Genomic DNA, 57,227 nt, shown 5'->3' with positions numbered 1-57,227 from the left:
TACCTGCAACTGGTCAACTCTCGCGGGCAGGTGGTGGCGGCCAACGCGCCCGTCATCAGGTCCGTCCCGCTGAGCACGGTCAGGCCCGGACCCGGCGACGGCATGCGCGACTTCACGGTCTGCCCGTCGTGGAGCAGGGGCCGGTGCTTCCTGGTGACGGCGCTGCGCCTGGACGCCGAGGCGCCCGACGCCCCGCTGCGGGGCGAGACGCACTACATCTACGCCGCGGTCGTGGAGCCCGTCGCCCTGGCCACGCGCTCCCTGGAGGCCGGGTTCGGGGCCGCGGCGCTGGTCGCCTCGCTGGCCGGCGCCTGGGGCACCGCCGTCGTGGTGGGCCGGACCCTGCGCCCGGTGCGGGCCATCAGCTCGGCGATGCGCGAGGCCACGGTGAAGGACCTCGCGATGCGGGTGCCGGTGCCCTCCCACGACGACGAGATCGCCGAGTTCGCCCACGCCTCCAACGACTATCTGGACCGGCTGGAGAAGGCGGTGAACGCGTACCGCAGCTTCGCCGCGCTGGCCTCCCACGAGCTGAGGTCGCCGGTCACGGCGCTGCGCACGCAGCTGGAGGAGGCGCTGATGTACCCCGGCGAGGTGGACGCGCACGCCGCCCTGGCGGGCGCGCTGCACAGCACGGAACGCCTTGAGGCGATCATCGACGACCTGCTGGCCTACACCCGCGTCAAGAACGCCCGACCTGGGGAGTACCAGCCCCTCGACCTGGCCGACCTGGTCGAGGAGGAGGTGGCGGGCCTGCCCGGCGACAGGGTGCCGATCCTGCTGCGGGCGGACGGGCGGCCGGTGGTGCGGGGTTCGGCCGTGCAGCTCGGCCGCGTGCTGACCAACCTCCTGGTGAACGCGCGGCGCCACGCCCACGGCCGGGTCGAGGTCACCGTCGGGCAGGTGAACGACCAGGCCGTCGTGGTCGTGCAGGACGACGGCACGGGCATCGCCCCCGAGGATCGGGAGCGGATCTTCGACCCGTTCGTCCGGCTGCCGGAGGGGCTGCGGCTCGATCCCGGCGGCAGCGGGCTCGGCCTGGCCATCAGCCGGGAGACGTGCGAGGCCCACGGCGGGTCGCTCGACGTCGAGGACTGCCCGGTCGGGGCGCGGTTCGTGGTCCGCCTGCCGCTGTCCGAACCGGCGGGCGTTTTGCGGTGAAATGAGGCTGATCCGATGGTTTGGTGAGGTATTGGCCTGGGTCATGCCGTCCCCAGAGCGCCGCGTGCACCTCCCGCTACGGTGAATGTGCTCGACTGGGCCCATGAGGGCCCGCCACGACTGGCCGATCACCAGACGCATCACGATGTTCGCCGGCGTGATGGCGGCGTTGCTGTCCGCCATGCTGGCCGCCGCGGTGATGCTCGCCATCCATCGCTACGCGACGGAGGACCGTACGAGCGAGATCGCCGCCGACGGGGGCCGGGTCGCGCACGAGCTCGAGCACGACGGGGTGCGCCCGCCGCAGGTCGAGCACGCCGACCGGAACGTGCAGGTCGTCAACCCGTCCGGCGTCGTTGTCGCCTCCACCCCGCAGCTACGGGGCCGGCCGCCGATGGCCGGCTTCACCCCCATCCCCCGGGCCATGTCCACCGGGGTCGTGTGCGGCGGGGTCTTCCCCGGCGGAGACTGCCACATCGTCGTCGCGCAGTCGGCCTACCGGCAGGGGCAGGACTGGATCGTCTACAGCTCGGGCCCGACCGTGCCGCCCTACGTCACCCCGTGGCTGGCCGCGACCGTGCTCGGCGCGGCGACCCTCATGGCCGTGGCGATCACCATCCTCGGCCACCGCATCGTCACCACCGCGCTCAGGCCGGTGACGGCCATCCGCGCGGAGCTCGACACGATCAGCGACACCTGCCCCGAGCGCCGGGTGCCCCTGCCGCCCGGCCGCGACGAGATCTACGACCTGGCCGGGAGCGTGAACCGTACCCTGGCCAGGCTGCACGCCGCGCTGGGCCAGCAGCGCCACTTCACCTCCGACGCCTCCCACGAGCTGCGCACCCCGATCGCGGCGATCCGCACCGAGGTGGAGGACGCCCTGTACGCGCCCGACGACACCACCGTGACCAAGCTCGGCACCGCGGTGCTCGGCAGCCTCGACCGGATCGAGGCCATCGTCGGCGACCTGCTCACGATCGCCCGGCTGGAGGCGCACCACCCGCTGACCTGCGAGCCGATCGACCTGGCCGCGCTCGTCGCCGCCCAGTGCCGCGGCCGGGCCGGCACGCGCAAGAGCTTCTCGTACGAGCTGCAGCCCGGCATCGTGGTCGACGGCGAGGAGGCCGGGCTGTCCCGCCTGCTCACCAGCCTGCTCGACAACGCCGAACGGCACGCCGCCTCCACCGTCACCCTCGTCGTGCGCCGCGAGAGCCCGGCCGAGCAGGACAGCGTGCGCTCCCCGAACGGCGTCGCCCGGCTGGAGGTGATCGACGACGGGCCCGGGATCGAGGCGGACAAGCGCGAGCTGGTCTTCCAGCGCTTCGCCCGCCTCGACACCGCCCGCGACCGGGACGCCGGCGGGACCGGGCTGGGGCTGGCGATCGCCCGGCAGATCGCACAGGCGCACGGGGGCTCGCTCCGCCTGGAGGACAGCCACGGGCGCGGCGCCCGGTTCGTCCTGCGGCTCCCGCTCGCTGCCGGCGCGAAAGCCGTGATCTGCTGAGGGCCTTTTCTGGGGGACTTGAGGCAGTTGCTTCAGGCGGGGGCGGCTAGGCCACGCGGAGATCGTCCATCGCGTCGCGGTCCCAGGCGATGCCAAGGCCGGGCACGTCAGGGGCGACGGCGTGGCCGTCCTCGACGGTCATCTCGGTCAGGGTGACGGCGCGCAGCTGCGGGATGTGCTCCACGTACGTGCCCGCCGGCACCGCCGCGACCAGGCTGACGTGCAGCTCCATCAGGAAGTGCGGGCACAGCGCCACGTTGAACGCCTCCGCCAGGTGGGCCACCTTGAGCCACGGCGTGATGCCGCCGACCCTGGCCACGTCCGCCTGCACCACCGAGGCCGCGCCGCGGGCCAGGTAGTCGCGGAACTGCCCGACCGAGTACAGCGACTCCCCCACCGCCACCGGGATGGAGGTGGACCTGGCCAGCTCCCGGTGCCCCTGCACGTCGTCGGCCGGCAGCGGCTCCTCGAAGAAGCTCACCGCGTACGGCTCCAGCGCGTGCGCGCGCCGCCTGGCCTCCGCGTACGTCATGGACTGGTTCGCGTCCACCATGATGTCCATGCCGGGGCCGACGGCCTCGCGGACGGCGGCCACACGTTCGGCGTCCTCCTCGGCGCGCGGCCGGCCGATCTTGAGCTTGACCCCGCGCAGGCCCGCGTCCCTGGCCGCCAGCGCGCCGCGCACCAGGTCCTCGGTGGGCAGGTGCAGCCAGCCGCCCTCGGTGTCGTACACGGGCACGGCGCGGCGGAAGCCGCCCGCCAGGCGCCACAGCGGCTCGCCGGCGCGCAGGCAGCGCAGGTCCCACAGCGCGGTGTCGACGGCGGCCAGCGCCAGGGACGTGATCGCGCCGACCGTCGTGGCGCGCGTGACGGCGAACAGCTCCCGCCAGACCGCCTCCACCTCGCGCGCGTCGCGGCCGTCGAGCAGGGGCAGCAGGTGGTCGCGCAGCATCGACAGCACGGCCCGGCCGCCGGTGCCGATCGTGTAGGAGTAGCCGGTGCCGGTCAGCCCGTCGTCCGTGCGCAGCTCCACGAACACGGTCTCCTGCTTGACGAACGCCTGCACGGCGTCGGTGCGCTCGGTCTCGACGGGGATGTCCACCAGGAAGGCGGCGGCGCTGACGATCTTCGTCACGTGGTCGGTCCAATCCGGAGGAAACGGTCGCGGGCGGCGGCGAGGTGGTCGCGCATCGCCTGCTCGGCCTCCCGCGCGCGGCCCGCGGTGAGGGCTTCGGCGATGCGGGCGTGCTCGGCCAGCGTGGGCTCGCCGCTGCGCCGGCCCTCGTACTCGATGCGGAACAGGTGCAGGTGGCAGTGCGTGCGCTGCAGCGACTCGCGCAGCGCCGGGCTGCCGGACAGCTCGGCGACCAGGTCGTGGAAGCGGGCGTCGTGGGCGGCTATGCCGTGGTAGTCCTCGTACCGGGTGCCCTGGGGGGCCTGCGGCACGCTGTCCAGCTCCGCGCGCAGGCGTGCGGCGGCGCCCGGCGTGATCGCCTCGGCCGCGCGGCCCGCGGCCCACGGCTCCAGCAGCAGCCGGAGCTGGTAGAGGTCGGCCACCTGGGACAGGGTGAGCACGGGGGCGACCGAGTAGCCGCGCAGCGCCTGCTTGGTGAGCAGCCCCTCCGACTCCAGGGCGGCCAGCACCTCGCGGACCGGCGTCTGGGAGACGTCGAGGAGGCGGGCGACGGCGTAGATGTTCACGCGGGCGCCGGGTGCGAGGTCGCCGTTCATGATCAGGGCCTTGACGCGTTCGTAGACGTCCTCGGTGAGGACACTGCGGCGGGCGCGCCCTATCTGGGGGCTTTGCTGCTCACCTGTCACGGTCGCGTCCTTCCTGACCACTCTTGACGTACGTGGTGAAGCGTAGGCAACATGTGCGAAATCCAATAGGAAATATTACAGAGGATCGCGATGGCCACAACCTCCAGGAGCACCGTCCGCGGCCGGCTGCGCTGGTACATGATCAGTTACGTCTTCGCCGGGCTCGTCATCAACTACCTGGACCGGGCCAGCCTCGGCGTCGCCCTGCCGTTCATGGGCGAGACGTTCCGGCTCAGCAAGACCGAAGAGGGCATGATCCTCGCGGCCTTCTTCTGGTCCTACGACTTCTTCCAGCTCGCCGCCGGCTGGTTCGTCGACCGGTACGGGCCGCGCCGCACGTTCACGTTCGCGTCCGTGTGGTGGTCGCTGTTCACCTCGCTGACCGCCCTGGCGAGCAGCTTCCTCACCCTGTTCGGCGTACGGCTGCTGCTCGGCGTCGGCGAGAGCCCCGCCGCCACCACCAGCGCCAAGGTCGTGGGCCGCTGGTTCCCCCGTCACGAGCGCGCCCTGGCCACCGGCATCTGGGACTCCGGGTCGCGGGTCGGCGGCGTCATCGCGCTGCCCGTCGTCACCGGGCTCATCGCCTGGCTCGGCTGGCGGTGGACGTTCGCCGTGATCGGCGTCGTGGGGCTGCTGTGGGCGTACGGATGGTGGCGCACCTACCGCGACCCGCAGGAGCACCCCCGCATCAGCGAGGAGGAGCTGGCCTACCTGCGGGAGGGCGGGGCCCGGTTCGAGGGCGACGACCACGGCGAGGCCGACAGGATCCGCTGGCGGGACCTGTTCCGCTACCGCACGATCTGGGCCATGATGCTGGGCTTCTTCTGCCTCAACATGGTCGTCTACTTCTTCCTCACCTTCTTCCCCACCTACCTCGTGGAGGAGCGCGAGTTCAGCCTGCTGAAGCTGGGCCTGTTCGGCGCCCTGCCCGGCCTGGTCGCCATCGGCGGCGAATGGCTCGGCGGCTGGCTCGCCGACCGGCGCATCACGGCCGGCGACTCCGTGACCAAGGTCAGGAAGCTGTTCATCTCCGGCGGCTTCCTCGTCTCGACCGTGATCGGCGTCGCCGTGTGGGTGCCGGAGGCGTGGATGGCGCTGGCGCTGCTGTCGGTCGCCTACGCCGGCTCGACGTTCGCCGCCGCCAACATCTGGTCCCTGCCCGCCGACGTCGCCCCCGCCGACCGGTACGTGGCCTCCATCGGCGGCATCCAGAACTTCGCCTCGAACTTCGCCGGCATCGTCAGCCCCATCATGATCGGCGTCCTCGTGGATCGGACGTCGTCGTTCACCGTGCCGCTGATGGTGATCTCGGGGGTGGCGCTGCTGGGAGCGTTCACGTACGCGGTGATCCTGAAGCGGGTGGAACCGATCGGGGTGGCCGCGTCACACGGGTGACGTGGGCGGGGCGGCCGCACCGCGCACGCGACCGGACCAGGGCCGCCGCACCACACAGGCGACCTGATCGGGCGGCCGGGTCGTCCGTGCAGGGACACGTCGGCACCGTTCACGCAGCAGAAGCCGTGCGTGTGCGACCGCTGCCCGGCCGGCAGGCTGCCCGGCCGGCGGGCTGCCGCCGCCGGGCTGCCCACGGCCCGGACACCGCTCCTGGCCGACACCTCCGCCGACAGGAGCGGACCGTCAGGCGGGTGGCCGGGTTGTTAACGTTGCCAAAACCGCCGCACGAGTGCCGCCGCGATCCGGGCACATCTCTTGAAGAGAGCGGTGTCGGTACCAGGGCAGAGCCGCTTCCAGCACGCGGGTCGCGAGAGCGGCGGACCAGCGGGTCGGGCGGCGGGCTCGGCAGGACGAGCAGGGCTGATATCGTTCTCACGGTTGGTACAGGTAAAGGGGGTCAGGTGGCGGGTGCACGCCGGGAGGGCCGCCCCGCGGTGATCGGCGATGTCGCGCGGCTGGCCGGAGTGTCTCCCCAGACGGTGTCTCGGGTGATAAACGAACGCCCCAACGTGCGCGAGGAGACGCGGCGGCGGGTGCTGGAGGCGATCCGGCAGCTCGACTACCGGCCCAACCTCATGGCGCGCGGGCTGGTCCGCCGGCAGGCGCACACCATCGGGGTGATCAGCTTCGACTCGGTGCTGTTCGGGCCGGCCTCCACGCTGCTGGGCATCGGACGGGCGGCGCGTGCCGCCGGTTACGGGGTCACGATCGTCACGCCCGAGGGGTTCGACCGGGGCAGCATCATCGAGGCGATGAGTGATCTGACGAGCCACACCGTGGCGGGCGTGATCACCGTGTTCCCGTCGCAGCAGGCGGCCACGAACGCGCTGTTCAACCTGCCGGCCGGGCTGCCCGCCGTCGCGGTCGAGGCCGCCCCCGACGAGTCGGTCCCGACCGTGCGCATCGACCAGGCCGAGGGGGTGCGGATGGCGGTGGAGCACCTGCTGCGCCTCGGGCACTCGACGGTCTGGCACGTGTCGGGCCCGCGCGAGCGCATGGACGCCCAGGCGCGCGTCGAGGCGTGGCGCAGCACTCTGGAGCAGGCCGGTCGGCCGACACCCCAGGTGGTGGCCGGCGACTGGAGCGCCGAGTCCGGTTACCAGGCCGGGCTCGAGCTGGGCGAGCGCCAGGGTGTGACGGCGGTGTTCGCCGCCAACGACCACATGGCGCTCGGGCTGCTGCGTGCCTTCCATGAGCTGGGGGTGCGGGTGCCGGAGGATGTGAGCGTTGTCGGGTTCGACGACATTCCGGAGGCCGGCTACCTGATCCCGCCGCTGACCACGGTCAGGCCGGATCATGGCGAGGTGGGCCGCCGCTCGGTGGAGGTGCTGCTGCGCCTGCTGGACGGACAGGACGTCGAGGACGTTCCGTGCGTGGTGCCGACGCTGGTGCGGCGCGCGAGCACCGCAGCAGCGCCGAACTGACAAAGACCGCGCCAGCCCGACCGGTGGCCACGCGTCAGGCTGACCAAAGACCGCGCCAGCCCGAGCGGTCGCCACCCACCAGGCTGACCAAAGACCGCGCCAGCCCGAGCGGTCGCCGTCCACCAGGCTGACCAAAGACCCAGGAGGCCGGGCCCGGTACCGGACGACGCTCGGGCGCTGTGCCGCCCGAAGCGCGACCTCACCGCCGGCACACGGCGGCGCACCGAACGACCTGCTGACACAGACCAGCGCGACCAGACTGGCCTGGCTCCATAACCAGCAGTTATCGCGACAGCTATTGGACGGTTTCTCGGGCGGCATCCCAGCATGGGCCCTACCTCTGACGCACTCGGGAGAGCTCATGACGCGAGGATCACGACCGTCCAGACGGGCCGTCATCGCCACCGGCGCCACGATGGCGATGGCCGCGGGCGCGTTCACCGGCCCCGCCGCGATGGCGGACACGCAGAATCCGCCCGCCCCCTCGGCCGGCAGGGCCGACCGCCGGGGACGCTTCGCGGGCAAGGTGGCGCTGATCACCGGGGCGACGTCCGGGATCGGGCAGGCCACGGCGTACGAGATGGCCCGCGAGGGCGCCAAGGTGTTCTTCTGCGGCCGACGCGAAGACCTTGGCCAGCGGCACGAGCGGGCCATCAGGGAGTTCGGCGGCGAGGCCACCTACATGCGGGCCGACGTCACCAAGGAGGACGACGTGCGGGCGTTCGTGGCCGAGTGCGTGCGCCGCCACGGGCGCATTGACATCGCACTCAACAACGCCGGCATCGAAAGCCCCAAGGCGGCGCGCCTGCACGAGCAGACGATGGCGGACTTCGAGCTGGTCTGGCGGACCAACGCGGGCGGCGTGTTCCTGGCCATGAAGTACGAGCTCCCGCACATGCTGGAGCAGCGCGCCGGTGTCATCGTCAACACCGCCTCCATCTCGGCCGAGGTGGGGTTCGCCACGATCGCGCCGTACAACGCGAGCAAGCACGCCGTCGCCTCGCTCACCAAGGTCGCCGCCCTCGAGTACGCCGACCGCAACATCCGCGTCAACGCCTTCGCCCCCGGGGCCGTGGACACGCCCATGCTGCGGCGGGCGGCGGAGGCGTTCGGGACTACGTACGAGGAGATCGCGCAGGACTACCCGATCAAGCGGATCGTGCAGCCGCAGGAGATGGCGCGCGTGGTCATGTGGCTGGCCTCCGACGACGCCACCGCCGTGGTCGGCACCGACCTCGACGCCTCGGGCGGCTTCCTGAGCGGCTGACCGCCCGGACGGCGGCATTTCGTCCGGCTCGGTGCAGGCACCCCAACGACAACCTCCCGACCGGCCGACACACAAGGACGCATTGTCCGAGCGCCTGACCGGCGTGCTCTACGCCGGCCTTGCCTGAGGACGCGCGTTCGCCGGCCTTGCCGGAGAACGCATGTTTCGCGAGCCTTGCCTGGCGGCACGAGCCCCGCGGCTTTGACTGACCGGCCCCCATCCCTGCCTGAGCGCGACCGACGGGTGCAGGTCCTGCCCGGGCGCGGCTGACCGGTGCCCCTCCTGCCGGCGCGCGGGTCAGCGTAGTGCGTATCCTCCGTCAGGGTAGAGGGTGGAGCCGGTCATGTACGTGTTGGTGAACAGGAACATGACGGCGTCCGCCACCTCGCTCTCCCTGCCCGGCCGGGCGAGCAGCGCGTCGCGGGAGTACTGGGCGAAGGCGGACTCGCGTACCTCGTCGGAGCGTTGCCGCCACAGGTTGCCGTCGATGGTGCCTGGGGAGACGACGTTCACTCGTACGGGCGCCAGCTCGACCGCCAGCCCGCGGCCGAGCCCTTCGATCGCCGCGTTGCACGCCACGTAGGCGGGCGCGGGGGCGGGCGGGCGGACCGAGGCGGCGCCTGCCATCAGGACGATCGAGGCGTCGGCGGTGAGCTTGGGCAGGGCGAGCCGCACCGCGTGGTACTGGCCCCAGAACTTCGAGGCGAACGGGCTCTGCGCCTCCTCGTCGCTCAGCTCGCGCATCGGGCCCGTGGTGTAGGTGGCGGCCGGGGTGAAGAGGTGGTCCACCTGGTCCACCGCGTCGAAGAACGCGGCCAGCGACTCCTGGTCGGCGGTGTCCACCACCCGCCAGGACACGACGTCCGAGGACACGGCGCCCGAAGACACGACGCCCGAAGACACGGCGCCCGAAGACACGGCGTCCGAAGACGCAGCAGGCGTGGAGGCCGTGGGTGAGGGGGCGGTTCTGGTGAGGGTGGCGGCTGCGGCCTCGAGGCGGGCTGGGGTGCGGCCGCCGAGTACCACCTGGCCGCCCGCCGCGACCACCCGCCGCGCCACCTCCAGCCCGATCCCCGACCCGCCACCGATGATGACCGCTGTCCGCCCGTTCACGCGACCTCCTCGACGGGCCGGAACGGGTAGGGGAGGCCGAACGCGGCGGGCCCGAACACCGCGAGCGCCTCGGGGGTGCGCATGAGGGCGGGGGTGGAGATGCCGACGACGGTGATCCGCTGGCCGTACCGGAGGCTCTCGGTGGTGATGGGCTCGGCCTGCTCGGACTCCAGCACGCACACCAGGTCGGGGACGACGCAGCGCGGCTCGCCGTCCACGAGGGCGACCAGGTGCTCGTTCTGGAACATGAGCTCCAGCTCGTGCCGCCCATCGAACGACACGGCCGCGGCCCTGCCGCGCGCGAAGCCGGCTTCGGTGCGCCGTTCGACGTCGGTGACCTTGCCGCGGAACAGCACGCGCAGGTGCCCGTAGAGGGTGTCGCGCAGCGCGTCGGCCAGGGCGGCGACGGGGTCGGCGGCGCGGGAGCGGGCCTCGCGGAGGGTGCGGCCGACGGTGCGGGCCAGGGTCAGCGTCCGGGGTACGGCGGTGCGTTTGACCTGGGCGCCGGTCATGGCGTACTCGGCGATGTGGGCGACGCCGCCGAGGCGGATCGTGACGCCGCGGGCCAGCCATTCCATGCGGGCGTTGTCGGCGCCGGTGTCGATGATGGCGCTCTCGCCGCGTTCGCCGGCCACGGCCATCGGCGAGCCCGGCACCCCGTACACGGCGAAGGTCTCCATCTGCAGCTCGGGGAAGGCGCGGCCCATGCCGTCGGCGTCCACGACCGGCAGGCCGGTCGTGGCGGCCACGACGAGCGGGATCATCGAGTTGATGCCGCCGCACTCGATCGGCATGGTGGCGCCGGCGCGCCGGCCCAGGTGCGCCTCCAGTGCGCGCAGGGCGGCGACGGGCTCGGTGCCGCGCGGCAGCTTCTCGTGCACGACGGTCGGGGCGCCCATCTGGGCGGTGGGGATGACGAGCGTGTCGTCGTCGAGGTCGTCGGGGTCGAGCACGGTGATGGGGCCGTGCTCGCGGATCGCCTGGCGGACGAGCAGGTGCCCGACGTACGGGTCGCCGCCGCCGCCCGTGCCGAGGACGGCGGCGCCGCGCGCCAGGTCGGGCAGGTCGTCCTCGGTCAGCTCCCAGCTCATCGGGCGGCCTGTCCGGGGTCGAGGTCGTGGCCGGAGGAAGGGGTGGCCCGCACGGGGTCGAGGTCGTGGCCCGAGCCACCGGTGGCCCGCACGGGGTCGAGGTCGTAGCCGAAGTAGCGGGGGCCGGCCAGGGCGAGGCCCTCGGGGGTGTGCCAGCGCGGGTCGGCGGGCGCGGCGATGACGGTGACCCGCTGCCCGAACCGCAGCGCCTCGGTGGTGACGGCCTCGCCGCTCTCGCGGTCGAGGGTGCAGATCAGGTCCGGTACGGTCGCCCACACCCGCCCGTCCACCTCGGCGACCAGGTACTCGTTCTGGAAGCGCAGCGTCAGCTCGCCACCGGCGTCGCCGTCGAGGCCGGACAGGGTGGCGGTGCCGCGCGCGAAACCGGTGACGGTGCGGCGCTCGACGTCGGTGACCTTGCCGGTGAACAGCGTGGTGCCGCCGAGCCGGGCGACGACGGCGGCCACGGGGTCGGTGTGCGCGGCGCGGGCCTCGCGGACGAGCCGGCCCAGCTCGGCGCAGAGGCTGAGGGTGCCGGGCACGAGCGAGTCGCGGGCCTGGGCGCCGGTCATCGCGTACGAGCTGATCATGGCGGAGCAGCCCATGTCGATGGTGGCGGAGCGGGCCAGGCGTTCGGCCCAGTGGTTGTCCACGGTGTCGAGGACGGCGCGGTTGCCCTTCTCGTCGGCGATGGCCATGGGGGTGGCGCGCACGCCGTACAGGGTGGGCAGGACCATCTGGATCTCGGGGAAGGCGCGTCCCATGCCGTCGGCGTCCACGAGGGGCAGCCCGAGCTGGGCGGCGGCGACGACCGGGATGAGGGAGTTGACGCCGCCCGCCTCGGAGCAGGCGATGTGGGTCAGGCCGCTGCCGAGGTAGCCGCTGAGGGCGCCAGCGGCGGCGGAGACCTGGTCGACGGAGGGTAGTTTCTCCACCATCACGGTGGGCGCGCCCATCATGGCGACCTGGACGAGGGCGGCCTCGTCAGGGAGCTCGTCGAGCGTGCACAGCTTGACGGGGCCGTACTCGCGCACGGCGGAGGCGGCCAGGAGGCGGCCGATGTGGGGGTCGCCGCCGCCGCCCGTGCCGAGGATGGCGGCGCCGGTCGCGATGTCGTCCAGGTCCGCCAGGGTGATCTCGCGCATGTGGTGTCAGCGTCCCTTCGCGTCGGTGAGCTGGAGTTCGCCCACGGCCTTGGCCCTGATGCGGGTGGCGTTGCCGGGCAGGTACGGGATCGGCACCTCGTCGAAGTCCACGATCTGCACGGTCGAGGGGGACGCGCCGGCGGCGACGGCCCGGTCCACGGCCTCCTGCTTGGCGGCGTCCACGACGGCGTCGCGGCGGCCGGGCTCCACGGCGTACACGCGGTCCACCTCGCCGCCGATCTGGGCGATGGCGGCGCCGATGGCGTTGGCGACGGCGTAGTGGTCGGGACGGCGTACCTCGCCGGCGCCGACCAGCTCGTCGGGCAGGAGTACGGAGCCGCCGCCGACGGCCACGACGGGCAGCGGCTCGGCGGAGGTGCGCATGCGCTCGACCACGTCGGCGACGTCGTCGGCGATGCGCCGCAATGCCGCCTCGACCAGGCCCTTGTCGAGGTGGGCGACGAGGGAGGGGTCGCCGATCTCGGCGCGGCCGGCGGCCACGGCGATGTCGGTGGCGGTCAGCGTGTCGCCGCCGAACACGAGCGCCTTGCTGGTCAGCTCGTAGCCGACGGAGTCGGGCCCGACCGCGCCGTCCCGCACTCGGCTGCCGCCGCCGATGCCGATGGACAGCACGTCCGGCATGCGGAAGTTGGTGCGGATGCCGGCCACGGTGACGTCGGTGGTGGCCTCGCGCGGGAAGCCGTGCCGCAGCACGCCGACGTCGCTGGTGGTGCCGCCGACGTCCACGACCGCGCAGGTGTCGAGGCCGGACAGGACGGCGGCGCCGCGCATGGAGTTGGTGGGCCCGGATGCGAACGTGGCCACGGGGTAGCGGCGGGCGAAGTCGACGTCCATGAGGGTGCCGTCGTTCTGGCTGAGGTAGAGCGGCGCGGTGATGCCGGCGCCGGAGACGGAGGAGGCCAGGCCGTCCACGATGTGGGCGGCCAGCTCGCGCAGCGCGGCGTTGATGATGGTGGCGTTCTCCCGCTCCAGCAGCCCGATGCGGCCGATCTCGGAGGACAGCGAGATGGCCACGTCCGGCAGCTCGGCGGCGACGATCTCCGCGGCGCGCGCCTCGAACTCGGCGTTGACCGGCGAGAACACCGACGTGATCGCGACGCTGCGGACCCCGGCCTGGCCCATGTCGGCGGCGGCCTTGCGCACCTCGGCCTCGTCCAGCTCGGCGATGTGCCGGCCGTCGAACTCGTGGCCGCCGTGCACCAGGTAGCCGCGCCCGGACACCGCCTCGATCAGCCGGCCCGGCCAGTCGACCATCGGCGGCAGCGACGCCCCGGCGGGCAGGCTCAGCCGCAGCGCCGCCGTCGGGGCCAGCCTGCGGGCCTCGACCAGGGCGTTGATGAAGTGCGTGGTGCCGATCATCACGGCCCGCACGTCCGCCGGGTCGAACGGCCGCTGCTCCTGCAACCCCGCGATGGCGGCCACGATGCCGGAGGTGACGTCGGCGGTGGTGCTGGTCTTGACGGCGGCGAGCACCTGCCGCCCGTCCAGGAGGACGGCGTCGGTGTTGGTGCCGCCCACGTCGATGCCGATACGCACGGAATATCCCCTCACTTGTCTTCTCAGGCCCGCACCAGCTCGGTACGGCTCTCCCCCACGCCCCGCACCAGGCCCAGCTTCCCGGCCACCACGTACAGGACGAACGCCACGACCAGCGCGTTGATGCTGCCCAGCCCGACCTCGACGAACCTGCCGACCAGCGCCGCGACCAGCCAGATCACCAGCGTGGCCGGCACCCACGCCGGGGCCCGCTCGGGCAGTCCGCCGCCCGCCCTGGCGGCCTCCAGGTCGCCGCGCCAGCGCCGGACCACGAAGTACTCGGCGACCATGATCCCGGCGATCGGCGGGAAGGCCACGCCGAGCAGCGTCAGGAACTCGGTGAAGGCGTCGAGGATGCCGGCCGCCGCCAGCACGCTGCCCACAAGGCCGATGAGCGCGGTGGCCAGGCCGCGGTGCACGCGCCTGCCGAAGACGGTGCCGACGAAGTTCACCAGGCCGAGGCCGGAGGAGTACAGGTTCCAGTCGTTGATCTTCACGGTGCCGGCGACGATGACGAGGATCCCGACCCAGCCCACCGACGAGGTGACGATGGTGGTGATCTCGCTGGTGCCGACGGCGTGCGCCAGCAGGACGCCGGCCAGGCCGATGACGTACTCGCCGAGGGTGACGCCGAGCACCGTCTGCTTGACGACGTCCGCGACGCTGCGGTTGAACCGGGTCATGTCGGGCGTGATGATCGAGCCGACGATGAACCCTCCGGCGACCAGCGTCGTCCCCTGCAGAAGCGTGAGCTGCGGGCCCGGCGGCGCGGACGCCATCAGCGCGCCCACGTCGTGGCGCGACAGCTCGCTGATGATCGACCAGCCGACCAGGACGAGGAACGCGGGCACGGTGACGTACGCCGTCCAGGCCATCGAGCCGAAGCCCCACAGCACGATCGCCGTCACCACCAGCCCGAACACCAGCGACCAGCCCCACTCGGGCAGCACGCCCACCAGGGCGGCCAGCCCCTGCGCGGAGACCGCCGACTGGATGCCGAACCAGCCGACGAGGCTGATGCCGATCGCCAGCCCGATCAGCGCGGACCCGGACCGGCCGAACCCCGTCCAGCGGGCCAGCATGGACGTGGACAGCCCCTCCCGCACCCCGATGACGCCGACGAAGACGGCCACCACCTCCAGGATGACGGCGCCCAGGGTGAGCGCGAGGAACGCCTCCCAGAAGCCCATCCCAAAGCCGAGCGTGGCGCCGAGCAGGAACTGGCTGAGCGCGGAGACCTGGCCGAACCGTTGAACGGCGACCGACCACCAGGAGTAGCGGGCGCTCGGGGGGACCCTGGTGAGCGCGTAATCGTCGACACCGACAGCAGAGGACATGCCGGGCTCCTTCGCGTACAAGCGGGGACGGGGTGCTTGGCGGCCACCATAGGTGCTGGTCAGACAGGTGTCAGTGGTGACATCACACAGCCGTCGCGGCTCGGCCGTGCATCGTGCACACCCTCCCTCGCGCCCGTTCAAGAAGAGGAAGCCCACACTTTAGAGTGGTGAAGTGGAACAGCGAACCTACAACCAGTACTGCGCGACCGCGCGCACCCTCGACCTCGTCGGCGAGCGCTGGACGCTGCTGCTGATCCGCGAGCTGCTGACCGGGCCGAAACGGTTCGGGGATCTGCAGGCCAGCCTGCGCGGCCTCGGCACCGGCCTGCTCGCCGCCCGCCTGAAGCAGCTCGAACGCGAGGGGCTGGCCCACAAGATCACCCTCCCGCCGCCCGCCCGCACCCCCGCCTACGCCCTCACCGAGGCCGGCGAGGAGCTCGGCCCTGCCGTCCTGGAGCTGGCCCGGTGGGGGCTGAAGTGGGCGATGGGCGAGCGGCGCGACGGCGAGACGTTCCACCCCGGCTGGGCGGTGCTCGGGCTGCGCGCCTGCTTCGACCCGGAGGCCGCCGCCGGGCTCCGGGCGACGTACGAGTTCCGCGTCGGCGATGAGGTCTTCCACGCCCGGGTCGAGGACGGCACCATCGACACCCTGCACGGGCCCGCCCAGCGTCCGGACGCCGTCCTGACGATCGGCGAGGAGGCGTTCCTCGACCTGACCGGCCAGCGGCTCACCCTGGCCGAGGCCATCGACGGCGGCGCCGCGACGACCAGCGGCGACGAGAAGGCGCTGCGCAGGCTGAAGGACCTGTTCCGGCTGCCGCGGCCGCGCTCCCGCGTGGCGCCCGGCTGAGGCGGCCGGGCCGCGATCTCGTCGTTGGTCCTGGTGCCGTCCATGCCGGGCAGCGGAGATCGACGTGCTGCGCGCGCTGGCCGACGTCGGCTGCGGGCTCGCCGTTTGACACCGGAAAGTGTGAGTGGTTTATTACTCACATGACGACGAGCCGAGCGCGACAGCTGTCCACCGCCGACGAGCGCCGGGAGACGGTGCTCGCCACCGCCATCGGCGCCTTCGCCGCCCGCGGCTACTGGGGCACGACCACGACGGAGGTGGCCAAGGCGGCGGGCATCTCCCAGGCCTACGTCTACCGGCTGTTCCCGAGCAAGGAGTCGCTGTTCGTGGCGGTCGTCGAGCACTGCTTCGTGAAGGTGCGCGGCGCGCTGGAGCAGGCGGTGGCCACCCACGGCGGCGGCTCGCCCGAGACCGTCCTGCACGCGATGGGCGACGCCTACGCGCAGCTGATCAGCGACAACGACCTGATGCTGATCCAGTTGCACGCCCAGGCGGCGGCGGTGTCCGAGCCGGCCGTGCGTGAGGCGGTCCGGCAGGGCTACGCCCGGCTGGTGGAGTACGTGCGCGGCGCCTCCGGCGGCGCCGAGGCCCAGGTCCAGGACTTCTTCGCCACGGGCATGCTGTGCCACCTGCTGGTGTCCATCGGCGCCGACGAGATACAGGCGCCCTGGACGCGGACTCTCTCGGCGGGCATCACGCACTACTGAGCCCTCCGGGGCGATCCGCCCGGGAGGACGCCGGCGGGGCTCGCGCCCCGCCTTCTTTTCCGCCACAACATTGAGTGGTCAACCACACACTTCTGGAGTCGGAGATGCGTAAGACAGCCACGGGCCCGGCGCTCGCGGCCTTGGCCGCGGCGCAGTTCCTCGTCGTGCTCGGCAACTCGATCGTCAACGTGGCGCTCCCGCAGATCCGGGACGGCGCCGGGCTTTCCGACGGCGGCACGACGTGGGTCGTCAACGCCTACGGGCTGGCGTTCGGCGCCCTGCTGCTGGCCGGCGGGCGGGCCGCGGACCTGCTGGGCCATCGCAGGCTCCTGCTGGGCGGGCTGGCGCTCTTCGGAGCGGCCTCCGCCGTGTCGGGCCTGGCGTCCTCGGCGGGCGTGCTGATCACGGCCCGCGCCGTGCAGGGAATGGGCGCGGCGGCGATCGCCCCGGCCGCGCTGGCCGTGGTGATGGGCCTGTTCCCGCCCGGCCCCGGCCGGGCCAGGGCGCTCGGGGTGTGGGGCGCGGTCTCGGGTGCCGGCGGCGCCGCCGGGGTGCTCCTGGGCGGTCTCCTGGCCCAGGCGTGGGGCTGGCGGGCGCTGTTCTTCGCCGTCACCGCCGGCACCTTCGCGGTGCTGCTCGCCGTCGCGCTCGGCACCCCGCGCGCCCAGCCGCGCGGGGGCGGCCGGTTCGACCCGCTCGGCACCCTGACGATCACGCTGTCCCTGACCGGCCTGGTCTGGGGGTTGAGCGCGGCCCGCGCACAAGGCTGGACCGATGGGCGCGTCCTGGGCGCCCTCGCCCTCGCCGCCGTCCTCGGCACGGTGTTCGTCCTGGTGGAGCGCCGTCATCCCGATCCGCTGGTGCCGCCGCGGCTGGTGCGGGGCGGCCGGGTGGCCGCCGGGAACCTACTGATGGCCCTGTTCGGGTCGGTGTGGCTCGCGCTGTTCTTCTTCCTGCCGCTCTACCAGCAGGAGGTTCTCGGCGAGAGCCCGCTGCTCACCGGTCTGGGCCAGCTTCCGCTCGCCGGCGCCATCATGGCCGGCTCCGCCTGGTCCCCACGGCTCACCGCCCGGCTCGGGCCCCGCCGTACGCTGCTGTCCGCCCTGCTCGTGCAGGCCGCCGGGACGCTGTGGCTGGCGCGGATCAGCGCCGGAGGCTCCTACCTCGCCGACGTGCTCGGTCCGAGCGTCCTCATCGGGCTCGGCCTCAGCGTCGCCTTCATCCAGCTCACCGACCTGTCCATGGACGGGGTCGCCAAGGAGGACTCCGGAACGGCCGGCGGGCTGGTGAACACCACCCGCCAGGTCGGCGGCGCGATCGGCCTGGCCGTCCTGGCCACGCTGGCCGGATCGGTCACCGCAGGCTCCGCTTCGCCGCACCTCCAGGCCCTCACCGACGGCTACCGTGCGGCGTTCACCGCCTCGGCCGCCGTCCTGCTCGCCACGGCCGTCCTGGCCGCCTGTCTCACGCGTTCGACCGAAAGGAACCCCGCCATGCGCACCATCGACGAGACCGCCCCCGTGATCGTCCGCCTGTCCACCACCATCGACGCCCCTATCGAGCGGGTGTGGGCGCTGCACACCGGCATCGACGCGTGGCCGAGCTGGAACGACGCCATCGACACCGCCACGCTCACCGGCCCCGTCGAGCCCGGCAGCTCCTTCCGGTGGACCACCCACGGCCTGGACATCACCTCCACCGTCTTCGAGGTCGTCCCCGGCGAGCGGATCGTGTGGGGCGGCCCGGCCGGCGGCATCGACGGCGTGCACGTGTGGACGTTCACCGCCGACGGCGACCGCGTCACCGTCCGCACCGAGGAGTCGTGGGCCGGGGCGCCCGTCGAGGCCGCCGCCGAGCAGCTCCGCCAGGCCCTGCACGCCTCGCTCCAGTCCTGGCTCGCGGCCCTGAAGACCCGCGCCGAGCAGCCCGCCCGATGACCACCCCCTTCGCCGCAGAACAGCCGAACCGCACCGAGGAAGAGGAATATGCCATGACCACCAAGCCCTACCTGACCGGCCACTACACCCCCGCCGTCGACGAGATCACCGCGACCGGGCTGACCGTCGAAGGCCACCTGCCGCCCGAGCTGAACGGCCGGCTGGTCCGCAACAGCCACAACCCCAAGCCGGGCGTCACCCCCACGCACTGGTTCAAGGGCAGCGGCATGGTCCACGGCATCCGGCTGCGGAGCGGCCGGGCCGAGTGGTACCGCAACCGGTGGGTGCGCACCCCCGCCCTCGACGGCGCCCCTTACATGACCGAGCACGGCCCCGACCTGACCGCCAGCGTCGCCGGCACCCACGTCATCGAGCACGCCGGACGCCTGCTGGCCCTGTGCGAGGCGAACTTCCCGTTCGAGCTGGACGCCGAGCTGGAGACCGTCGGCGCCTACGACTTCGACGGCAAGCTGCGCAGCGCGATGACCGCGCACCCCAAGACCGACCCGGTCACGGGCGAGCTGCACTTCTTCGGCTCCTCGCCGTTCCCGCCCTACCTCCTGTACTACGTCGCCGACGCCAAGGGCCGGATCGTGCACAGCGCCGAGATCCCCGGCGCCACCGCCTCCCTCAAGCACGACTTCGCGATCACCCGCCATCACGTGGTCTTCATCGAAGGCTCCGTCACCTTCGACCCGGCCGAGCATTCCGGCATCCCGTACGGCTGGAGCGACGCCCAGCCCTCCCGCATCGGCGTCATGCCCCGCACCGCCGACGGCGCCACCAGGATCCGCTGGTTCGACATCGAGCCCGGTAACATGCTGCACGCCGCCAACGCCTACGAGGACGCCCAGGGCCGCATCGTCCTGGAAGGCCCCACCGTCGACCGCGAGGGCTTCCAGCTGTCCTGGAACTGGTGGGTCGGCGCGCCGGGCCGCGGCACCGAACCCAACACCCGCTCCTACACCCGCCGCTGGGTCGTCGACCTCGCCCAGGGCAGGCTCGACGAGCAGACCATCGACGACCTCGCCGTGGAGTTCCCCACCCTCAACGAGGACTACCTCGGCGCCGAGAACCGCTACACCTACGCCATCTCCTTCCCCGACCAGGACGGCTACGGCGGCTACGGCGTCGTCAAGTACGACCGCGCCACCGGCGCCCGCCGCGTCCACCAGGCCGGCGACGCCCGCCTGCCCAGCGAGGCCGTCTTCGTCCCCGCCGAGGGCGCCGCGAACGAGGACGACGGCTACCTCCTCACCGTCATCTCGGACCTCAAGCAGGACGCCTCCCAGCTCCTCGTCCTGGACGCCGCCGGCCTCGACCGGATCGCCACCGTCCATCTGCCCCGCCGCGTCACCGGCGGCATCCACGGCTCCTGGATTCCCGACACCGCCGACCAGTAGCCCATCCTGCGGGGCGGCCCTCACCCGGGCCGCCCGGCTCATGGCGGTTACTGGGCCAGCCGCCATCGACGAGGACAACTCACTGCCCGGCCGTCGAGGACGACCGGGACGTCGTCACGCCTGACGTGCCGGTCACGTTCCGCGGCGGCGCGGGCATCGGCTTCTTCGCGCGGCGCGCCGCCTCCCAGTCCTCGGGACATGCACATGAACGGCCCGGCCTCCCGTTACGCGCCGACCGGCTCGTCGAACACGTCGTCGGTGACCGGCAGGAGTCCCAGGCGTTGGCGCAGCGGCACCACCACAGCCTTTCGGGCAGGTATCAGGCGGGGTCGAGGATGAAGGTCGTGCCCTCGTCCTGCGGTACCTGCACCGCCAGCCCGGCAGCGGCCAGGGCCGCGCCGATCTCCTCAGGGTCGCCCGCCCAGCCGAGGTGGAGCTGCTCGACCAGGTCGCCCCTGACGTCGAAGGCGCTGTCGTGGCTCTGGGTGTTCCAGAAGACGGCCTTGAGGGCCTCCGTGTCCTGGCTGCGTTCGGCCACCCGCTCCCAGCAGCCCGACGTGGTGGGCCAGAGCGCGGGCTCGGCCACGTACCCCTGGGCGGCCAGAAGTTCGAAGGCCCGCAGGACGCGGCACAGGTCGGACGGCTCCTCGGCGGCCAGGCAGGTCACGGTGCCTTCGCCCGGCTCGGTAGGGCCGTGGGCCGCGGCCATGAGCCGGTCCATCGCGGCTTCGAAGTCCTCCGGATCGTCTTCCGGGTCCTCCTCGGGCACGCGGAGCACGAGCCCCTCCCAGGCGAAGGCCGACTGCAGTTCCGATGCCAGGCCGCCCCTCCAGCGCACGTCGACGTCCCGCAGCAGGGTGCCGTCGGCCGCGAACGCGTCCGTGAAGTCGGGGGGCAGAGCCAGCAGCCCCCACTCACCGGTCGCGGACGCGAACTCCTCGCCGGTGACGTGCCGCCAGCCCTTCTCCTCCAGCCGGTCCAGAGCCCGGTCGAACGCCTCGGCGTGCGACGCGGCGGGCGCCCGCTCCCTTTCCCGCCTGGCCGCCGCCCGCCGGTGACGCGCGACCACCATCGCCCACCAGCAGTGCGGGTGCCGGAACGCCTCGGGGTCGAGCGTCTGCAGACTCGCGGCGATCTCCGCCAGGCGGGCCTTGTCGTCGGCGGGACGCTCCGCCGGCGACGCGTCCGCGTACGCGCCCAGCCGCTGGACGAACTCGGCGAAGGACGCCAGCGAGGTGTTCACGACCTCGAACTTCAGCCCCTCGTCACCGCCGTCCAGATCGACCAGGACGACGGCGCCCTCGTCCACGTCGAGGAAGAACACCATGTCGCCGTCCTGATGCGGCCCGCCCACGATCAAGCCGTGGTTGCCCTCGGCCAGCGGGACGACGGCGAACAGCCCGAGCGGCCCGTCGGGAATGTCGGTGCTGAAATGCCCGCCCGCGGAGCGGGGGAGCCCGGTCTCGGTGAGCAGCACGAGGTCGGCCTCGCGAAGCCCGAGCTCCTTGCCCTTCTCGACGTCCAACGTGACGGCTTCGGTCATCATGATCCCTCCGTGGTGACGAACCACGCAGGATAGTGATCAAGAAGGCTGCAGGTGCGGTGATTGCGGAATCAGGGGCCCGCGCCGGCCGAGCGGAGCGTCCGTGACCCTGAGCGCCTCATCGCGGTGCCCGTCCATGCCGGACGCGCCGGTGCCCGCACATCGCGCCGGGGCACCGACCTGCCCGGGTGTCAGCGGGCGAGGCGGGCGGCGGCCTCCGGGGTGACGGGGGCGAAGAAGTTGACGAGGTTGCCGTCGGGGTCGCGCAGCAGCAGCGACCGGTTGCCCCACGGCATCGTGCGGGGCTCGGTGACGAAGCCTGTGACCTGGCCGGACAGGTTCTCGTACACGCGGTCCACGTCCTCGACGAGGAACTCGATGATCACGCTGTGGTTGTCGGCGGGCCGGGAGGATCCGGGGGCGAACAGCGGGACGGTGCGGGTGCCGGCGATCGCCAGCGTGGCGGTGGCCGACCTGATCTCGGCGAACTCCTCGGTGGACCAGCGGGCTCGCAGGCCGGTGGCCTGCTCGTAGAAGCCGGTGAGGCGGGCGACGTCATCGGTGATGACGCGGATCGAGACGAAGTCCATGGCGTTTCTCCTGTATGAGGGCGTGTTTTCTCTGCCGCCTCGCACGTTACGACCGATTGTGGACGGAATCGGTCCAGTATTCGCCATGAGTTTGGCCGGCTCGTCCCCGAGGAGACGAGCCGGTGCCGCGTGGGTCGTCAGCCTCGGCGGTGGTCCTCACCGGGGCAGAAGGTGAGGCGGCTGTTCTTGATCGAGGTGAGGTTGTCCAGGCTCATCCAGCCGTAGGTGCCGGTGCCCTTGACGCGGGCGAACACCCAGTGCTTGCCGTATCTGTTCCTGGTCCAGCAGTGGAAGTAGAGGACCTGGCCCCTGTGCAGCTTGGCGACGTTCCCGCAGGCGGCGTACGGGGCGGTCTTGAGGTTGAAGGACCCCCGCATGACGCCCGTGCCGTCGTCGACGTTCGCCGTTCTGGGGGCCGGGCAGCCGGGCAGCGCGGCGGCCGACGCGGCCGGTGCGCTCAGCAGGCTCGCCGCCAGCGCGCCCCCCAGCGCCAGCACCCCCGCGGTCTTCGATGACAGTCTCATGCTCTCTCCCCGTTGCATGATCTCCTTTGCTGCGAGGACCGTAGGGAGGCGCGCTTGAGAGCGCCTTGCCGATCTCTTGCACGGGCGGGCCCGTGGCGCTCACGTCCGCAGGAGGATCAGCGGTACGGCAGCGCCGGGCTCGTGGCCGTGCGGGACGGCGGCCAGGGCGTCGCCGAGGGCCGCGCCGTTGAGGAAGGCCGGGCGGTCGCCGCCGAGTGCCCGCACGCCGGCGCCGTCCCAGACGACCGGGACGATGCGGGTGCGGCCGGCCGGCACCGGGATCGGGGTGAGCAGCGGCGCCTGCGGCAGGCTCCCGAGCGGGCGCCCGGACAGGCCCGCCAGGAGCGGGCCGAGCAGCGTGTGCGCGGCGGTCAGCGCGGCGAACGGGTTGCCGGGCAGGCCGATGACGTACGGGCCGCCGCGCGGGCGGGCGAGCAACGCGGGATGCCCGGGCCGGGAGGCGACGGAGTCGACGATCCAGCGGGCGTCACGCTCGGCGAGCAGGCGGCGCAGCCCGTCGGTGACGCCTACGGACGTGGATCCGGTGACCACGACGACGTCGGCGTCCGACGCGGCCGTCACCGCCTCGGCCAGCGCGGCGTCGGGCTCGTCGGGCACGTGGGCGAGGCCGGCCAGGTCGCCGCCGAGGTCGGCGACCAGCGGCGGCAGCAGCGGGCCGAGCGCGTCGCGCACCCGGCCCGGGCCGGGCAGGCCGTGCCGGGCCAGCTCGTCCCCGGTGACGATGGCCCGGACGCTGGGTCTGCGGCGGACCGGCAGCTCGTCGTACCCGCAGGAGGCGGCCAGGCCGAGCAGCGCCGGCCCCACCGGAGCGCCGGCGGGGGCCAGACTTGTACCGGCCGGTGCGTCCTCGCCCGTCCGCCGGATGTGCTTGCCGCCCGGCAGCTCGGGGCCGGTCACCTGGCCGTCGCCCGTGGTGGCCGACTCGACCGGCAGCACCGCGTGCGTGCCGGGCGGGACGACGGCGCCGGTCGAGATCTCCACCGCCTGCCCGTCCGCCAGCCGCTCCCCCTCCCACGGCCGGCCGGGACGGGCGCTGCCCGCGATCGTCCAGGGCCCCGGCCCCGCCACGGCGAAGCCGTCCATCGCGGAGGTGTCGAAGGCCGGCAGCGGGGTCGCCGCGACGAGGTCGTCCGCCAGCACCAGCCCTGCCGCCCGGCCGAGCGGGACCTGCACAGGTGGGGTCGGCTCGGCCGCCTCGTGCGCGAGCTGCCTCGCCGCCGCCCAGGCGACGTCCTGACGGGTTTCCTGATCGGCTGCCGTGACCACGCCTCACGGTCCCATCCGCGGCCTGTCACATGCAACTCGACCCGTCGAGCCATCGCACCCGGTCAGGAGCTCGCCAGCCAGGCGCGCCAGCCGCCGTGCTTCGTGATGTCCTCGGCGGCCGCGGCCGCCTCGTGCGTGCAGCCGAAGCCCACCGCCCAGCGGCCGTCGGACAGCTCGACCGGGCCCAGCGTCATGGGTGCGGGCAGGCCCGCCAGGAAGCGGCCGAGCGCCCCTTCCGAGATCAGCCACACCTCGCCGTCGATCGGCGCCCCGTCCCCGGGGCCGACCCTGACCAGGCCCGGCTTCGGGGGCACGGTGTCGAGCACGCGCAGGGCGTAGGCGGAGGAGGTCCGCGCGGGCCGCTCCCACCGGGCGCCGAGCCGCCGCAGCTCGTGCTCCAGCGGCTGGCCGGCCAGGTGGGCGCCGACCACGAACAGCTCGACGGCCCGCACGCCGCCGTCCGCGATCGCCGCCGGCCACGGCACAAGAGCGGCCGGCGACGAGACGGGCGGCGACGAGGCGGGCGGCGACGAGGCGGGCGGCGACGAGGCGGGCGGAACCGGCGCGCCCAGTGGCGGGGCGGCCTGCGACGGGGCGGTCAAGTATGGGGGGTCGCCCGCGTACTCCGCCGGCGGCTCGGGGTGGACGAGGACGCGGCGGGCCAGGTCGAGGGCGACCGCGTCGTGGAACGGCCGGGCCAGCACCGTGACGCCGAACTGGGCGGTCCCCCGTTCCGGCCCCTCGTCGACCGTCCCGGACGGCACCGCGACCGCGCACAGGTCGAACAGGTTGCAGAAGTTCGTGTACGTGCCGACGCGCGAGTTGACCGCCACCGGCTCGGCCGCGACCTCCGCCACCGTGGGATGGCATGGCGCCGTCGGCACGAGCAGCGCGTCGAAGCCGTCGAGCAGCCCCATGCACTCCTGCCGCAGCCGCTCCAGCCGGGCGAGGTCGCGCACGAGGTCGGAGGCGGCGACCCGCCCGGCCCGGCTGATGATCGCGCCCACGGTGGGGTCGACCTCCTCCGGATGGGCGTCGACGAACGCGCCGACGGCGGCGTGCCGCTCGGCGACGAGCGCGCCGTCGTAGAGCAGCCGGGCCGCCGCCAGGAACGGCTCGATCCGGATCGGCTCCACCACGGCGCCGTCCGCTCGCAGGCGCTCGACGGCGTCCGCGAACGCCGCGCCCCATCCGGGGGCCATCGCGGGCAGGTCGCCGGGGACGGCGACGCGGGCCTTCGGTGGTGCGGCCAGGGGTGCGTCGGCCAGCCAGGGCCGGGTGCCCGGGCCGCCCGCCATCGCGGCCATGGCGGCGCCGGCGGTGCCGAGGTCCCGCGCCATGATCGTGACCGCGTCGTACGAGCGGCAGGCCGGCACGACCCCGGCCACGGAGACGGTACCGAGCGTCGGCTTGATGCCCACGATGCCCTGGAACGCGGCCGGCACCCGCCCGGAGCCCGCCGTGTCGGTGCCGATCGCGATGTCGGCCAGGCCGAGCGCCACCGCGACCGCCGAGCCCGAGCTCGAACCGCCCGACACGAACGCCGGCCGGCGCGCGTCACGCACCCCTCCGTACGGGCTGCGCTGCCCGACCAGGCCAGTGGCGAACTGGTCGAGGTTCGTCACGCCGACGACCGTCGCCCCGGCGGCCCGCAGCCGCGCCACCGCGGTCGCGTCGGCCACCGCCGGCCCGGACGCGAAGGCGGGGCAGGCGGCGGTCGTCGCGAACCCGGCCACGTCCACGTTGTTCTTCACGGCCAGCCGCAGCCCGGCCAGCGGTCCGGCCGCCACCGCCAGGTCGGCGGCCACGGCGGCCTCGTCCCGGTGCGCGATGAACACCTCCGGCCGCCGCCCCCGCACCACCTCTCGGGCGCTCCCGCCCGCCGCCTCGCCGGCGGTCATGCCCGCGGTCCCAGGACGACCAGGCAGTCCCCCGGGGCGACTTGGGTGCCAGGGGTGGCGCGCACGTCCGTCACGACGCCCGCGGCCGGTGCCGTCAGGTACGTCTCCATCTTCATGGCCTCCAGCGCCACCAGCGTCTGCCCCTCCTCGACCACGTCGCCCACCGCGACTTCCACCTTCCACACGTTCGCCACGAACGGCGCGTCCAGCCGCGCGCCGCCGTCCGGCACGATCACCTCGGCGGGCGGGGCGGGCTCGACGGCCGCCGCCTGCTCGGCGCGGGTGAACTCGCCCGCCGCCTCCCAGGCCCGCCGCTCGGCCGCGAACGCCGCCGCCTGCGTGGCGCGGAACGCGGCGATCGACGCGGCGTTGTCGGCGAGGAAGCGCTCGTGCTCGGCCAGCGAGAAGGACCCGTCGGCGGCGTCGATGGACGTCCGGCCGGCGGCGAGGTCGGCCCGCAGGTCGAGCAGCTCCTCCGGCGTGACGGGGTACCAGCGGATGCGGTCGAAGAAGCGCAGCAGCCACGGGTCCTCGCCGGGCGCCGGGTGGGTGCGCCACACCTGCGTGGTGCGCCCCACGAACTGGTAGCCGCCCGGCCCCTCCATGCCGTAGACGCACAGGTAGGCGCCGCCGATGCCGACGGAGTTCTCCGCCGTCCAGGTGCGGGCGGGGTTGTACTTGGTGGTGACGAGCCGGTGCCGGGGGTCGAGCGGCGTCGCGACGGGGGCGCCGAGGTAGACGTCGCCCAGCCCGAGCACCAGGTACTCGGCGTCGAACACAATGCGGTGGACGTCGTCCACGCTACCGAGCCCGTTGATGCGGCGGATGAACTCGATGTTCCACGGGCACCAGGGGGCGTCGTCGCGCACCCCGGCCATGTACCGCTCGATGGCCTCTCTGGTGGCGGGGTCGTCCCAGCTCAGCGGCAGTCTCACCGTTCGGCTGGGGACGACCAGGTCGGCGGTGCGCGGCAGGGTGGACTCCAGCTCGGCGAGCAGGCCGAGCAGGCGCGGCACCGGCAGCACGCCGGGGTCGACGTGCACCTGGAGGGAGCGGATGCCGGGCGTCAGGTCGAGCACGCCGGGCTCGGCGAGGCCGGCCAGCGCGGTGTGCAGGGCGTGGACGCGGGCGCGGAGGGCGAGGTCGAGCACCTGGTCGCCGTACTCGACGAGGACGTTGTCGTCGCCCTGCCGCCGGTACGTCACGGCGGGCCCGTCACCGCCGTCGAGCCGCCGCAGCACGCCGTCGTCACCGTCGCCGCCCGTCGCCGGCACCGTCGGGCGGCGCGGGACGGAGCCGGCGCGGACCGGGACGAACGAGACCGTGTCACCGGGCCGGAGCTGGCCCAGCTTCCACCGCTCCCCCGACACCACCGTGACGGGGCAGACGAAGCCGCCGAGGCTGGGGCCGTCCGGGCCGAGCAGGATCGGCGTGTCGCCGGTGAAGTCGAGCGCTCCGACGGAGTAGGGCGTGTCGTGGATGTTGGACGGGTGCAGCCCGGCCTCGCCGCCGTCGCGCCTGGCCCAGGCGGGTTTGGGGCCGGTCAGGCGGACGCCGGTGCGGGCGGAGTTGAAGTGCACGCCGTAGCGGGTGGCGTAGAGCTGCTCGATGTCGGCGCGGGTGAAGAACTCGGGCGCGGCGTGCGGCCCTTCGGTGACGCCGAGCTCCCAGTGCTGCCCGAACCGGGGTCGAACGTCCTCCGGTACAGGGCCGACGGTGGTGGTGGCGGTGGGGAAGGTGCGCAGGACGTCGCCGGGGCGCAGCGCGCGCCCGCCGTGCCCGCCGAAGCGCCCCAGGGTGAAGGTGGCCGCGCTGCCGAGGTAGTGGGGCACGTCCAGCCCGCCCGCGAAGGCCACGTAGGTGCGCAGCCCGGCGGTGGCGTCGCCGACGTGCAGGGTGGCTCCGGCCGGCACGAGGACGGGCGCCCACATCGGCACGGGCGCGCCGTCCACGGTGACGGCCGCCGGGGCGCCGGTGACGCAGACGAGCGTGTCGTGGCTGACCAGGAGGGAAGGGCCGGTGGCGGTGCATTCCAGGCCGGCCGCGTTCTCGTCGTTGCCGAGGGCGAGGTTGGCCAGGCGCAGCGAGCGGTCGTCCATGGCGCCGCTAGGCGGCACGCCGACCTGCCAGTAGCCGACGCGCCCGTCGGCGTCCTGCACGGTGGTCATCATGCCGGAGCGCACGACGGTGATGCGCGGCTCGGGGTCGCCGACGCCGGCGAGGGTGCCGGTGGTGTGCGTGGCGGCCCTGAACTCGGGGACGCGGACGGCGGCCCGCAGCAGGCCGAGGTTGACCTCGATGCCGTCGGCGCGGGTGGCGGCGAGGGCGTCGCCGAGGCGGTCCAGCGCCTCCTCGCGGGTGCCGCCGGTGGCGATCACCTTGGCCAGCATCGGGTCGTACGCGGTGGACACCTCGGTGCCGGTCTCGGCCCAGCCGTCGACGCGGATGCCGTCCCCTGACGGCAGCTGCACGCGGGTCAGCACGCCGGCGCTGGGGCGGAAGCCGGCGGCGGGGTCCTCGGCGTACACGCGGGCCTCGACGGCGTGCCCGGTCACCGGCACCTCGCCGGCGGCGAGGTAGGGGGCGAGGAAGGAGTCGTCGCCGCCGGCCAGGCGCAGCATCCAGGCGACCAGATCGGTGCCGGTGACCTGCTCGGTGACCGGGTGCTCCACCTGGAGGCGGGCGTTGACCTCCAGGAACGAGAACTCCTCGCGTTCGGCGTCGTACACGAACTCGACGGTCCCGGCCGAGCGGTAGCGGATCGCGGCGGCCAGGTCGCGGGAGGTGCGGTGCAGCAGCTCCCGTACGTGGGCGGGCAGCGCCGGGGCGGGCGCCTCCTCCACGACCTTCTGGTTGCGCCGCTGCAGCGAGCAGTCGCGGTCGCCGAGGGTGACGACGCCGCCCCTGCCGTCGCCGAAGAGCTGCACCTCGACGTGGCGGGCGCGCTCGACGTACCGCTCGGCGAAGACGCCGGCGGAGCCGAAGCTGCGCAGCGCGAGGCCGGTCACCCGGTCGTAGGCGGCCCGCAGTTCCTGGGGGGTGCGGCACACCGTCATGCCGATGCCGCCGCCACCGCCGGTGGCCTTGAGCATGACGGGGTAGCCGATGGCCTCGACCTCGGCGACGGCGTGGTCGGCGTCCGCGAGCAGGCCCGTACCGGGGAAGACCGGCACTCCGGCGGCGACGGCGACCGCGCGGGCGGTGTGCTTGTCGCCGAACGTCCGCAGGTGCGCGGGCTCCGGGCCGGCGAACGCCAGCCCCGCCCCCTCGACCAGCTCGGCGAAGCCGGCGTCCTCGGCGAGGAACCCGTAACCGGGGTGGACGGCGTCGGCGCCGCTCTCCTTGGCGGCGCGCAGGACCGCCTCCGCGTCGAGGTAGGACGCGGCGGGACCGAGCGGGACGGCCTCGTCGGCGAGCCGGACGTGCGCGGCGGCCCGGTCGATCTCCGAGAACACCGCGACCGTGCGCAGGCCGAGCTGCCGCGCGGTGCGGATGATGCGGCAGGCGATCTCGCCGCGGTTGGCGACCAGGACGGTACGGATGAGCTCAGCCACCGGCGTGCACCACCATTTGAGCGCGGCTCGGGTCGAAGCCGTTGCACGGGTTGTTGATCTGCGGGCAGTTGGAGACGACGACGAGGGTGTCCTTCTCCGCGCGCAGGGCCAGGGACAGGCCGGGCGCCGAGATGCCGTCCACGATGCCGAGCGCCCCGTCGGGATCCACGGGCACGTTCATGAACCAGTTGACGTTGGACACCTGGTCGCGCTTGCCCATGCCGTACTTGGCCAGCTCGGCGAGGAAGTTGTCGGCGCAGGCGTGCTGGGCGTAGGTGTGGTGGCCGTAACGCAGGGTGTTGGACTCGCGGGAGCAGGCGCCGCCGAGGGTGTCGTGCCGGCCGACCTCGTCGGCGACGACGGTGAGCAGCGGCTCGGACTCGTTGTCCCGCAGGACGCTCCCGGTCGTCAGGAAGATCGTCTCCTGCTCCTGGAGGGTCGCCTGGGCGCTGTAGGCGCGCCAGGAGCGGTGGGCGTCGTAGGCGAGGAAGTCGACGGCCTGGTTGCCGTCGAGGTCGGTGATGACGAGCACCTGCCCCCGCGTGAGCACCCACGACCAGGGGGCGCGCGGCGGTACGGTCTCCCGGTGCAGCTCGGCCCCGAACGCGTGCGTCATCACAGTCCCCTGCCCTTGCGGTGGTCGGCGGTGTTCTCGTAGGCGCGCCGCCCTTCGGGCGTGGCGTTCCATTGCGGGTCGTTCGGCGTGGTGACGCGGTCCCGCCAGGCGAGGATCTCCAGCGGGGTGACGGTGTAGCCGGGGCGCGGGTCGAGCGGGTGGGCGGCGTTGGCGAGCAGGACGACGACGGGCAGCTCGGTCCGCAGGGTCACGCTCGCGCCCGGCCCGGCCGAGCCCTGCCATTCCGGACGTCCGTCGGCGTCGATCCGCACGCCCTGGAACAGGGAGATCGACGGGGGCAGGTCGCGCCGCTCCAGGCCGTTCTTGGCGCCGGCCAGCGCGAGCAGCTCCCGCCCGGCGGGGCTGGGGCCCTGGGGCGAGCCGTCGCCGTAGCGCCGCTCGTTCCTGGCCCTGGTGGAGGTGCCGTAGAGGGTGTCGTGCCGGCCGGAGCCGTCGTGGAGGATGGTGGCCAGGACCCGGGCCTGGTCGCTGAGCAGCAGGTACGACGCGCCGGCGTACACCTGCCACTGCACCTTGACCGTGTCGGCGACGTTGAGCCGCTCCCAGGGCATGCCGGCGTGGAAGAGCAGCAGCGACGCGCAGGCGTCGCCCTCGGGGTCGGTGAGGCGGATCGCGGTGCCGGGGGCGAGCACGCGGTGGGCGTAGCCGCCGGCGGGGACGCGGTCCGCCCAGACGAGGTCGCCGGCGGCGACGCCTTCGGGCGGGTTCTCCCAGCGCGCGGCGGGCACGGTCGGCGCGGTGTGGACCGCGGTGCCCTCCTGGGCGCGGGCGTGGGCGCGCGCACCGGCGGTGGTGGCGGTCCCGTTCTGGAGTGTGGTCACGACGCTCCTCGTAATTTCTGTCGCTTGACAGAAACTGTGTCCGGCGGAGCGAACGCGCATGGGTCGCCGCGGTAAATCCGGTGTTAAGCGGGGCTCACCCGGGCAACACGCCCGCCGTGAGCAGGGTGGGCGGTGAGCTTTGCGTTACGGCAGATGAACGCCGGCGTCACGAGGCGGAAACCACGGGCCCGTACATATCGGTCAACCGACAGAAATTCGACCGCCCGGAGCCCCGATGGACGTCACCGCCACTCCCCCGCCCCCCACCGACGAGGCCGCGCTGCGCACGTTCGGCTACCGCCAGGAGCTGCACCGCAGCATGGGCAGGTACGCCTCCTTCGCCGCGGGCTTCTCCTTCATCTCCGTGCTCACCACGGTCTTCCAGTTCTTCGCCATCGGATACTCCTTCGGCGGCGCCGCCTTCTTCTGGACCTGGCCCGTCGTGCTGGCCGGGCAGCTCCTGGTCGCGCTCTGCTTCGCCGAGCTGGCCGCCCGCTACCCCATCTCCGGCTCCATCTACCAGTGGTCGACCCGGCTCAGCACGCCCGCGTTCGGCTGGTTCGCCGGCTGGATCATGATTCTCGGGCAGATCGTCGTCATCGCCGCCGCGGCGCTCGCCCTCCAGGTGGTGCTCCCCTCCATCTGGTCCGGCTTCCAGCTCGTCGGCGGCGACCCCGCCCCGACCACCGCCACCGGCGCGGCCAACGCCGCCATCCTCGGCCTGGTCCTGCTCGCGCTCACCACCGCCGTGAACGTCATCGACAACCGCGTCCTCGCCAGGGTCAACAGCATCGGCGTCACCACGGAGATCATCGGGGCCGTGCTCATCGTCGTCCTGCTGCTCACCCACGCCGAGAACGCGCCCGGCGTCACCTTCAGCACCGGCGGGCAGGGCGGGGCCATCGGGGCGCTGCTGGTCGGCTCGTTCACCGCCGCGTACGTGCTCATCGGCTTCGACAGCGCGGGCGAGCTGAGCGAGGAGACCCGCAACCCGCGGCGGGTCGCGCCCCGCACCATCCTGACCGCGCTCACGGCGGCCGGGCTGCTCGGCGGCCTCATCATCTTCGCCGGCCTGCTCGCCGCCCCCAGCCTCACCGACGGGCGGCTGGCCACCGAGGGCCTGTCGTACGTGCTCACCAGCAGCCTCGGCGACTGGGTCGGCAAGCTGCTGCTGGCCGACGTGACCGTGGCCATCGCCGTGGCCACGATGGCGATCCAGACCGCCGCCACCCGCATGCTGTTCTCCATGGCCCGTGACGGCGTCGTCCCCTTCTCCGGCGCGCTGTCCAGGGTCTCCCCCCGCACCGGCATGCCGACCGGGCCCGCGCTGGTCACCGGCGTGCTCGCGGCCGCGATCCTGCTGCTCAACTTCGCCTCGCCCGAGGCGTTCCTGGCCATCGGCACCACCTGCATCGTGCTGCTCTACCTCGCGTACGCGATGGTGACGGGCCCGCTGCTGGCGCAGCGCCTGCGCGGCCCCTGGCGCGGCGGCGCGCCGGCCGGCACCGCGGAGGACGGGACGCCGCTGTTCAGCATGGGCCGCTGGGGCCTGCCGGTGAACGCGCTGGCCTTCTGCTACGGCCTGGCCATGACCGTCAACCTGGCCTGGCCCAGGGCCGAGGTGTACGCGCCGATCACCGGCCACTGGTTCTTCCAGTGGTTCACGCTGCTCTTCCTCGCGGCGGTCGTCGCCCTCGGCCTGCTCTACCGCCGGCTACGCCGGACCGGCAGCGTCGCCGCCGCTGCCGCCGAGCCCCTGCCGGTCGCCAACGCCGGCCAGGCGTAGCGCCGCGTCGGCGGTGGCGGCCGCCAGCGTCTCGATGACGCCGGCGGCCAGCTCGCCCGGAGTGTCCCTGCGGATCAGGATCACGCCCTCGATCAGCGCGAACAGCAGATCCGTGCGCAGCTCCCTGTCGGCGGGCGCCAGCGCCGCCCCGGCCGGGGTCTCGGCCAGCAGCCGCCCGTAAACGCCCTTCAGCTCCTCCCGCATCCCCCGGAACCCGGCGAACCGCTCCGTGCGCACCTCCGGCAGCAGGTAGAGCGCCCCCAGGTTGTACGGCCCCGAGCACAACAACCTGGCGTCACGATGGCACAGCTCCCACAGCCGCTCCTCCGGTGTGGCGCCGGCCAGGGCGCCCACCGCCTCCAGCGAGGGCCGCACCGTGCTCTCCAGCAGCTCGGCGAGCAGATCCTCCTTGCCGCCGAAGTAGTGGTAGAGCGACGCCTGCCGGATCCCGGCCCGCTCGGCCAGCGCCCTCGTGGTGGTGGCGGTGTACCCGTGGATGGTGAACAGCTCCGCCGCCGCGGCCAGGATCTCCTCGCGCGGGCTCAGCCCGCTGCGCGGGCGCGCCACGGCGCGCGGCCTGCCTACCTTGCGAACGGGGGAAGCGGCACTCACCGCACGATCCTCGCACACCACCGGGCAGGGCCGATCCTGTCACACCCGGCCGGGGCCGCCCGGTCGTCTCCTTCGGAGCCCGTCGGGGGGAGACGACAGGAGCGGCTGGCGTACCCGCTGTCGCTCGCGGCGCCGGCTGAAGAGCTGCCCACGATTCCCACTCTTATCAGCAACGGTCACCAGCGGCTCCCCGTGCGCCTGCGCCCCGCCGGGTAGGAAACCCGCCGCGCCCTGTCACGCATCGGGGCCGCCGCCCGGTCTGAGCTGTACAGGGCCGGATCGAACCGGCCCCTCCATAGAGAAGGACATCCGATGAGCACCGATCACGCTCACGCCCACCACCTGGACAACCCCGACAAGAGCGGCCCGCCGCCGAGGATCGACGTGGTCGCCACCGTGCCGGGCGCGCCGCCCGCGCCGGCGGGGGCCGAGGCGATGACGATCCTGGTCACGCTGCCGCCGAACAGCCCCGGCGCGCCACCGCACCGGCACTCCGGGCCCGCGTACGGGTACGTGGTCAAGGGCGCCGTCAACTTCGAGCTCGAAGGCGACCCCGTGCGGGTGGTCCGGGCCGGCGAGGCGTTCTGGGAGCCCGGCGGGGACGTGATCCACTACCAGGACGGCAACCACTTGTCCGACGAGGAGTCGGCGTTCGTGGTGACGATGTTCTGCGCGCCGGGGCAGCCGATGCTGATCCCGGTCAGCCAGGAGGAGCTGGAGGCCCGCAAGGACCGGCGCGCACCGCGGTCGTGACCGAGGCCCGGAGCTGAGCAGAGGTCACCGAGCAGCATCCCCTGCTCGGTGGCCTCTGCTTTTGCCGTCGTCATTCGATGCGGACCGGCCGCAGGCGGGCGGAGATCGCGAAGGCGGCGGCGACGGCCAGCATGCCGAGGCCGGCCCACAGGTTGGCGTTGACGTCGCCGGTCTTGGCCCGGTCCGCCGCCGTGTCCGCGACGAGCCCGAGGATGATCAGTACGGCGCCGTAGAAGCCGATCAGGGCGGCGATGACGACGCGGATGTCGAACGCGCTCGCCTTGCGCGGTGTGGTCATGTCCGGCTCCTCGCGAGTGGTCATCGGAAGATCACGTTCAGGGTGGTGACGAGCAGCAGGGACAGGCCCGCGAGCTTGACCGGCGTCCGGTACCACGGCAGCCGGGTCGCGGCCGGGTCCGTGCGCAGCCTGGCGGGCGTCTCGGAGAAGACGAGCCCGCCCAGCTCCGCCGCCGGTTTCGGCGCGGTGACCAGGCTGACCAGCACGCTCACCACGAGGTCCACGACGAACGCCACGCCGGCCGACACGAACGCCGCACCCTGGCCGGGCAGGGAGATGGCCCCGAGCTCGTTGGCCAGCCACACGGCGATCGCGCCGAGCGTCCCGGACACCAGCCCCGCCCATCCGGCGGTCGCGGTCATGCGCTTCCAGAGGATGCCGAGGATGAACGTGGCGAACAGCGGCGCGTTGAAGAACCCGAACAGCGTCTGCAGGTAGGTCATCAGGTTGCCGTAGCCGGCGGCGATGAACGCGGTGCCGATCGCCAGCAGCGTCGCGCCGACCGTGGCCCACCGGCCGACCTTCAGGTAGTAGCCGTCGGAGCGGCCCTTCTTCACGTACGTCTGCCACAGGTCGTAGCTGAAGACGGTGTTGAAGGCGGAGATGTTGGCGGCCATGCCGGCCATGAACGCGGCCAGCAGCCCGGTCAGGGCGACGCCGAGCAGGCCGGTGGGCAGCGTGTCGCGGATCAGCAGCAGGATCGCGTCGTTGTAGGTGACCCCGGCGGCCGGGTCGCCGGCCTTGAGCCGGGCCACCTCGGGCACCAGCACCCCGGCGATCATGCCGGGGATCACGACGACGAACGGGATGAACATCTTCGGGAACGAGGCGATGATCGGCGTGTTGCGCGCGGCGGTCGTCGAGCTGGTCGCCATGGCCCGCTGCACCTCGACGAAGTTCGTCGTCCAGTAGCCGAAGGAGAGCACGAAGCCCAGCCCGAACACGATCCCCGCCACCGACAGGACCGGGCTGCCGAACCCGGCCAGCGCGGTGCCCGGCCACGAGCGCAGCTCCTCGCTGTCCTGGATGCGGTCGATCAGCCCGCCGACGCCGCCGACGCGGTTGAGCCCGATGAGGGTGAGCGGCAGCAGCGCGGCGACGATGACGAAGAACTGCAGCACCTCGTTGTAGATGGCCGCCGACAGCCCGCCGAGCGTGATGTAGCTGAGCACGATCGCGGCGGCCAGGATCAGCGCCACCCACAGCGGCCAGCCGAGCAGGCCGTTGACGACGGTGGCCAGCAGAAACAGGTTGATCCCCGCGATCAGCACCTGGGCGAGCGCGAACGTGATCGCGTTCACCAGGTGCGCGCCGGGGCCGAAGCGGCGGCGCATGAACTCCGGCACGCTGCGCACCTTCGACCCGTAGTAGAACGGCATCATGACGACGCCGAGGAACAGCATGGCGGGCACGGCGCCGATCCAGTAGTAGTGCATGGTCGGCATGCCGTACTCGGCGCCGTTGGCCGACATGCCGATCACCTCGACGGCGCCGAGGTTGGCCGAGATGAACGCCAGCCCGGTGATCCAGGCCGGCAGCGAGCGCCCCGACAGCAGGAAGTCGAGGCTGCTGGAGATCCGCCGGCGCGCGGCCACCCCGACGAGCAGGACGACGGCGAAGTAGATGAGGATCAGCGCGTAGTCGACGGGTTCCGCGCCGATCCTCAAGGGGTTGTCCACGACAAGATCCTCCTGGGATGTCTTTCCGGCCACCCGGAGGCGGGCCGGGCGACGACGCCGCTTACGGGCGCGAATCGAGCGGCACGTACTCGAAGGTCGGGCCGGCGACGGTGCCGCCGCCGTCGGGCAGTTGCATCAGGGCGGCGGCCTGCCCCTTGAGGCCGTACATGGTGCCGACGGCGGTGCCGAGCAGCTTCGGGTCGCCGTTGAACGCCTGCTCCAGCTGGTTCAGCAGCGTGCGGTAGGTGCGGTTGAACTCCTCCTGCGCCGTGCGCACGTCGCTGCCCGGCGCGTGGTCCGACAGCCGCGGGTCGGGCCGCATCGGGCGGACGGCGGCCAGGTTCACCGCGATCGGCTCGCCGGTGGGGCCGGACTTCGGGGAGTCGCCGCGCCGGTAGCGGCGGCCGAGCTTCAGCTCCTCGAAGCGGAAGTAGTGGGCGACCTCGTCCCGGTCGGGGTGGAAGATGTCGTGGTCGCCGTCCCAGACCTGGCCCCTGGAGGTGCCCTCGCCCTGCTCGACGATCTCCTCCAGCGCCCCGAGCGCCGACTCCAGGTCCTCCACCGCGAACAGCGTGCCCGCCGTGTGCCGGAAGTGGGTGCCGCTCACCTGGCGGGCGGGGTCGCCGCTGAACACCTCGCGCTCGCCCAGCCGCTCGCACAGGTGGCGCAGCCCTCGCTCGATGGCGTCGTAGAACTGCCCGATCGTCTCGTACCCCTCGCTCTCCGGCGGCGCGCCGGGCGGCGCCGGCTGCTCCAGGCGCAGGAACATCTCCAGCGCCTGCGGCCCGAACGGCAGCAGCGACAGCTCCAGCGCGCTGTGGGGCAGCCGCCGGGGGTAGGGCGGCAGCATCTCGGGCGTGTCGAGGCGCGGCCGGCCCCCGACGGCGTTGAGCAGGTTCGCCGCCAGCGCCAGGTGCAGCATCTCCTCGGCGAACACGCTGCCGACCACCTCCACGGCGTCGGGGTTGCGCTCCGGGTCCAGGGAGTACAGGGCGCACAGGTACGGCGGCAGCGTCGCGTGCTCCAGCTCGATCGCCCACTGCAGGTGCTCCCGCAGGCTGTCGATCGTGTCGATCGGTGCCGGGCCGGGAGCCGCGCTGCCGCGTCCCGGTTCCAGGTCGTTCATCGGGTCCTCTTCGATGGGAGTGGTAGGGAAGGGTCAGGCCGTGGCCAGGCCCCGGCGGCCGCGCAGGCGGCGGCGCTCCTCAGGGGTGGTGCCGCCCCACATGCCGTCCGGCTCGCCGGTGCTCAGCGCCCAGTCGAGGCAGATCGCCCGCACGGGGCAGCCCTGGCAGATGCGCCGGGCCTGCTCCTCGCGGTGGCCGGGATGGTCGGCCCAGGTGATGGGGAAGAACAGCGCCGGGTCCGCGTCCTGGCAGGCGGCGCGGGCGGTCCAGCGTAAGGGCGAACGGGGCTCACGACCCGGCTGAGCGGCCACGGTCTCCGCCTTCCGGCGCCGGGTGGCTCCGCCAGTGCTCCTCAAGGGCGGCGGCCACCTGCTCGGGCCGCTGCAGCGGCGGCCAGTGGTTGCAGTCGAGCTTGACCACCCGCTCCGCCCGGACGGCCCGGCCCAGCTCGTCGGCGAACTCCACCGGGCACGCCGGGTCGCGCGAGCCCCAGATGACGAGGCAGGGCGCGCTCACCTTCGCCAGCTCCGGCTCCCACTCGGCGCCCATCGTCAGCGCCGACCGGTAGAGCCGGAGAATGCTGTCCTTCATCGGCTCGTCGACGTGCCGCGTCATCTCGCGCGCCAGGTCCGCGGGCACCTCGAAGCCGGTGGCCACGTCGTCGGCGAACCGGTCCGGGTCGAGGCCGGCCATGAACCGGTCACCCTCGGCCGGGTCCTGCCAGGTCCGCGCCAGGGGATGCCACGCGTAGCGGGCGCTGATCGGGCCGTTCCCGCCCGCCCAGGTCCGTACCAGGTCGGGCCGCAGGGACGCGACCCGGGCGGTCAGGATGCAGCCCCAGTCGTGGCCGACCAGGTCGACCGGCTCGCCGACCTGCTCCAGCCGGTCGATCAGCCAGGCGGCGTACTCCTCCTTGGTGCTGCCGAACCCGGCCGGGCGCGGGGCGCCGAAACCCGGCAGGTCCCACGCCTCCACGTCCGTACGCGTCAGGTGCCGGCGCACGCCCGCCCAGACGCGATGCGTGTCGGGAACGCCGTGAATGAGGATCGCGGGCACCGGCCGTCACTTCCCCGCGTCGCCGCGCAGGGCGGCCTTGAGCACCTCGACGGCCTGGGCGGTCGCGGCCCGCGCGGCGCGGGTCTCGCGCACGGGGTTGAGCATCATGAAGTCGTGCAGCGTGCCGTTGTAGCGGACGCTGGTCGTCGGCACGCCGGCCTGCGTCAGCTTGCGGGCGTACGCCTCTCCCTCGTCGCGCAGCACGTCGTTCTCGTCCACGATGACGAACGCGGGCGGCAGGCCCGCCAGGTCCTCCAGGCTCGCGCGCAGCGGGGAGGCGGTGATCTCGGCGCGCTGGGCCGGGTCGGCGATGTACGCGTCCCAGAACCAGGCCATCGCCCTCGCCGTCAGGTGAGGGCCGTTCGCGAACTCGCGGTAGCTGCCGGTGTCCTGGCCCGCGTCCGTCACCGGGTAGTACAGCGACTGGTGCACGAAACGCACGTCGCCGCGCCGCTTCGCCATGATCGTCAGAGCCGCGGTCATGTTCCCGCCGACCGAGTCGCCCGCCACCGCCAGCCTGGACGCGTCCAGGCCCTCCGCCGCGCCTTCCTTGACGATCCACTGGGCGGTCGCGTACGCCTGCTCGATCGCCACCGGGTAACGCGCCTCCGGCGAGCGGTCGTACTCGACGAACACCACCGCCGCGCCCGTCCCCACGGCCAGCTCGCGGACGAGGCGGTCGTGGGTGCCCGCGTTGCCCAGCACCCAGCCGCCGCCGTGCACGTACAGCACCGCGGGCAGCGTGCCCGCCGCGCCCGCCGGCTTGACGATGCGCACCCGCACGTCGCCGGCCCCGGCCGGCACGATGATCCACTTCTCGTCGACGTCCGGCATGGGCACGGGGCCCGCCTGCACGTCGTCCAGCAGCTTGCGGGCGCCGGCCGGGCCCAGCTCGTACACGAACGGGGGCTTGGCCGCGGCCTCGGCGAACGCCTGCGCGGCCGGCTCCAGGATGGGGTTGTTCATGGGCGGTCTCCGTTTCGCTCACTGGCGACCGGCCTTCCCGGCCGGCCCTCGCCCCCTTGGACCGGACGGCGCCCGCCGTTCGTGACAGGGGCGGGGAGAGGCGGTCGCACGGCGCGAGGGGGACGGCGCCGTCAGGCGGTGGCCGCCGCCTCCCCGGCCGCCGCGTCCCCGCCTGGGGCGCGCGGGGCGGTGGGGTGGGCGGGGAGGGTGGTGCGCAGTTGCTTGCGGGACGTGATGCCGAGCTTGGTGAAGACCTTGCGCAGGTGCCATTCGACGGTGTTCGGGCTGATGTAGAGCTGGGCGCCGATCTCCGGGTTGGTCAGGCCCTCGGCGGCCAGGCGGGCGATCTGCGCCTCCTGGGCCGTGAGCGCCGGGCCCGCCTCGGCGGGACGCCTGCGGATCGTCTCGCCGGTGGCCTGCAGCTCCCGCCGGGCACGCTCGGCGAACGCGTCCGCGCCCATCGCGCCGAGCAGCTCGTACGCCAGGCCCAGCTGCTCGCGGGCGTCGACCCGGCGCCCCTCCCTGCGCAGCCACTCACCGTAGAGCAGGCGGGCGCGGGCGAGCGCCGTCCGGACCCCGGCCCGGCCCAGCCGCTCGATCGCCTCCCGGTACAAGGCGTCGGCCGCCGGCCCCTCGCTGACCTGGGCGCGCGCGTTCGCCGACGTGCCGCGCGCCCAGTCGGTGCCGCTCGCGCTGGCCATCTCGTCGAGCCTGCGGGCGGCCTCGGCGGCGCGGCCCGGCCGCCCGCTCCTGGCGGCGGCCTCGACCAGCTCGATCGTGGACCAGGTGGACAGCCCCAGCTCCAGCGGATGCTCGGCGCCGCGCTCGGCCGCCTCGTACGCCTCCTCGTAGCGGCCGTGCCCGTTGTGCAGGACGGCCCTCGCCCACTCGGTCGCGCTGGCCACCTTGCCCTCGCCCCGCAGCGCCACGTCACCCGTGATCGTCTCGATGACCTCGCGGGTGGCGGCCTCGTCGCCCTTCCACGGCTCCAGCACCAGGGCGCCGTACTGGGCCATGAAGCGGCTGCCCGTCACCTCGCCGATGGTCGCCGCCTCCGCCACCAGCGCGCCCGCGCCGGCCAGGTCGCCCGCCAGCACCCGGGCCGACAGGAGCAGCAGGAGCGCCGACGGCAGCACCGACAGGGCACCCGTCTCGCGGGCCAGCTCGACCAACCGGTTCGACAGGGCCGCGTAGCCGTCGAAGTCCCACACGTCGTGGGCCATGCGGCAGGCGAGCGGGAGCCAGCCGAGGCCCTCCTCCCGGGAGATCTCGCCGGTACGGAAGGCGTCCAGGGCCCGCAGCACCATCGGGGCGCCCGTCGCGTACCCCTCGGTGATCGCCGTCGCCGTCCCGGCCAGGAGCAGGTCACCCCGCCCCGGCCGCGGCCCCGGCGGCGCGGCGAGCGCCGCCCTGGCGACATCGGCCACCTGAGCACCGCCCGCCACCCGAGCGCCGTGCACCGTCTCGGCGTTGCCCGCGCTTCGAACGCCGTCCGCCGCCTGGGTGTCGTAGGCCGCCTGGCCGCCGCCGGCCACCCGGGCGTCCCCCGCCGGCTGAGCGCCGCCGGCCATCTGGGCGCCGGGTGCCCTGTGGCCGCCGTATGCCACCTGGGCGCCGTGCGCCGGCCCGCCACCGCCCGCCATCTGGGCGCCGGTCGCCAGCCTTCCGGCGGTGAGTGCCGCGTACAAAGCGTCGCGGTAGGTCTGGCGGGCCAGGGCCGGGTCCAGGGGCTCCAGGCGTCCGGCCGCCGCGAGCAGGAGCGGGAGCGCGGCGCCGGCGCTGGTGGAGGCGAAGGTGATCTGGCCGCGCAGCAGGCCGGCCTCGGCGAGCTGGTGCTCGTCCAGGGGGCTGAGCTCGGCCGCGTCCAGCAGGCCGCGCGCGACGTCGTACGCCCCCGCCTGGTACTTGGCGCGGGCCGCCGCCAGCCCCCTCGTGCCGCGGCCGGCCGGGTCGGGGGTGAGCTCGGCCGCCCGTTCCAGGAACGCGGCCGCCGCCGCGACGCCGCCGCGTGCCTGGGCCCGGCCGGCGGAGCGTTCAAGCTCGGCGGCCACCGTCTCGTCGGGGGCCGAGGCGGCGTTGGCCAGGTGCCAGGCGCGGCGGTCGGGATCCGAGGCCGGGTCGGTGGCGTCGGCCAGCGCCCGGTGCACGCGCTGCCGCTCCTGCGGCGCCGCCACCCGGTAGGCGGCCGAACGCACCAGCGGGTGGCGGAAGCGCACCCGGGTGCCGATCGTGATCAGCCCCGCCGCCTCGGCCGGCGCCCCGGCGGACGCGTCGATGCCCAGCAGCTCCGCCGCCCGGGCCAGCAACGTCACGTCGCCGACCGGCTCGGCCGCCGCGATGAGCAGCACCTGCTGCGTCGCGGCCGGCAGCGCCCGGACCCGCCGCACGAAGCTCTGCTCGATGTGGCCGGCCAGGGGCCTGGCGTCGGGCCGGCCGAACCCGCCGGCCAGCTCCGCCGGCGTCAGCCCCTTGGGCAGCTCCAGCAGGGCCAGCGGGTTGCCCTGCGTCTCGGCTACGATCCGGTCGCGTACGCGCTCGTCCAGCCGCCCGGGCGTCACCGAGTCGAGCAGGGCGCGGGCGTCGCCGTCGCTCAGCCGCCCCACGCCGAGCTGCGGCAGCCCCGCCAGCTCGGGCTCAAGGTGGCCCTCCCGGACCGCGATCACCAGCCCGATCCGCTCGGCGAGCAGGCGCCGCGCGATGAAGGCGACCGTCTGCGCGGAGACGGTGTCGAGCCACTGCGCGTCGTCGACCAGGCAGATCAGCGGCTCCTTCGCGGCGGCGTCCGCGAGCAGGCTGAGCACCGCCAGCCCCACCAGGAACCGGTCCGGCGGTGTCCCCTCGCTCAGGCCGAACGCCGTGGCGAGCGCCTCGCGCTGCGGCTGCGGCAGGCGTCCGAGACGATCGAGGAAGGGCGCGCAGAGCTGGTGCAGGCCGCCGAACGCCAGCTCCATCTCCGACTCGACGCCGGCCGCCCTGGCCGTCCGGCAGCCCGTGGCGCGCTCGCGTACGTACTCGAGGAGCGCGCTCTTGCCGATGCCGGCCTCGCCCCGCAGGATCTGGACCGAGCTGCGCCCGCCCTGTACGGTCGCCACAAGCCGATCCAGCGTCTCGCACTCCGCCCGCCGCCCGCGGAGCCCTGCGTTCGCCATGGGCACCGAGCCTCCGTCCTCGATCGGCAGGCACCCTGACGTCCTGCGACGGGCCCGGCACCACGCGATCACGGGCCGGCACCCGGGTACTCACCCTAGGGCCCCAGTGGGCACCCGGGTACCCGGACCAGGGTATGGACTACGGCCTCCCCAGGGCGCGACGGAGGGGCCCGAGCAACGACCGTGAAACCAGTGGCATCCGCCGGATGCCGGCTGTGAACGGAGTTGAGATCGTGACCATCAACCTGCTGGAGTCGCGCAGAGACCACATGGAGCCGATCGACGACCGGTCGATCAACGGATGGGACGGCGCCGCCGCGACGTTCGTCAGCGCCGCGCCGCGGCTCTACGCGATCGGGTTGCGCGTGCTTCAGGACGTGGGCGAGGCCGAGGACGTGGTGCAGGAGACGTGGCTGCGCTGGGCCCGCGCGAACCGCTCCGTGGTGGTCAGCCCGGCCGCGTTCCTCGCGCTGACCACCACGAGGCTGGCCATCAACGTGACCCAGTCCGCCCGCAAGCGCCGCGAGACCTCCGCCGGCCCTTGGCTGCCCGAGACGCCCGACCACGCCGCCGGCCCGGAGACGGCGGCCGAGCGGCACGAGGCGGTCGACGGGGCGATCCGGATGTTGCTGGAGCGGCTCACGCCGGCGGAGCGGGCCGTCTACCTGCTGCGCATCGCCTTCGACTACCCGTACCGGCAGATCGGTGAGATCCTCCACCTGGGCGAGGACCACACCCGCCAGCTCCTGCGCCGCGCCCGCCACCACCTGTCGGGCGGGCGGCTCCACCCGGTGGACGCGCTGACGCACCGGCGCCTCGTGCGCGCGTTCCTGTCGGCGGCCCAGACCGGCGACCTCGCCGACCTGGAAGCCCTGCTCGCCACCTCCGTCACCCGCCGGCCCACCACCGCCTCGGCCACCGCCACCCGCTGACCCCCGGCCCATCCCCGCCTCGACCGGCGCGCCGGGCACCACCGCTCGCGCGCCACCCGCGCGCCACCCGCGCGCCACCACGCACCGCCCCCGCACGCCGCCTCTCGCGCTGCACCGCCCGCACGCCGCCTCTCGCGCTCCGCCGCCCGCACGCCGCCGCTCAAGCGTCGCCCCCACGCTCCACCATCCATGCGCCACCACGCGCGCGCTCCGCCACCCATGCGCCGCCACGCGCGCTCCGCCGCCCACGTGCCGCGACGCGCGTCGCCACCGGCACGTCGCCATGCGAGCCGTCCACCACCGCCACGTGCACGCGTGCCAGCCCGTCAGCCCCCCTCGCCGGCCGCTCGCGCCGTCAGCGCCGCCCATCACGCACTTGGGCCACGCGAGCGGCACCCCCCGTACCACGCGCATGGCAGGCACAACGAAACGCGGCCCGCAGCACAAGCGCTGCGGGCCGCGTCCTGGTCGGATCAGCCGTCGGTGCCGCGGACCGCCTCGATGATGGTGGCGGTCACGGCGTCCGGCTCGGAGACGGCGACCGCGTGGGAGGCCCCAGGCACCTCCTGGGTGCCGCGCGACCCGGCCCGCGCCGCCATGAAGCGCAGCGCCTCGGCCGGGATGTTACGGTCGCGCTCCCCGTGCACGAACCAGGACGGAATGCCCCGCCAGGCGGGCTCCTCGGCGGAGAGCCCGTCCCGCAGCGCCCGCTCGGTCACCGGCCGCTGGGTGGCGGCCATGAGCGCGGCCTCCTCGGCGGCCACGTCGGCGCAGAACTGGTGGTGGAACTTGGCGGGATCGATGCGGAACTCGTTCCCGCCGGACGCCACCGGATAGGCGAGCAGCGCGTCGCCCAGCGTGCTGCCCTCGAACTTCGCCGACAGCAGGAACGCGCTCTCCCCGGGCTCGGGCGCGAAGGCGCCGACGTAGACGAGCGCCCGCACGGCGGGCAGCCCGGCGGCCGCCTGCGTGATCACCATGCCGCCGTAGGAGTGGCCGACGAGGACGACCGGTTGCCGGAGGCCGGCGATGACGTCCCGTACGTAGGCGGCGTCGCCCTCCACGCCGCGCAGCGGGTTGGCCACGGCGACCGCCCGCAGCCCGTGCCCGTGCTGCAGGCGTCTGATGACCCGGTTCCAGGACGCGGATTCGGCGAAGGCGCCGTGCACCAGCACGACGACGGGCTGCTCGTTCATGACGTCGGTTCCTTGTCTGTAGATGGTGGTGGGGCCGGTTCCTCGCGGAAGCCGATGGCCCGGTGGGTGCCGTCGCAGAGGGGTTTGTTGCCGGAGTGGCCGCAGCGGCAGAGCGTGACCCGGTTGCGGATCTCCAGCGGCCGCCCGTCCGACCGGATGACGGGCACGCCGCCGGTGACCCAGAGGGCGCCGGCCAGCCCGTCCTCCTCCTCCAGGACGGAGACGGCCTGCGGCAGGTCGGGCTCGATCGGCTCGCCGCCGCGTTCGAGCGCGTAGCTGTAGGAGCCGGACGGGCAGTGGTCGATGCGGCCCATGACGGCGGCGCGCACGTCGCTGTCGGCGGTGTCGGCGAGCATCGCGGCGATGGGCCTGGTGCGGCCGATGCAGAACGCGGCGTGGACGCACAGCTCCCCCACCCGCCGCGCGGAGATGCCGACCCCGTCGTGGACGTGCTGCAGCTCCTCGTACGGCCGCATCGGCGGCGCCTCGGTGCCGTCGAACCCGATGACGGCGTGCGTCCCGTCGCAGAACGGCTTGGAGCCGGAGTGGCCGCAGCGGCACAGCGCGTACGTGTCCTCGGTCTCCAGGGGTGCGCCGGTCTTCCAGGTCAGCGCGTCGTTCCCGGCGGAGACGATCTTGCGTTTGCGCCGGAGCGGGACGCGGCCGTACACGATGTAGGGGCCGTCGCGCAGGACGACGACGCGCCGCTCGTCGCCGGTGCTCCACCGCCGCTCCTCGGGCGTGACGTACTCGAACGTCGGGCCGGCCTCCCCCACGAGGGCCAGGGCCTGGGCCTTGAGCGCGTACATCATGCCGGTGGCGACCGCGACCAGCCTGGGGCTGCCGTTGAAGGCCCGCTCCAGCAGGTGCAGGACGGCGCAGTAGGTGTGGTTGAACTCCTCCTGCGCCCGGCGGGCGGCGCTGCCCGGCTCGGCCGGGCGCGGGTTGCGCGGCATCGGGCGGACGCCGTCCGGATCCACGCTGACCGGCTCGCCGGTGGGGCCGGACCGCGGGGTGTCCCCGCGCCGGTAGCGGCGGCCGAGCTTGAGCTCCTGGAAGCGGTAGTAGTGGGCGACCTCGTCCCGTTCGGGGTGGAAGACGTCCTTGTCGCCGTCCCAGACCTCGCCGTGGGAGTTGCCCTCGCCCTGCTCGACGATCTCCTCCAGCGCGGCCAGCGCGGTCTTCAGGTCGTGGACGGCGACGAGCCGCCCGCCGGTGTGCAGGAAGTGGCCGGCGTGCACCTGGCGGGCCGGGTCGCCGGCGAAGACCGCCCGCTCGCCGAGCCGCTCGCACAGGTAGCGCAGCCCCTCCTCGATCGCGGCGTAGAACTGCCCGATCGTCTCGTAGTCGTCGCCCTCCGGCGCGGCGCCGGGCGGTGCCGGGCGTTCGAGGCGCAGGAACATCTCCAGCGCCTCCGCGCCGAACGGGACCAGCGACAGCTCCAGGGAGCGGTCGCCGTGGGGCAGCCGGCGCGGATGGGGCGGGAGCATCCGCGGCGTGTCCAGGACGGGCCGGCCGCCGACGGCGTTGAGCAGGTTCGCGGCCAGCGCCAGGTGCAGCATCTCCTCGGCGAAGACGCTGCCGACGATCTCGGCGGCCTCCGGGTTGCGCCGCGCGTCCAGGGAGTACAGGGCGCACAGGTACGGCGGCAGCGTCGCGTGCTCCAGCTCGATCGCCCACTGCAGGTGCTCCCGCAGGCTGTCGATCGTGTCGATCCGCGCCCCCCGCGACCCTCGCGGCCCGAGCGTGTCGATCCGCGCCTCCCGCGACCCTCGCGGCCCGAGCGTGTCGATCCGCGACTCACGCGACATGGTCGTCCGGCCGCCGGGAGCCGTCCTCCAGCACCTCGACCGCGTCGAGCAGGCCGCGCAGGCCGATCTCCTCGCGCTCGGCGTCCGTCGGGTCGAACAGCCAGTCGCCGACCGGCAGCTCGGCGACCTCTCCGGGGCGGCTGGCCTCGACCAGGGTCACCTCCGCTTCGACCTCGATCTCCAGCTCGTGCAGGAAGCCGTCCTCGCCGGTGCTCATCTTTCCTCCAAACGTGGCGTGTACGAATGTCCGGCCGGCCCCGTCATGGGCCTACTTGCCGGCGGCGGCGCGGTGGAGCCAGTCGCGGTACGTGATCGAGCCCAGCACGGCCCGCGTGTCGTCCAGCGGCACCAGCGACCGCTCGCCCAGCTCGCTGCCGAAGTAGCGGGCGTGCGGGTCGGTGACCACCTCGCGCGGGTCGCCCCAGGCGGCCAGCGCCTGGCGGAAGAACTCGTCCATCCGGTACTGGCGCGGCCCGGCGATCTCGACCCTGCCGTTCATCGGCGTGCCCACGGCGGTGCGGCCGACGGCCTGCGCCACGTCGTCGCCCGCGATCGGCTGGAACAGGACGGGCGCGATGTGCACCTTGCCGTCCCGGGTGGCCTCGTCGGCGATGCCGCGCGCGAACTCGAAGAACTGGGTGGAGTGCACGAGCGAGTACGGGATCCCCGACTTCTCGATGAGGCGTTCCTGAGCGATCTTGGCGGCGAAGTAGCCGTTGTCCGGCATCCGCTCGGTGCCCACGATCGACACGGCGACGTGGTGGCCCACGCCCGCCTCCTTCTCGGCCGCCAGCACGTTCCCGGTGGAGGTCTGGAAGAACGTCATCACCGCGTCCCGCTCGAACGACGGCGAGTTCGACACGTCGACCACGACCTGGGCGCCCTTCAGCACCTCGGCCAGCCCCTCGCCGGTGAGGGTGTTCACGCCGGTGTCCGGTGCCGCCGCGACGGCCTCGTGGCCGTGCTCGCCCAGCTTCGTCACCAGCTTCGACCCGATCAGGCCGGTGCCGCCGATCACCACGATCTTCATGGGGAAGGTTCCCTTCTGCTGTCCGCCGGGTTGCCTCCTCCGGCGCCCGGTTCGCACCTGAGACCGGACAGCCCCTCCGGCTCGTGACAGCCTGGGCGAAATTTCTTCCGTGCGCTCCTCCGTGACGTCGCGCTCCCGGCGGGCCGTGGCAATATCGTCGGCGTGAGCCTGCCCGCCGTGTCCGAGCCGGGGGCGCTGCCGGTCGAGCCGGCGCGCGACCCGTACCACGTCTATCTCGACTCCCTGACCAGCCCCGAGTCGCGGCGCACGATGCGCGGCTGCCTCGACCGGCTGGCCCGGCTGCTGACCGGCGACGAGAGCGCGACCGGCGCGGGGCAGCCGTGGCACCTGCTGCGTTACGAGCACACCGTGCGGATCCGGACGATGCTCACCGACCAGGGCTGGTCGGCGGCGTACGTGAACAAGCACCTGGTGGCGCTGCGGCGGGTGCTGAAGGAGGCGTGGCGGCTGGGGCAGACCAGCGCCGAAGACCTCGCCCGCGCCTCCGACCTGGCCCCGGTGCGTCAGAGCCGCCTGCCCGCCGGGCACCACGTGCCGCCCGAGGTGGTCGGTGCGGCGCTGTCGGCGTGCGACGACTCGCCCGCCGGCGTGCGCGACGCGGCGCTGATCGCCGTGCTGTACTCGACCGGGTGCCGCCGCGCCGAGCTGGGCGGGCTGACGCTGGCCGACTACGATCCGGGGTCGCGGTCGCTGCGGGTGCGCGGCAAGCGCGACAAGGAGCGCCTGGTCTACCTGACGACCGACGCGATCGGGCTGGTGGAGCGGTGGCTGGCGGTGCGCGGGAACGTGCCGGGGGCGCTGTTCAGCCCGATCAGCAAGGCGGGGCGGCTGCGGACGCGCGACGGGCGGCCGGTGGGGCTGACCGGGCAGGGCATCGCCGACATCCTGACCCGGCGGTTCGGGGCGGCGGGCGCGGCGCGGCGCACGGCCCACGACTTCCGCCGGACGTTCATCGGCGAGCTGCTGGACGCCGGGGTGGACCTGGCCACGGCGCAGGCCCTGGTGGGGCACGCCTCACCGGCCACCACGGCCCGCTACGACCGCCGCCCCGAGCGCACCCGCCGCGAGGCGGTCGACCGCCTCCGCCTGCCGCCCGCCCGCCCCCTCGCCTGACCACCTCCTTCCGCCGCACCCCGGTACGGGCCCTCCAAGAGGACCCTCACCGAAGTACGGCGGGAGGGGCGGCGTGGCCGGGACAGGGGCCGGTCAGCCGGCCAGGCGGGGCACGATGCCGGAGGTGTGCAGCCGCTCGCGGGCCGCCGCGATGGCCTCGTCGGTCGTGGCGAACACCTGCCCGGCCTGGCTGAGCCGGGCGATCACGCCGAGCGCTTCGAGGGGCTGGTGGTGCCCGTCGCGGATGCCGGACACGTACACCATGATCCCGCGCCTTTCCAGCCGTTCGATGGTGTCGGCCAGCACCATCGCGCCGCTGGCGTCGATGGTGGTGACCAGCCGCATGCGCAGCACCACCACGGACACGTCGGTGACCTCCGACAGCTCCAGCAGGAACCGGTGGGCGGCGGCGAAGAACAGCGGCCCGTCGAGCCGGTAGGTGACGATGTGCTCGGCGAGCAGGGCGTGCTCGTCCTCGGTGTGGTGCGGCTGCAGGTCGTGGCGCAGCGGCTCCTGGTAGAAGCGCACGTTCCTGGCGATGGCCCGCAGCGCGAGCGCGCCGGCGACGACCAGGCCGAGGATGACGGCCACCACGGTGTCGAGGGTGAGCGTGGCCACGGCGGTCAGGACGAGCACGGCCGCGTCGCTCCTGGTGGAGCGCCACATGGCGCGTACGCAGTCGCGCTCGACCATGCGTACGGACGTCGCCAGCAGCACTCCCGCGAGGGCGGCGAGCGGGATCTTGGAGACGAGCCCGGCGGCGGTGTAGACGATGGCGCCGAGGATCAGCGCGTGGGACAGCGCCGCGAGCCGGGAGGTCGCCCCGGAGCGGACGTTGACGGCGGTCCTGACGATGGCGCCGGTGCCGGGCATGCCGCCGAACAGCGGGGTGACGAGGTTGGCGATGCCCTGGCCGAACAGCTCTTTGTCGGGGTCGTGCCGGTGCCGTCCGGTCATGTTGTCGGCGACGGTGGCCGACAGCAGCGACTCCAGTGACGCCAGCGCCGCGACGGCGATGGCGGGGGCGATGAGGGAGGGCACCGCCTGGAGGTCGAGGAAGGACAGCGACGGCGCGGGCAGCCCTTGGGGCAGGTGCCCGATCCTGGCCAGCGGCAGCTCGGCCAGCTCGGCGACGACGGTGACGAGGGCGACGGCGAGCAGCGAGAACGGCACGTTGGGCCGCAGGCTCGCGCCCACGAGCAGCGCCGCCGCCACGAGGAGGGTGATCGACATGGCCCACCAGTGCGGCCTGGCGAGGAAGTCGACGACGGCGTGCCAGGCGACGACCGCGACCTTGTCGCTGTCGTGGGCGGGCACGCCGAGTGCTTGGGGGACCTGCTGGAGGCCGATGACGCCGGCCATGCCGACGGTGAATCCGGCGACGACGGGTGCGGGGACCAGCGACATGTACCGTCCGGCCCGCGCGAGGGCGATCGCGACGAGCAGCAGGCCCGCCATCAGCCCGACGGTGAGGACGCCGGTGGCGCCGTGCTTGCTCATGATGGGCATGAGCACGACGGTCATGGCGCCGCTGGTGCCCGACACCTGCAGCGCCGAGCCGCCGAACAGGGCGGCGAGCGACCCGGCGACGACGGCCGTGGCCAGCCCTGACGCGGCGCCGAGCCCGGAGGAGACGCCGAAGCCGAGCGCCAGCGGCAGCGCGACGATCGCGACCGTGAGGCCGGCGAGGAGGTTGTCGCGGGGCTGGTGGCGCATGGCGGCCAGCGCGGCCCGTTCGGGCAGCACCGCGCGTACGCGGCCCCAGCCTGCGGCGATCACGCCGCTCACGTGGTGTCACCGATCGAGTCCGTACGGTGACCGCAGGTGCGCATGAAAGGTCCGTCCACCATCACTCCTTGGGTAAAGACAATCCCGCCTTGTCACGAATTGCATAAATTTGCAACTCGTGAAGGGGTTGTCAGAGTAACAATTTCACCCCCTCTCACCTGCTTAAACTCCTCCCGCCATGCGATATCCGCAGGGGGCGTGAGACCGGGTGACTGTGTGAGACGGCTGGGTGGATCAGCCGGGCAACATCCCGAAGCCCTGCTCGGCCGCGCGCACGGCCTCCGCCTCGACCTCGGCCATGGGCCGGCCGTCCGCGAGCAGTTGCCAGTTGCGCCGCGCCAGCACCCGCTGGGTGGCGACCGCCTGCCCGGCGAGCAGCCGCGCGGTCAGCTCGTCGGTGGTCTCCGCCAGCGCCTCGGCCAGCGCCTCCTCGTCCTCGGCCATGAACTGGTGCAGCCGCCCGAGCAGGCTGGGCGCGCCGAAGAACACCAGCCGGTGGTAGGCCACCACCTCGGGGTCGTCGTTGAGCCCGGTGACGGGGTCGTGCCGGGCCAGCCCGTCGAGGAAGTGCCGGCGCAGCGCCGCCACCGGCCGCTCCCCCTCGGCCCGCGCGCGCACGACCCGGGCGGGCTCGCCGAGGTGGTCGGTGATCCGGTGCAGGACGAGGTCCTCTTTCGTGGCGAAGTACTTGAACAGGGTCGGCTTCGACACCCCGGCCGCCGCCGCGATCTCCGCCACGGACACCTCGTCGAAGCCGCGCTCCAGGAAGAGGGTGATGGCCGCCGTCGAGATGGCCTCGTGCACGCGCCGCCGCTGCAGCTCCCGCAGTCCCGTCATGAGCACAGCCTAGCAAAGTGTTAACCTGGTTAATATCTTAACCGAGTTAACACTTCTGGGAGGTGTGATGGCGACGCTCGACGACGAGCGGGAGTACGTCGAACGCTGCAAGGCCGGCCTGCGCCGCATGCTGGACGGCGCGCGGAACAACGTGATCGTCGGAGAGACCGTGGCCGGCGACCGCTACAGCGCCGAACGCCTCGGCCGGCACCTCAAGAGCCTGGCCAAGGAGCTGAGCGAGGAGCCCGAGGGCCCGCCGTTCTTCGGGCGGCTCGACTTCGGCCCCGGCTCCGCCAAGCACGCCGGCCGGGCCTACCACATCGGCCGCCGGCACATCACCGGCGAGCACGGCGGCCCGCCCGTCGTGATCGACTGGCGCGCGCCCGTCTCCCGCGCCTTCTACCGGGCCAGCGCCCGCGACCCGCAGGGCGTCGACGTGCGGCGCCGCTTCGGCTGGTCCGGCACCACCCTCACCGGCTTCGAGGACGAACGGCTCTCGCGCGGCGAGGAGGGCGAGAGCAAGATCCTCGCCGCCGAGATCGAACGCCCCCGCGTCGGCCCCATGCGCGACATCGTCGCCACCATCCAGCCCGAGCAGGACGACCTCGTCCGTGCCGGCCTCGACACCACCATCTGCGTCCAGGGCGCCCCCGGCACCGGCAAGACGGCGGTCGGCCTGCACCGGGCCGCGTACCTGCTCTACGCACACCGCCGGCGCCTCGAAGGCGCCGGCGTGCTCGTCCTCGGCCCCAACCGGGCCTTCCTGGGCTACATCTCGGCCGTCCTGCCGGCGCTCGGCGAGGTGGACGTCGAGCAGACGACGCTGGAGCGGCTGCTGGCCACCGTCCCCGTCACGGCCACCGACGACGAGGCGAGCGCCGTGGTCAAGCACGACGCCCGCATGGCGCGGGTGCTGCACAAGGCCCTGTACGGGCGGATCGCCAAGCCGGCCGAGCCGGTCGCGGTGCCCGACGGCTCCTACCGCTGGCGGGTCTACGAGGACGAGCTGCGCCGCATCGTCGACGACACCCGCCGCGAATCCCTCCCCTACGGCGTCGGCCGCGAACGCGTCAGGGCGCGCGTCGTCGAAGCCATCCGCCGCCAGGCCGAGGCGCGCGGGCAGACCGCGAACGCCGCCTGGCTGCGCAAGATCGGGCGCGGCGTCACCTCGTGGCTCGACCAGGTCTGGCCGTCCGTCAAACCGGAGGAGGTCCTGTACGAACTGCTGCGCGGCCCCTCCCCCGGCACCCCCGACCCCGCCGCCGGCGTCCTCACGGCCGCCGAGCGCGCCGCCCTGACCTGGCGCAGGCCCCCGCGCAGCGCCAAGAGCGCCAAGTGGTCGGCCGCCGACCTGGTGCTGCTCGACGAGCTCGCCGCCATGATCGAACGCCCGCGCGGCTACGGCCACGTCATCGTCGACGAGGCCCAGGACCTGTCCCCCATGGAGTGCCGGGCCGTGGCCAGGCGCAGCGAGCACGGCTCACTGACCGTGCTGGGCGACCTCGCCCAGGGCACCACGCCGTGGGCGGCCACGTCCTGGCCCGAACGCCTCGAACTGCTCGGCAAGCCCGACGGCCAGGTCATCGCGCTCACCACCGGCTTCCGGGTGCCCGCCGCCGTCGTGGAGCTGGCCAACACCCTGCTGGCCGCCCTGCCCGTGGACGTCCCCGCCACCCGCTCATACCGCTCCGACGGGCGGCTGCGGGTGCTGCGGGTGCCCGGGCTGGAGAAGGGGGTGGTGGAGGCGGTGCGGGAGGCGTTCGCGTTCGAGGGGTCGATCGGGGTGATCACGGCGGACGCGGACACGGAGGCGATCACCGCCGCACTGTGGAACGAAGGCCTCGACGTGAACGGGCGCCTCAGCGTGCTGCCGGCCTCCTTGTGCAAGGGGCTGGAGTACGACCACGTCGTCGTCGCCGAGCCCGCCGCCATCGTCGAGGCGGAGCGGCGCGGGCTCAACCGGCTCTACGTCGCCCTCACCCGCGCCGTCTCCCGCCTCGACGTCATCCACGCCCGCCCCCTTCCGCCGCAACTCGCCCACGCCTCCTGAAATGCTCATATTTCTCGACATGACGCTTCCGCCCGGTGTGTGATGTGTGCACCCTCCGAAAGGAGCCCCGCGTGCCCCCACCGCCCGCCGCCGACCACCCGCCGGACGCGGGCCGCGCGTCAGGCGAGGACCACTCCCCCGACGCCGGCGACACGCCCTCCGCCGACCACCCGCCCGGCACGCGGGACACGGCCGACGGGGACGACCCGCCTGGCCTCGACGGCACGCTCGGCGGCAGCCCGGCTGAGGCGGAGGACACGAGCGCACGGAGCGACGCCACCGACCACGACGACGCGTCCGCCGCCGACCACCCGCCTGGTCCGGGCGACGGCGTCGTGTCCGGCTTCGGCGGGGCGGCGCGGTGGTCGCAGGGGGTCAAGGTGCGGGGGCCCAAGGTGGTGGATCAGGTCGCGTCCGTGATCGGGTTCGTCTGCGGTGCCGTGGCCGTGCTCTACCTGCCGGTCCTGTTCGGCCTGGCAGGGGTGGTGCTGGGAGTCGTCGGGCATGTGCGAGGTGAGCCCCTGGGGCGGTGGGCCGCGATCGCGGCGGGGGCGGGGATGTTGCTGGGCACGTTGCTCAGCATCCTGCTCACCCCACGATGACCCCTCAGCTCGCATCGCGACGACCCTCTCAGCTCAGACCCCCTCAGGCGGCGGCCAACGCGACGGTGGGCGACAGGCGGGCGGCGCGCATGGCCGGGTAGATGCCCGCGGCCGTGCCGATCACGAGGGTGGCGACGACGGCCCCGCCGAGCGCCCAGGGCGGCACGACGGCCGGCCAGCCGCGCGACACCGCGTACACGGTGGTGGCCAGCGCGCCGAGGACGGCGCCCGCCACCCCGCCCAGCGCCGACAGCAGCAGCGACTCCGCCAGGAACTGGACGCGTACCTGCCCCCGGGTGGCCCCCAGGGAGCGCCGCAGCCCGATCTCGCGGCGGCGTTCCAGGACCGAGATGACCATGGTGTTGGCCACGCCGACCCCGCCCACGAGCAGCGCCACCGCGCCGAGCCCGAGCAGCAGGCCGGTGAAGGCGCCCGCGGCGGCGGCCTTGGCCGCCAGCGCGTCCGACGGGCGGCTGACGGTGACCTCGTCGGGGCTCTCCGGGTTGACGGTACGGGGCAGCGCCTCGCGCACCTGCTCCACCGTCGCGTCGGAGGAACGCTCGTAGATGCTGGTGGGGTAGCCGTCGAAGCCGAGCAGTTCCCGCGCGGCGGGGAAGCCGACCAGGGCCGAGCGTTCGATCTCGGGAGCGAGCGGCATGGGGCCGAGTATCCCGATGACGGTGAACCACCGCCCGCCCATCCACACCCGCACCCCGGTCCTGGCCAGGCCGAGCCGTTCGGCGGCCGTCGCGCCGAGGACGACGGCCGGTTGCCGGGCCGTGGCGTCGTTCAGCCAGGTGCCCTTGACCACGGCGCCCTCCAGGGTGTCCAGGAGGCCGGTGCTGGCCGCCTGGACGGCGATGCCGCCGGTGACGGCTTCGGGGATGCGGTCGTTGCGGCGCACGGTGGCCTCGACGGTGCCGGTGGCGGCGGCGGTGCGGACGGGGCGGATGCGTTGCACCATGGCCAGCGCCGTGGTGGGCAGCTTGGCGTCCTCGCCGAACATCGTCCTGCCCGGGGTGACGGTGAGCAGGTTCGTGCCGAGCCGGTCGAGCTGGCGCAGCAGCTGCTCGCGGGACGACGACGAGATGCCGATCACGGCGATCATCGTGGCGATCCCGATGGCGATGCCGAGCGCGGACAGCACCACCCGGGTGGGCCTGGCCCGCAACCCGGCCGCCCCGACCCGCACCACGTCGGCGACCCCGAGCCGCCCCGGCACCAGCGGCTCGTCCACCCGCCACGCTGGCTCGGGCCGCTCCGGTCCTGGCCGCCTCAGCGCCGGCCGATCCGAGGTGGGCGGGGGGTTCGGGGTGTCGTCCGTCATCAAGGGGCTCCCTTCAGCAGGGCCACGGGGCTCAGGTGCTCGTGCTCGTGGCCGTCCACGATCAGGCCGTCGCGCAGGCGGACGCGGCGCAGGCACCAGCCCGCGATCTCGGCGTCGTGCGTGATGATCGCGACCGTCGTCCCGGACTCGTGCAGTGCGGCCAGCACGCGCAGGACGTCCGCGCCCGCGGCCGAGTCGAGGTTGCCGGTCGGTTCGTCGGCCAGGAGGAGCGGCGGGTCGCCGGCGACGGCGCGGGCCACCGCCACCCGCTGTTGCTCGCCGCCGGACAGCTCGGAGGGGCGGTGCCGCAGCCGGTGTCCGAGCCCGACCCGCTCCAGCGCGGCGGCGGCCCGCTCGCGCCTGGCGCGCCGGCGCAGGCCGGTGTAGAGCAGGCCGTCGGCCACGTTGTCCAGGGCGCTGACGCCGGGCGCCAGGTGGAACTGCTGGAGAACGAACCCCATGTGGCGCGAGCGCAGCGCGGACAGCTGCCGGTCCGTCAGCCGCGCGACGTCGTGCCCGGCGACCCGGACGGTGCCGGTGGTCGGGCGGTCGAGCGTGCCGATGAGGTGGAGCATGGTCGATTTGCCGGACCCGGACGGGCCCACGATGGCGAGCAGGTCGCCGCGCTCGACGGTCAGATCCACGCCGCGCAGCGCGTGCACGTCCCCCGCGTAGGTCTTGCTCACCCCGCGCAGCTCCACGATGCGCTCCCCCGGCCCGCCGCCTTCCCGGCCGCGCTCAGGGCCACGCTGAGGGCCCGGCTCGCGGCCGCGCTCAGGGCCACGCTGAGAGCCGGGCTCGCGGCCGCGCTCAGGGCCGGGGCTGGGCTGCGCGCCGGGGCTGGGCTGCGCGCCGGGGCTGGGCTGCGCGCCGGGTGCGGGCGTGCTCATGTGGCCGGCACCCCGACCTTCATGCCTTCGGCCAGCCCCGGCCCTTCGACCTCCACCAGCCCGCCCCCGAACGCCCCCGTGCGCACCGCGACCACGCGGGAGGTGCCGCCCTCGACGACCTCGACGCCGTAGCCGCCCTCGCGCAGCGCCAGCAGCGCCTCGACCGGGACGGCCAGCACGTTCCTGTGCCGCTCGCTCTGCATCTCGACCTCCACCGGCGCCTGGTCGAGCCGGCTCCTGGGCGGTCTGGCGAGCGTGATCTCCACGTCGATGGTGGTGGTGGGGTCCTGCTCGTCGCCGGAGGTCTCGGCGACGGTGCCGACGGAGGTGACGGCGCCCTTGGCGCGCTCGCCGCCGGGCAGCGTCACGGTCACGGGCGCGCCCTTGCGGGCGAGTGCCTGGTCGCCGGTGTCGAGGTCCACGTGGACGAGGCGGCGCAGGCCGCTGACGGTGAGCGCCTGCCGGCCCGGCGCGGTCCTGGCGCCGAGCTCGGCGTCGACGCCGGTCACGCGTACGGCGGCCGGCTGGAAGACGACCTGGGCCGCGTCGACCCGCCCGGTCTCCGCCAGCCCGCGCTCGTCCTGCCATTCCTTGACGGCCTGCTCGGTGGCGTAGCTGAAGTGGTCGTCCACGGTCAGGTAGTCGCCGTGGCCGAGCGCCTTGAGGTTGCGTTCGAGCTGCTCGACGTCGGGCCCGTCGGACACGCCGCGCTGGAGGGTGCGGTAGAGCGGCAGCCGCCCGTACATGAGGACCAGGGGTCTCCTGTCCACCTTGAGCAGCGGGCGGCCGCGGCGGATCACCGCGCCCTGGGCGGGCGCCCAGGTCACGGTGCCGGAGGCGCCGGAGGCGATCCGGCGCTCGCCCGCGTACGTCAGCGAGCCGGACACCGTCTTCGTCTCCACGAGGTCCTGCCTGGTGACGTCGGCGGTGGCGGGGACGGGCGGCCTGGACGGTGTGGCGGCGCCGGGCCCCGCGTCGTTGAGCGCGGCGACGGCGGTCCAGGTCGCGGCGACGGCGAGCAGCGTGCCGCCGCCGAGCAGGAGGCCCTTCCTCATGGGGTCTCCTTCTTGGCGAAGCCGGGCGCGTACTCCTCGCACGCCTTCTGCGCGGCCTCCAGCTTCTCCTTCGACTGGCCCCTGCCGTCGAACCGCAGCGGCTGGCCGGGCTGCGGGTCGGCCATGTCGATGCCCTGCTCGCGCATGCACTGCGCGAACTTGACCAGCTGGTCGAACCCGGCGGCGTCGGCGGGCCGTTCCCCGGCGTTGACGACGGCGTCCATGATGGGCCGGCAGGCCTTCTGCGCCTGCTCGACCTTCTTCTGGTCCATGCCCTTGGGGATCTTGAGCATGATCCGGCCCTCCTGCGGGTCGGGCATGTCGATCCCGTGCTCGCGCATGCACTGCGCGAACTTCAGCGCCGCCTGGTCCGGGTCCAGCGACGCCGACGGGCTGGCCGCGGGCGTCGCGGAGGCCGTCCCGCCGCCCGCGCTGACCACGCCGTCGTCCTGGGCGGCGGGGGTGCCGCACCCGCTCAGTGCCAGCGCCGCGGCGGCCAGCAGTAGCCGTGCCTTCATGA

General features: G+C 73.7%; 48 protein-coding genes (1 of these 48 cut by a window edge). 15 read left to right on the top strand and 33 right to left on the bottom strand.

The window, feature by feature from the left end; all coding sequences use genetic code 11:
• A protein-coding gene (locus HCN51_RS04120) for a sensor histidine kinase (protein WP_168006895.1) crosses the window boundary here: on the top strand, positions 1-1,161 show its 3' portion. It extends 201 nt beyond the left edge of the window; 1,161 of the gene's 1,362 nt are visible here — the last part of the coding sequence; its start codon lies off the left edge, out of view; its stop codon occupies positions 1,159-1,161.
• A 103-nt stretch (positions 1,162-1,264) separates the two neighbouring features.
• The gene (locus HCN51_RS04115) at positions 1,265-2,665 is read left to right on the top strand and encodes a HAMP domain-containing sensor histidine kinase (protein WP_168006893.1); all 1,401 of its coding nucleotides are present in this window, start codon (positions 1,265-1,267) and stop codon (positions 2,663-2,665) included.
• A 46-nt stretch (positions 2,666-2,711) separates the two neighbouring features.
• Here HCN51_RS04115 and HCN51_RS04110 read toward each other — a convergent pair whose 3' ends face one another.
• Both HCN51_RS04110 and HCN51_RS04105 read right to left on the bottom strand, forming a co-directional pair.
• Positions 2,712-3,800, bottom strand: coding sequence for a mandelate racemase/muconate lactonizing enzyme family protein (locus tag HCN51_RS04110; protein ID WP_080037711.1), 1,089 nt, complete (start codon positions 3,798-3,800; stop codon positions 2,712-2,714).
• Positions 3,797-4,486: an FCD domain-containing protein gene (locus HCN51_RS04105; protein ID WP_206066537.1), complete on the bottom strand. Its 690-nt coding sequence runs from the start codon at positions 4,484-4,486 to the stop codon at positions 3,797-3,799. The genes HCN51_RS04110 and HCN51_RS04105 overlap by 4 nt, the downstream gene beginning before the upstream one ends.
• 90 nt (positions 4,487-4,576) lie before the next feature.
• Between HCN51_RS04105 and HCN51_RS04100 the strand changes: the two genes are divergently transcribed.
• The 3 genes from HCN51_RS04100 (at position 4,577) to HCN51_RS04090 (ending at position 8,632) form a co-directional block, all read left to right on the top strand.
• Positions 4,577-5,881, top strand: coding sequence for an MFS transporter (locus HCN51_RS04100; RefSeq protein WP_168006891.1), 1,305 nt, complete (start codon positions 4,577-4,579; stop codon positions 5,879-5,881).
• Positions 5,882-6,342: 461 nt separating this feature from the next.
• Positions 6,343-7,365, top strand: a complete 1,023-nt coding sequence (locus HCN51_RS04095) for a substrate-binding domain-containing protein (RefSeq protein WP_168006889.1) — start codon at positions 6,343-6,345, stop codon at positions 7,363-7,365.
• A 361-nt stretch (positions 7,366-7,726) separates the two neighbouring features.
• Positions 7,727-8,632 carry an SDR family NAD(P)-dependent oxidoreductase gene (locus HCN51_RS04090; RefSeq protein ID WP_206066536.1) on the top strand — a complete coding sequence of 302 codons (906 nt, stop codon included), beginning with the start codon at positions 7,727-7,729 and terminating at the stop codon, positions 8,630-8,632.
• Between the two features lie 297 nt (positions 8,633-8,929).
• On the opposite strand, the gene HCN51_RS04085 is transcribed toward HCN51_RS04090, so the two are convergent.
• The 5 genes from HCN51_RS04085 to HCN51_RS04065 are packed head-to-tail and all read right to left on the bottom strand — an operon-like array spanning position 8,930 to position 14,875.
• On the bottom strand, positions 8,930-9,745 hold the full coding sequence (locus HCN51_RS04085; protein ID WP_168006887.1) for an SDR family oxidoreductase: 816 nt from the start codon (positions 9,743-9,745) through the stop codon (positions 8,930-8,932).
• A complete protein-coding gene (locus tag HCN51_RS04080; RefSeq protein ID WP_168006885.1) occupies positions 9,742-10,836 on the bottom strand; it encodes an S-methyl thiohydantoin desulfurase family protein in 1,095 nt (364 codons plus the stop codon). Before HCN51_RS04080 ends, HCN51_RS04085 begins: the two co-directional genes overlap by 4 nt.
• Complete coding sequence (locus tag HCN51_RS04075; RefSeq protein ID WP_168006883.1) at positions 10,833-11,981, bottom strand: S-methyl thiohydantoin desulfurase family protein; 1,149 nt, start codon at positions 11,979-11,981, stop codon at positions 10,833-10,835. Before HCN51_RS04075 ends, HCN51_RS04080 begins: the two co-directional genes overlap by 4 nt.
• Positions 11,982-11,987: 6 nt before the next feature.
• Positions 11,988-13,538, bottom strand: coding sequence for a hydantoinase/oxoprolinase N-terminal domain-containing protein (locus tag HCN51_RS04070; protein ID WP_168006880.1), 1,551 nt, complete (start codon positions 13,536-13,538; stop codon positions 11,988-11,990).
• A 23-nt stretch (positions 13,539-13,561) separates the two neighbouring features.
• Positions 13,562-14,875 (bottom strand): purine-cytosine permease family protein, encoded by a 1,314-nt coding sequence (locus HCN51_RS04065; protein WP_168006878.1) that lies wholly within the window; start codon positions 14,873-14,875, stop codon positions 13,562-13,564.
• 172 nt (positions 14,876-15,047) lie between these two features.
• Between HCN51_RS04065 and HCN51_RS62110 the strand changes: the two genes are divergently transcribed.
• The 4 genes from HCN51_RS62110 to HCN51_RS04040 all read left to right on the top strand — a co-directional run bounded on the left by HCN51_RS62110 (position 15,048) and on the right by HCN51_RS04040 (position 19,772).
• The gene (locus HCN51_RS62110) at positions 15,048-15,725 is read left to right on the top strand and encodes a winged helix-turn-helix transcriptional regulator (protein ID WP_168006875.1); all 678 of its coding nucleotides are present in this window, start codon (positions 15,048-15,050) and stop codon (positions 15,723-15,725) included.
• Between the two features lie 140 nt (positions 15,726-15,865).
• Positions 15,866-16,432: a TetR/AcrR family transcriptional regulator gene (locus tag HCN51_RS04055; protein WP_168006873.1), complete on the top strand. Its 567-nt coding sequence runs from the start codon at positions 15,866-15,868 to the stop codon at positions 16,430-16,432.
• A gap of 104 nt (positions 16,433-16,536) precedes the next feature.
• Positions 16,537-18,369: an MFS transporter gene (locus HCN51_RS04050; RefSeq protein ID WP_206066535.1), complete on the top strand. Its 1,833-nt coding sequence runs from the start codon at positions 16,537-16,539 to the stop codon at positions 18,367-18,369.
• Between the two features lie 53 nt (positions 18,370-18,422).
• A complete protein-coding gene (locus tag HCN51_RS04040; protein WP_168006871.1) occupies positions 18,423-19,772 on the top strand; it encodes a carotenoid oxygenase family protein in 1,350 nt (449 codons plus the stop codon).
• Between the two features lie 319 nt (positions 19,773-20,091).
• On the opposite strand, the gene HCN51_RS04035 is transcribed toward HCN51_RS04040, so the two are convergent.
• The 8 genes from HCN51_RS04035 to HCN51_RS04000 all read right to left on the bottom strand — a co-directional run bounded on the left by HCN51_RS04035 (position 20,092) and on the right by HCN51_RS04000 (position 30,629).
• Positions 20,092-21,318, bottom strand: coding sequence for an SUKH-4 family immunity protein (locus HCN51_RS04035; RefSeq protein WP_168006869.1), 1,227 nt, complete (start codon positions 21,316-21,318; stop codon positions 20,092-20,094).
• 188 nt (positions 21,319-21,506) lie between these two features.
• Positions 21,507-21,905 (bottom strand): VOC family protein, encoded by a 399-nt coding sequence (locus HCN51_RS04030; RefSeq protein WP_168006867.1) that lies wholly within the window; start codon positions 21,903-21,905, stop codon positions 21,507-21,509.
• A gap of 137 nt (positions 21,906-22,042) precedes the next feature.
• Complete coding sequence (locus tag HCN51_RS04025) at positions 22,043-22,429, bottom strand: hypothetical protein (protein WP_168006865.1); 387 nt, start codon at positions 22,427-22,429, stop codon at positions 22,043-22,045.
• A gap of 99 nt (positions 22,430-22,528) precedes the next feature.
• The gene (locus tag HCN51_RS62105) at positions 22,529-23,716 is read right to left on the bottom strand and encodes a molybdopterin-binding protein (RefSeq protein ID WP_168006863.1); all 1,188 of its coding nucleotides are present in this window, start codon (positions 23,714-23,716) and stop codon (positions 22,529-22,531) included.
• Positions 23,717-23,778: 62 nt separating this feature from the next.
• Positions 23,779-25,617, bottom strand: coding sequence for an allophanate hydrolase (locus HCN51_RS04015; RefSeq protein WP_168006861.1), 1,839 nt, complete (start codon positions 25,615-25,617; stop codon positions 23,779-23,781).
• Positions 25,614-29,171, bottom strand: coding sequence for an urea carboxylase (gene uca, locus HCN51_RS04010; protein WP_346433529.1), 3,558 nt, complete (start codon positions 29,169-29,171; stop codon positions 25,614-25,616). Before uca ends, HCN51_RS04015 begins: the two co-directional genes overlap by 4 nt.
• Positions 29,164-29,787, bottom strand: coding sequence for an urea amidolyase associated protein UAAP2 (locus HCN51_RS04005; protein ID WP_206066534.1), 624 nt, complete (start codon positions 29,785-29,787; stop codon positions 29,164-29,166). Before HCN51_RS04005 ends, uca begins: the two co-directional genes overlap by 8 nt.
• A complete protein-coding gene (locus tag HCN51_RS04000; RefSeq protein WP_206066533.1) occupies positions 29,787-30,629 on the bottom strand; it encodes an urea amidolyase associated protein UAAP1 in 843 nt (280 codons plus the stop codon). The genes HCN51_RS04005 and HCN51_RS04000 overlap by 1 nt, the downstream gene beginning before the upstream one ends.
• A gap of 235 nt (positions 30,630-30,864) precedes the next feature.
• On the opposite strand from HCN51_RS04000, the gene HCN51_RS03995 reads away from it, so the two are divergent.
• On the top strand, positions 30,865-32,415 hold the full coding sequence (locus HCN51_RS03995) for an amino acid permease (protein WP_168006855.1): 1,551 nt from the start codon (positions 30,865-30,867) through the stop codon (positions 32,413-32,415).
• Here the strand turns inward: HCN51_RS03995 and HCN51_RS03990 are convergent.
• On the bottom strand, positions 32,344-33,027 hold the full coding sequence (locus HCN51_RS03990; protein WP_168006853.1) for a TetR family transcriptional regulator: 684 nt from the start codon (positions 33,025-33,027) through the stop codon (positions 32,344-32,346). The genes HCN51_RS03995 and HCN51_RS03990 overlap by 72 nt on opposite strands.
• Before the next feature lie 312 nt (positions 33,028-33,339).
• Between HCN51_RS03990 and HCN51_RS03985 the strand changes: the two genes are divergently transcribed.
• Positions 33,340-33,780 (top strand): cupin domain-containing protein, encoded by a 441-nt coding sequence (locus tag HCN51_RS03985; RefSeq protein ID WP_168006851.1) that lies wholly within the window; start codon positions 33,340-33,342, stop codon positions 33,778-33,780.
• Between the two features lie 70 nt (positions 33,781-33,850).
• Here the strand turns inward: HCN51_RS03985 and HCN51_RS03980 are convergent, their stop codons facing one another.
• The 7 genes from HCN51_RS03980 to HCN51_RS61060 form a co-directional block, all read right to left on the bottom strand.
• Positions 33,851-34,078 (bottom strand): hypothetical protein, encoded by a 228-nt coding sequence (locus HCN51_RS03980; RefSeq protein WP_168006849.1) that lies wholly within the window; start codon positions 34,076-34,078, stop codon positions 33,851-33,853.
• A gap of 20 nt (positions 34,079-34,098) precedes the next feature.
• The gene (locus HCN51_RS03975; RefSeq protein ID WP_346433528.1) at positions 34,099-35,757 is read right to left on the bottom strand and encodes a sodium:solute symporter family protein; all 1,659 of its coding nucleotides are present in this window, start codon (positions 35,755-35,757) and stop codon (positions 34,099-34,101) included.
• A gap of 61 nt (positions 35,758-35,818) precedes the next feature.
• Positions 35,819-36,883, bottom strand: coding sequence for a ferritin-like domain-containing protein (locus tag HCN51_RS03970; RefSeq protein ID WP_206066532.1), 1,065 nt, complete (start codon positions 36,881-36,883; stop codon positions 35,819-35,821).
• Between the two features lie 33 nt (positions 36,884-36,916).
• On the bottom strand, positions 36,917-37,195 hold the full coding sequence (locus tag HCN51_RS58945) for a WhiB family transcriptional regulator (RefSeq protein ID WP_168006845.1): 279 nt from the start codon (positions 37,193-37,195) through the stop codon (positions 36,917-36,919).
• Complete coding sequence (locus HCN51_RS03960) at positions 37,173-37,940, bottom strand: alpha/beta fold hydrolase (RefSeq protein WP_168006843.1); 768 nt, start codon at positions 37,938-37,940, stop codon at positions 37,173-37,175. Before HCN51_RS03960 ends, HCN51_RS58945 begins: the two co-directional genes overlap by 23 nt.
• A gap of 6 nt (positions 37,941-37,946) precedes the next feature.
• Entirely contained in the window at positions 37,947-38,906 is a 960-nt protein-coding gene (locus HCN51_RS03955; RefSeq protein WP_168006841.1) for an alpha/beta hydrolase, read from the bottom strand.
• A gap of 131 nt (positions 38,907-39,037) precedes the next feature.
• Positions 39,038-42,055: a LuxR family transcriptional regulator gene (locus tag HCN51_RS61060; protein WP_168006839.1), complete on the bottom strand. Its 3,018-nt coding sequence runs from the start codon at positions 42,053-42,055 to the stop codon at positions 39,038-39,040.
• 233 nt (positions 42,056-42,288) lie between these two features.
• On the opposite strand from HCN51_RS61060, the gene HCN51_RS03945 reads away from it, so the two are divergent.
• The gene (locus HCN51_RS03945; RefSeq protein WP_346433527.1) at positions 42,289-42,987 is read left to right on the top strand and encodes a sigma-70 family RNA polymerase sigma factor; all 699 of its coding nucleotides are present in this window, start codon (positions 42,289-42,291) and stop codon (positions 42,985-42,987) included.
• A 473-nt stretch (positions 42,988-43,460) separates the two neighbouring features.
• Here the strand turns inward: HCN51_RS03945 and HCN51_RS03940 are convergent, their stop codons facing one another.
• Genes HCN51_RS03940 through HCN51_RS03925 form a run of 4 tightly spaced genes read right to left on the bottom strand, consistent with a single transcriptional unit; the run spans position 43,461 to position 47,024 of the window.
• The gene (locus HCN51_RS03940; protein ID WP_168006837.1) at positions 43,461-44,183 is read right to left on the bottom strand and encodes an alpha/beta fold hydrolase; all 723 of its coding nucleotides are present in this window, start codon (positions 44,181-44,183) and stop codon (positions 43,461-43,463) included.
• Positions 44,180-45,994, bottom strand: coding sequence for a ferritin-like domain-containing protein (locus HCN51_RS03935; RefSeq protein ID WP_168006835.1), 1,815 nt, complete (start codon positions 45,992-45,994; stop codon positions 44,180-44,182). The genes HCN51_RS03940 and HCN51_RS03935 overlap by 4 nt, the downstream gene beginning before the upstream one ends.
• Positions 45,984-46,211: a hypothetical protein gene (locus tag HCN51_RS03930; protein WP_168006833.1), complete on the bottom strand. Its 228-nt coding sequence runs from the start codon at positions 46,209-46,211 to the stop codon at positions 45,984-45,986. Before HCN51_RS03930 ends, HCN51_RS03935 begins: the two co-directional genes overlap by 11 nt.
• A gap of 51 nt (positions 46,212-46,262) precedes the next feature.
• On the bottom strand, positions 46,263-47,024 hold the full coding sequence (locus tag HCN51_RS03925; protein WP_168006831.1) for an SDR family oxidoreductase: 762 nt from the start codon (positions 47,022-47,024) through the stop codon (positions 46,263-46,265).
• A 162-nt stretch (positions 47,025-47,186) separates the two neighbouring features.
• Between HCN51_RS03925 and HCN51_RS03920 the strand changes: the two genes are divergently transcribed.
• On the top strand, positions 47,187-48,158 hold the full coding sequence (locus HCN51_RS03920; RefSeq protein ID WP_080046595.1) for a tyrosine-type recombinase/integrase: 972 nt from the start codon (positions 47,187-47,189) through the stop codon (positions 48,156-48,158).
• A 93-nt stretch (positions 48,159-48,251) separates the two neighbouring features.
• Here HCN51_RS03920 and HCN51_RS03915 read toward each other — a convergent pair whose 3' ends face one another.
• Together HCN51_RS03915 and HCN51_RS03910 are read right to left on the bottom strand one after the other, a co-directional pair.
• A complete protein-coding gene (locus HCN51_RS03915) occupies positions 48,252-49,874 on the bottom strand; it encodes a SulP family inorganic anion transporter (protein WP_168007370.1) in 1,623 nt (540 codons plus the stop codon).
• A 306-nt stretch (positions 49,875-50,180) separates the two neighbouring features.
• Positions 50,181-50,783: a TetR/AcrR family transcriptional regulator gene (locus HCN51_RS03910; protein ID WP_168006829.1), complete on the bottom strand. Its 603-nt coding sequence runs from the start codon at positions 50,781-50,783 to the stop codon at positions 50,181-50,183.
• A 67-nt stretch (positions 50,784-50,850) separates the two neighbouring features.
• On the opposite strand from HCN51_RS03910, the gene HCN51_RS03905 reads away from it, so the two are divergent.
• Complete coding sequence (locus HCN51_RS03905) at positions 50,851-52,833, top strand: HelD family protein (RefSeq protein WP_168006827.1); 1,983 nt, start codon at positions 50,851-50,853, stop codon at positions 52,831-52,833.
• A 71-nt stretch (positions 52,834-52,904) separates the two neighbouring features.
• Positions 52,905-53,435 carry a hypothetical protein gene (locus HCN51_RS57970; RefSeq protein WP_206066529.1) on the top strand — a complete coding sequence of 177 codons (531 nt, stop codon included), beginning with the start codon at positions 52,905-52,907 and terminating at the stop codon, positions 53,433-53,435.
• A gap of 43 nt (positions 53,436-53,478) precedes the next feature.
• On the opposite strand, the gene HCN51_RS03895 is transcribed toward HCN51_RS57970, so the two are convergent.
• The 4 genes from HCN51_RS03895 to HCN51_RS03880 are packed head-to-tail and all read right to left on the bottom strand — an operon-like array spanning position 53,479 to position 57,225.
• On the bottom strand, positions 53,479-54,762 hold the full coding sequence (locus HCN51_RS03895) for an ABC transporter permease (protein WP_168006825.1): 1,284 nt from the start codon (positions 54,760-54,762) through the stop codon (positions 53,479-53,481).
• On the bottom strand, positions 54,762-55,652 hold the full coding sequence (locus HCN51_RS03890; RefSeq protein WP_206066528.1) for an ABC transporter ATP-binding protein: 891 nt from the start codon (positions 55,650-55,652) through the stop codon (positions 54,762-54,764). Before HCN51_RS03890 ends, HCN51_RS03895 begins: the two co-directional genes overlap by 1 nt.
• Positions 55,649-56,707 (bottom strand): efflux RND transporter periplasmic adaptor subunit, encoded by a 1,059-nt coding sequence (locus HCN51_RS03885; protein ID WP_168006823.1) that lies wholly within the window; start codon positions 56,705-56,707, stop codon positions 55,649-55,651. Before HCN51_RS03885 ends, HCN51_RS03890 begins: the two co-directional genes overlap by 4 nt.
• Positions 56,704-57,225, bottom strand: a complete 522-nt coding sequence (locus HCN51_RS03880; RefSeq protein ID WP_168006821.1) for a hypothetical protein — start codon at positions 57,223-57,225, stop codon at positions 56,704-56,706. Before HCN51_RS03880 ends, HCN51_RS03885 begins: the two co-directional genes overlap by 4 nt.
• Between the last annotated feature and the right edge of the window lie 2 nt (positions 57,226-57,227).

Origin of the sequence: Nonomuraea composti (genome assembly GCF_012034275.1) — a bacterium.
Taxonomy (GTDB): domain Bacteria; phylum Actinomycetota; class Actinomycetes; order Streptosporangiales; family Streptosporangiaceae; genus Nonomuraea; species Nonomuraea composti.
This window is presented reverse-complemented; position numbering and strand designations above follow the sequence as displayed.

Excerpts from the sequence above, each read along its gene's own strand:
- HCN51_RS04005 (WP_206066534.1), bottom strand. The coding sequence starts at position 29,787 with ATGACGCACGCGTTCGGGGCCGAGCTGCACCGGGAGACCGTACCGCCG.
- HCN51_RS04115 (WP_168006893.1), top strand. The coding sequence starts at position 1,265 with ATGAGGGCCCGCCACGACTGGCCGATCACCAGACGCATCACGATGTTC.
- HCN51_RS03880 (WP_168006821.1), bottom strand. The coding sequence starts at position 57,225 with ATGAAGGCACGGCTACTGCTGGCCGCCGCGGCGCTGGCACTGAGCGGG.
- HCN51_RS04040 (WP_168006871.1), top strand. The coding sequence starts at position 18,423 with ATGACCACCAAGCCCTACCTGACCGGCCACTACACCCCCGCCGTCGAC.
- HCN51_RS04100 (WP_168006891.1), top strand. The coding sequence starts at position 4,577 with ATGGCCACAACCTCCAGGAGCACCGTCCGCGGCCGGCTGCGCTGGTAC.
- HCN51_RS04035 (WP_168006869.1), bottom strand. The coding sequence starts at position 21,318 with ATGATGACCGAAGCCGTCACGTTGGACGTCGAGAAGGGCAAGGAGCTC.
- HCN51_RS04055 (WP_168006873.1), top strand. The coding sequence starts at position 15,866 with ATGACGACGAGCCGAGCGCGACAGCTGTCCACCGCCGACGAGCGCCGG.
- HCN51_RS03910 (WP_168006829.1), bottom strand. The coding sequence starts at position 50,783 with ATGACGGGACTGCGGGAGCTGCAGCGGCGGCGCGTGCACGAGGCCATC.
- HCN51_RS04075 (WP_168006883.1), bottom strand. The coding sequence starts at position 11,981 with ATGCGCGAGATCACCCTGGCGGACCTGGACGACATCGCGACCGGCGCC.
- HCN51_RS03885 (WP_168006823.1), bottom strand. The coding sequence starts at position 56,707 with ATGAGGAAGGGCCTCCTGCTCGGCGGCGGCACGCTGCTCGCCGTCGCC.
- HCN51_RS03890 (WP_206066528.1), bottom strand. The coding sequence starts at position 55,652 with ATGAGCACGCCCGCACCCGGCGCGCAGCCCAGCCCCGGCGCGCAGCCC.
- HCN51_RS04015 (WP_168006861.1), bottom strand. The coding sequence starts at position 25,617 with ATGACCGCCGGCGAGGCGGCGGGCGGGAGCGCCCGAGAGGTGGTGCGG.
- HCN51_RS04090 (WP_206066536.1), top strand. The coding sequence starts at position 7,727 with ATGACGCGAGGATCACGACCGTCCAGACGGGCCGTCATCGCCACCGGC.
- HCN51_RS04065 (WP_168006878.1), bottom strand. The coding sequence starts at position 14,875 with ATGTCCTCTGCTGTCGGTGTCGACGATTACGCGCTCACCAGGGTCCCC.
- HCN51_RS04025 (WP_168006865.1), bottom strand. The coding sequence starts at position 22,429 with ATGAGACTGTCATCGAAGACCGCGGGGGTGCTGGCGCTGGGGGGCGCG.
- HCN51_RS03940 (WP_168006837.1), bottom strand. The coding sequence starts at position 44,183 with ATGAACGAGCAGCCCGTCGTCGTGCTGGTGCACGGCGCCTTCGCCGAA.
- HCN51_RS03905 (WP_168006827.1), top strand. The coding sequence starts at position 50,851 with ATGGCGACGCTCGACGACGAGCGGGAGTACGTCGAACGCTGCAAGGCC.
- HCN51_RS03935 (WP_168006835.1), bottom strand. The coding sequence starts at position 45,994 with ATGTCGCGTGAGTCGCGGATCGACACGCTCGGGCCGCGAGGGTCGCGG.
- HCN51_RS03985 (WP_168006851.1), top strand. The coding sequence starts at position 33,340 with ATGAGCACCGATCACGCTCACGCCCACCACCTGGACAACCCCGACAAG.
- HCN51_RS03930 (WP_168006833.1), bottom strand. The coding sequence starts at position 46,211 with ATGAGCACCGGCGAGGACGGCTTCCTGCACGAGCTGGAGATCGAGGTC.
- HCN51_RS04030 (WP_168006867.1), bottom strand. The coding sequence starts at position 21,905 with ATGGACTTCGTCTCGATCCGCGTCATCACCGATGACGTCGCCCGCCTC.
- HCN51_RS03915 (WP_168007370.1), bottom strand. The coding sequence starts at position 49,874 with ATGCGCCACCAGCCCCGCGACAACCTCCTCGCCGGCCTCACGGTCGCG.
- HCN51_RS03995 (WP_168006855.1), top strand. The coding sequence starts at position 30,865 with ATGGACGTCACCGCCACTCCCCCGCCCCCCACCGACGAGGCCGCGCTG.
- HCN51_RS03925 (WP_168006831.1), bottom strand. The coding sequence starts at position 47,024 with ATGAAGATCGTGGTGATCGGCGGCACCGGCCTGATCGGGTCGAAGCTG.
- HCN51_RS03955 (WP_168006841.1), bottom strand. The coding sequence starts at position 38,906 with ATGAACAACCCCATCCTGGAGCCGGCCGCGCAGGCGTTCGCCGAGGCC.
- HCN51_RS61060 (WP_168006839.1), bottom strand. The coding sequence starts at position 42,055 with ATGGCGAACGCAGGGCTCCGCGGGCGGCGGGCGGAGTGCGAGACGCTG.
- HCN51_RS03980 (WP_168006849.1), bottom strand. The coding sequence starts at position 34,078 with ATGACCACACCGCGCAAGGCGAGCGCGTTCGACATCCGCGTCGTCATC.
- HCN51_RS03895 (WP_168006825.1), bottom strand. The coding sequence starts at position 54,762 with ATGACGGACGACACCCCGAACCCCCCGCCCACCTCGGATCGGCCGGCG.
- HCN51_RS03970 (WP_206066532.1), bottom strand. The coding sequence starts at position 36,883 with ATGAACGACCTGGAACCGGGACGCGGCAGCGCGGCTCCCGGCCCGGCA.
- HCN51_RS04080 (WP_168006885.1), bottom strand. The coding sequence starts at position 10,836 with ATGAGCTGGGAGCTGACCGAGGACGACCTGCCCGACCTGGCGCGCGGC.
- HCN51_RS04050 (WP_206066535.1), top strand. The coding sequence starts at position 16,537 with ATGCGTAAGACAGCCACGGGCCCGGCGCTCGCGGCCTTGGCCGCGGCG.